Below are 57,671 nucleotides of genomic sequence, written 5' to 3'. Positions count from 1 at the left end.
GATCATGTGAATTCGGCCTTGGAGCTGATGAATAACGGAATGCTCGATGTGTTGTCCCTCAACAGCACCCAGTTTCAGGAGATGGCCGAGAACGGGTCCGCAGAGCTGCTGGAGGCGCTGGAGCCCGATCCGGGGCTGTATCCGATTACCAGCGAAGCCTTTTTGCATGAGGGACAGCTGTTTGCGTATCCGATTTCCTTCTCTCCGGTGGTGCTCTGCTATAACAAAGCCCATTTCCGTGAGGCGGACCTGCCTGAACCGGACAGTTACTGGACCTGGGATGATCTGATGGAGTCGGCACGGCAGCTGTCGGAGAAACGGGGGCGGCATGCCGTGTATTTTGTACCCGCCTCCGAGAACCGCTATTCGGTGTTTCTGCTGCAGAGCGGAATCCGGATCACGGAGGACGGAGGACACCATCCCACACTGAGTCCCGAGACCGCCAATAGTCTGGATATATACAGCAGGCTGGTGAACAATCATCAGATCTTCCCCAAATATCTGGCCGGCAATCACGAGGATGAGACGATATCGCTGTTTGTGCAGGAGCAGGTATCGATGATCCTGGCGACCTACTACAATCTGAACGAGTTCAAGGATCTTCCCCTGGATTATGACTTGGCCCCGCTTCCAACGCTCAAAGCTAGGGACCCGCAAAAAACACTGCTCGTCACCATCGGTGCGGCTGTTGTGGGGAACTCCAGGCAGAAAGAGGCTGCACGGCAATTCGTCAGCTTCCTGGCTTCGGCAGAGGCGCAGCGGATGATCCGCGAACGTTCGGTCAGTATTCCGGCACGCAAACGGATTGCTGAAATGACCGTGGATGATCATTTGAACCGTCCTTCGAGATATCTGATGTACAGAGAGTTGTTTCCAACATTTTCATACCTCAGAGATCTGGGGCTTCCTATTGCTGTACTGCAAAGCTTCCGCAAGCTTTTGAATGCGTATTGGTCCAGAATGATTGATGAAACCTCTATGTATGAGGAAATGGGCCGGCTGATTGCAGAAGAAAACAGGGCGAAAGCGGATAGGTCAGCGGATACGTCCACCTGAGTGCGGCTGCAGCGGTTCTGGGTCGGAGATTAAGCGTGATGATAGCGGGATTCTGCTATTATTACGCTTTTTTGCTGTGTTTACTACTAGAACTGGTGTAAAAAGAAAACATGAAATGAAAACAATGAAATATTTCATATCAATTCATGTTAGCTTTTTCACAATATTAAGATGGAAAATTCGATTGATGAAATATTAATGTGATGTATAATTACATAAATGCTGATAAATAGTCAAAATTTAATTGACTTCAATGGAAGGTGAAAATATAATATATACATCAGATGTATATCAGTAATGCGAAAGTATAGATCTGAATAGCTTGGATGTAAATCAAAAAGAAGTCAAGATTGAGAAAAACGTCACAATTATTGAGAAATTCACAGGCTGAAGGAGAAAAACAAGTGGAAAGGCGCTGATAGCTATTCCGTAAAAACGAAATGTTGATGTACTGTTGATTCCCTTATCGTGTGTTAGTAAATATCTCATAGGAACTATCTTACTTTTACTTATTAATAGGGGGCTGAATTATGAATGTTGCTAAAAGGAAGCTAGCTCTGCTGTTGCCGGTCCTGACACTGCTCGTTACACTGGTGTCCGCCTGTGGAGGGTCAAACAATAATGGAGGCAACGCCGCTGAACCATCGGCCTCTTCGGGTACTCAGAGTGAAACGGCTGCTCCTGTTGAAGGAAGCCGGTCCGTTGGCGGCCTTCAGGTACCGATTGTGGCGGACAAGCTGGAGCTGTCCCTTTGGTCCCCGAGCGGGGGCAATTTCCGCGGAACCGATTTTAATGAGAAGTACTCCTTTCAGCAAATGGAAGAGAACACCAACATTCATATCAACTTTCAGCACAGTACAGAAGCCAGCGCAGAAGCATTCAGTCTGCTGATGTCCTCCGGCAAGCTTCCGGATATTATATATAACGATCTGTGGGGGACGGACTCCGGCAAATACGGCACTCAGGGAGCGCTCCTTCCACTGGAGGATCTGATTGACCAATATGCACCAAACTTCAAAAAGCTCCTCGATGACCACCCGGATATCCGGGGACAAATCACTTCGCCTGAAGGGCATATCTATTATCTGCCGAACCTCGTACTCGATTCCCAGGATTTGACCCAAATGTTCCCTCAGGTCCGCAGTGACTGGGTGGAGAAGCTGGGACTCCAGATGCCGCAAACTACAGAAGACTGGTATAACATGCTTAAAGCCTTTAGGGAGCAGGATCCCAATGGTAATGGCAAAAAAGATGAAATTCCACTCGTCACCGTCAATCTGGAGAACATTATGATGCTGTTCGCACCGGCCTTTGGTGTCGAATACGGGTTCTTCGTGGATAACGGTGAAGTGAAATTCGGGCCTAATGATCCGCGGTTCAAGGATGTTGTTGCCTATCTGAACCGTCTATATGAAGAACAGCTGCTGGACCCGAACTATCTGGTGGACACAACGTTCCAGACGCTGACCGAGAAGGTGACCACGGATGTGGCCGGTGCCTGGTTCGGCTGGTCGGGGTCCTACATGGGGAACTTCACAACGCTGATGGAAGGCAAGCATGACACCTTCAAAATTGCAGCAGCCATTCCTCCAAAGGGGCCTAACGGTGATCAGCGCCATGTCTCCTTCCGCTGGCAGGCTGCAGCCCATGGACTTGCCGTATCCTCAAAGTCTGCACATCCCGAAGAAGTGATGAAGTGGCTGGACTACCAGTATTCTGAAGAAGGCATTCTGCTGAACAATTTCGGGGTGGAAGGCAAGTCTTATGATCTGGTGAACGGCGAGCCGGTATATAAGGAAGAGGTTACTCATCCTACCAACGGGCTGACGAATACGCAGGAGCTGCTGAATCATACCATCGGCGGCGGAAGCTGGGCTACAGTGGCTGACACCCGTTATGCCGAACAGATCCGTGAAGCGAACGGACAAACGGAGAATCCGCTGGAGATTTACAAGGATTATATTGACTTTGACGCGAAGCTGCCGCCAGTACAATTCACGGCTGAAGAAAATGAAATTGTGGTTCCGCTTATGGCTGACATTCAGACCTATGTGGCTGAAACGATCAATGCCCAGATTATGGGACGCCAGAGCTTTGAGGATTATGACAAAGTCATGAAGCAGCTGGAGCAAATGGGGATTGGTGAGGTGTTGAAGCAGTACCAGGCTGCATATGAGCGTTTTAAAGGAAAATAAGCGGAGCAGGGCTGTCTTAGCCGGGCGGGCTGCGGATATTCCGGCAGCCTCCTGGCACTAAGATAACCGGTACCCTCGCCTCTGTCCGGGAAAGGAGCCCCCTATGGCAGTACCCGTAAATGCAATCAAGGCTAAAAGCAGGAAACAGCAGACGAAACGGAGTTCCTTTTCGCTGAAGCGTATGATGGCTAACCGTTATCTCTATCTCATGCTGCTGCCTACTGTGCTGTATTTCCTCATTTTTGAATACAAACCGATGTACGGGGCGATAATCGCCTTCAAAGATTTCAATCCTTTCGCAGGTGTAGCCGGCAGCCCCTGGGTGGGCTTCAAAAATTTCGAAAAGTTTTTTGAGAGCTATTATTTCTTCCGTTTGCTCAAGAACACCTTCCTAATGAGCTTTTATTCGCTGCTGTTCATTTTTCCGGCTTCGCTGGTCTTTGCGCTTTTGCTTAATGAGCTGCGGATCAAAAAGCTGAAGTCTTTCCTGCAGACGGTGTCATATCTTCCGCATTTTGTTTCACTAATTGTCATCTGTGGAATGATTATTGACTTCACGAAGCCTGGAGGCATTATTAACAGCCTGCTACTCGGCATCGGAATCATCTCTGAGCCGATTCAGTTTCTAATCCTGCCGGAGTGGTTCCGCACCATTTATGTCGGTTCAGGCATGTGGCAGAGCCTGGGCTGGAACTCTATCATCTATCTGGCAGCCTTGTCCGGCATTAACCCGAGCCTCTATGAGGCTGCCGTGGTCGATGGGGCCGGGCGCTGGAAGCAGCTTACCCACATTACACTGCCGGGAATTCTGCCCACAGTGCTGATCCTGTTGATTCTGAATGTCGGGACTCTGCTGAATGTGGGCTGGGACAAAATTATATTGCTGTATAATCCGGGAACCTACGTCACGGCAGACGTCATCTCCACCTTTGTCTACAGACGCGGTGTCATGGAAGCCGATTACAGCTTCTCAGCGGCGGTGGGACTGTTCAACTCCGTGATCAACTTTACGCTGCTGGTGCTGGCGAACCGGATCAGCCGGAAGACCACCGAGAGCAGCTTATGGTGAGAAGGGCTATGCTTCCGAAGCAAGTTTAATTGCGCTGTTCACACAGGAAGTATAGCTCCATTAAACTCTGGCGTATGCTTCCGAAGCTAGTTTTGTACGAAGCTGATCAGTGAAGTCATCCTAACAAAACTCAAGTGTATGCTTCCGAAGCTAGTTTAATTGCGCTGTTCACACAGGAAGTATAGCTCCATTAAACTCTTAGGAGGGAAGACAGTGGTAATCAAACGCAGCATTCCGGAACTGATATTTGACAGCTGCAATGTTCTGTTCCTAATCTTCTGTTCCTTCCTGTTCCTGTATCCCATGTGGTATGTACTGGTATCCTCGTTCAGTGATGCGCATGCCATCGCCGCGGGCGAGATCAGCTTCTGGCCGAAGGGCTTTAATGTGGATGCGTACAAGCTGGTTTTTGAAGACCAGCGGATCTGGACCGCTTACGGGAATACGTTCATTTATGTCATCGCGGGCACTTTTATCAACCTGGTTCTAACTACACTTGGCGCTTATCCGCTGTCCAGAAAGAATCTGGAGGGGCGCAGCCTGATTATGGCGTTCATCGTGTTCACGATGTTCTTCAGCGGGGGGCTGATCCCGGCCTATCTGAATGTGCGTGAGCTGGGACTGTACGATACAAGATGGGCGTTGCTGCTGCCGGGCGCGGTTAGTGCTTTTAACCTGATCGTAATGCGGACCTTCTTCCAGTCCATACCTGAGAGCCTCGTGGAATCGGCCAAAATCGACGGTGCCCATGACTTCCGCATTCTGCTGCGGATTGTACTGCCGTTATCGATGCCTGTACTGGCGGTAATGACGCTGTTCTATGCGGTGGGACACTGGAACAGCTGGTTCTCGGCGATGATTTATCTGCAGGACCGTGATCTGTTTCCGCTGCAGCTGATTTTGCGGGAAATTCTGATTCAGTCCTCCGCGCAGAATATGCTGGCCGGTGTTACGCAGGATGAGGTGTTCCGCATCAGTGAATCTATCAAGTTCGCGACGATTATTATCGCAACGGTGCCTATTTTGATGATCTATCCGTTTTTGCAGAAGTATTTCGTCAAGGGCGTTATGATCGGAGCGCTGAAAGAGTAAGCGGACAAGAGAGAGAAACAGAGCAGAAACAGGGCAAAAACAGAGCATAAATAGAGAAAACAACATTCGCACCGTAATCTGCGCGAAGCAGTCGGGAGGAGAGAGGCTATATGAAGGCGGTACTATCCCAGAATGGTGAAATTAACGTGGCTGAGATTCCCGCTCCGGTGCTGGAGGACGGATTCGTGCTCGTTGAGACAGAATATTCGGCCATCAGTCCCGGAACAGAAATGATGATGAATGGTGCTCACCGCCCGAAACCCATAGTTCTCGGATATAGTGCAGTAGGGATCATCCGGTCCCGGGGACAGGGAATGGAGCATTGGCCAATTGGTCAGCGGGTGGCCTGTTACGGGGGACCTTATGCGAAACACGCGGAATGGCTGCTGATGCCACAGCATCTCATGGTGCCGGTTCCGGAGCATGTCAATCCGGTGGAAGCGTCAACGGTGGGTCTTGGAGCCATCGCAGTGCATGCCGTAAGGCAGGCTGACCTGCAGTTCGGCGAGACGCTGGTGCTGATTGGAGCAGGAATTCTCGGCCAGCTGATTGCGCAAATTGCCAGGGCTGCCGGCTGCCGGGTCATCGTCTATGATCTGCTTGAAGCGCGCTGCAGTATCGCCGAGAGCCTTGGCATCCGCCACATTGCAGTGAGTCCGGAGCAGGTCAGCTCGCATCTGGAACAATTGACGGCGGGAATGGGAGCGGATGCCGTAATGATCTGTGCCGGGGGCAAATCCGGCGGGCTTGTCGATCAGGCGCTGGAATGGGTGAGGAACCAGGGGAAGGTGCTGCTGGTCGGAGATGTGAAGGCGGACTTCTCGCGGGAGCTGATGTTCGGGAAGGAAGCGCAGGTACTGATCTCCAGAGCAGGCGGTCCGGGCCGTTACGATCCTGTCTATGAAAAGCAAGGGATTGATTATCCTTACGGCTACGTCCGCTGGACCGAAGGACGCAACATGGCGGAATACATCCGGCTGATCGCTGAAGGCGATATTCAGGTAGGGCCGCTGATCAGCAAGGTGTTCCCCCTGGAGCGTTCAGCCGATGCGTTCTTACAGTATGCACAATCTCCGGCAGAGCTGCTGGGGGCGGTGCTTGCTTATCCTGTAACCGGTGTTCAGGAGGCCGAGCCTGCTGCAGCCCAAGCCCGGGAGGGGCAATAATCATGGAGGCGCTGCGGATCGGCGAGCCGCTGAACGGGCTTGCGGTATGGGCATCGGCCTATGGCAAGCGGCAGGGGCAGGACCGGATCTATGCCGTATCCTCCGGCAGTCCCTGCATGCTGTTTGTACTTGATCCTGCTGGTACCCAGCCGGTGCAGAAATTCGCGCTGGAAGGCTCGGATCATTGCTGGGGAGTGGTTGCGGCGGCCAGCGGAATCTACATCGGCGGCAGCGGGATTCTCTACAGATTTACGCATGAACAGGGCATCAAGAACCTGGGGGAGATGATTCCAGGCGAGTTCTACACCTGGCGGCTTGCCGCCGACAACGCGGGCAACATCTATGGAGGCTGCTATCCCGGCGGCAAAGTCTTTCAATATAACCCGTCCACGGGACAGTTCAGAGATTACGGTGTCATGGTTGACGGCGAGCAATACGCCCGGTGCATGCAAGCCTTGGAGGGCAAGCTGTACGTGGGGGCCGGAACCCGGTGTCCGCATATTGTGGAACTGGACACAGAGACAGGTGAACGGACTGAGATCAGTCTGCCGGAAGAGAGCCGCACAGAGCAGCTGGTGTATGATCTGAATATTGTCCACGGGAAGCTGATAATTCGGATAACACCGAGTTCTAGATTATATATCTATGATCTGAAGCTGCGCCGGTGGGAGAATTCTATCGATCATGTAAGTGGACTCAGTGTGTCGCCGCCTGACCGTCACGGGAACATCTATTTCATCAAGGATGATGTTCTGCAGCGTTATGCATTGGCAACGGGCGTGCTTACCCCTACTTCATTTGCCATGCCGGAACCGGCAGGAGACTACGGCTGGCTGGAGGGCCATCCGCTGAATCCGCAGGGCAGCTGCCTGGCAGGTGTGCACAGGGACGGGACCTGCTGGATCTATGATCCGGAGAACGACCGGCACACGGTCATGGATTTCATACTCCAGGGGCAGCCGGTTCACCTGCAGTCCCTGGCCTGGGGGCCGGAAGGGAAGCTGTATACCGGCGGTTATTTCGCCGGCGGACTGGCCAGTTACGATCCGGCCACCTCGGAAATCGTTTCCCGCCGGGGGATCGGGCAGATTGAGGGCATGATGGAGGCCGGCGGCATTATGTATCTGGGAGTGTACCCCAAAGCGAATATCTTCGCCTATGACCCGTCACGGGAATGGAATCCCGGCCTTAATCCCAGGCTGGCTTTCTCCCTGCAAGGCGAAGAACAGGACCGTGCTTTTGCCTGGACCCGGGCGGGAGAAGAACTGGCTATCGGAACCGTTCCGTCCTACGGCCGGCATGGAGGTGCACTTACCCTGTTGCATCCAGAAACCGGGGCGCGTGAAGTATTCAGGGGGCTGCTGCCGCAGCAGAGCATCGTGTCACTGACTGCAAGTGAAGACCTTTTGTTCGCCGGAGGCTCTGTCTGGGGAGGACTCGGAATCGCCCCGGAGCGGATGGAAGCGTCCCTGATGATCTGGGATGTGAACAGCCGCCGCAAGGTGTGGGAGGGCGTTCCGGTACCGGGTGAAAAGGCCATCCCGGCGCTGGCGCTGGATGATGAGGGCAAGGTATGGGGACTCACTGCAGGGTTGCTTTTCCTGTTTAATCCGCTAACGCTGGAGACTGAAAGGACGATTCCGGTATGTCCGGCGGATTGGGAAGGAATGACCCACTTCTGGCGGGGAGGCAACGAGCTGCTGTACAGGGAAGGCATATTGTACGGGACCGCAATGAACACACTGTTCCAATATGATGTGCGCCAGGGCAGGCTTGAGGTGCTGGACGACGATGCCCGGCTGCTTGCGGTGGACGTCGAAGGCGGACTGTTTTTTGCCAGAGCAACCGCGCTGTACCGGATGCAGGCCTTGGCGGCAAGTCAGGAGAAATCATGAAAATCCTATATTTCTACAAATTTTGCCTGCTGGGCGGAGTCACCACGCAGCTGGCGAACAGGCTTAAGTTTCTGCGGGGCCGTGCGGAGGTGCATTTTGCTTTTCTTGAGGACTACGGCGGGGCCGGCGCTTTTGAAGGCTATGCGCATGTCCGTATCCTCGGAACACCTGATGAAATCAGAAGCTACATTAAGGTGCATGACTTTGACGTAATCATCACCATTGATACCTATGAGCTCTATGAAGCGCTGGGCCCGGCGGAAGAACGGAAGCTGATCATTCACGAGGTGCACACCACCTATGAAGAGCCCTTGCGGAAGCTGGCTGAATCCAGGGATACCCTGCCCTTTCACTATGTCATCACACCCTCTGCCTATATGAAGGAAATGCTGGAGGGAATCGGGATTACAGATGCTTGTCATATCAATAACTGCCTGGATACGGAACTATTCAAATACGAACCCCTCTCCGGCGAGCGGCCGCCTACCATTCTGTGGGTAGGCAAGCTGGACCGGCATAAAAACTGGGAGTCCTTCATGAACATAGCAGGTAGGCTGAATGCGCAATTCCCGGACCTGCAGTTCCTGCTTGTCGGCGGTTACACCGCTCCCGAAGAAATTACCGGCAAACTCCGGGCGAGAGTGCAGGAGCTGGGAATCCGGAATTTTGAGTGGCTGCCCAAAGTGGATTATGAAGAGATGCACCATTATTATTCAGCGGTTGCCGGGAGTGGCGGGGTGTATGTCAGTACTACCAGCAATGAATCCTTCGGGATGACCGTCCTGGAGGCGATGGCCTGCCGGTGTCCGGTTGTCGTGCCGGAGGTCGGAGCGTTGCCTGAGCTGCTGGACGATGAGCTGAGTGTATCGCTGTATGCATCCGGAAATGAAGAGGAATGTGTCCGGCGTGTGGCCCTGCTGCTCGAACAGAACGCCCTGCGGGAACGCTTGATGATCTTGGGCGAGCAGAAGGCAAGAACGGTGTACAGCATTGAAGAGGTTGGAAAAGCATACATGGCATTGCTGGAGCGTTTCGTAAGAGAACGTGCATACCACAGTTAATCTACGTTGTCCGCAGGCACAAAAGGGCGTTCATTAACTGCTATATAGATTGAACTTAAAAATATACGGACTGGGAAAAGCGGCAGAGGGGAAATTTGGAACTGGAACTGTATGAAGGTAGCATCCGCCTGAAAGCTATCCATAGGAAAGCTTGCATCGGAAGCATAAGCTGTCTGAGAATTTCCACTGCGAACAGCGGATTAGATCAAGAAATCTGGGGACGGGCAGCGGCCGGAGGGCCAAATATTCTTTGGAGTTACGGCAACCCATGACCCGATTACGGTAAATGCCGAGGCGTTTGCGGTAAACGGTAAACGGTAAACGGTAGGCTGTAGACGGTAAGCGGTAAGCGGTAGGCGGTAGGCTTAATTGCACTTTGTACAACTAAATCGCCTGATTTTCAACCAATAATGTGTTTAGTTGTATTTCGTACAACTAATCTGCCTCGCTACCTTGGTTTTGGCTCATTCGAACAAATTTAGTTGTACAGAATGCAGTTATAAGAGGCCAGCCTCTCTTTTCGGTGTTTTTAATTGTACATTATACAACTATATACAACTATCCCTGAACATCCATTTGGAACAGAACACATCAGTTGCTGCAAGTACTAGTTAACCCAAGTCTACGCGGGCGGAGGTGCAGAGTTGAAAGAGCTGAACATTGGCATGGTGGGCATGGATACCTCACACAGCAGAATTTATGCTTCGCTGCTGAACCATGCGTCCCATCCGCTGCATGTACCCGGCGGGAGGCTGACTTGCGGGTATGCCGGAGGCTCGGCGGATTTCCCGTTAAGCGCCTCACGGGTGGAAGCGATCAGCAGGGAGCTGCAGGAGCACTACGGTGTCGAGCTGGTGTCTTCCATTGCTGAAGTAGCCGAGAGAGCAGATGCGGTCCTGCTGACTTCTGTAGACGGAAGAGTACACCGTGAACAGTTCGCGGTTCTGGCACCCTACGGCAAGCCGGTGTTCATCGACAAACCGCTTGCGGTCACCAGCGCGGATGCCCGGGCCATCATGGAGCTTGCAGCAAGCTGCGGGACACCCGTTTTCTCCAGCTCAATGGTCCGGTTCGGCGGTCCGCTGATTGCGGCGCTTAAGGATGAGAGTGCAGGCTCCATCGTAGGAGCAGACTGCTGCGGTCCGTTCGAGCTGCAGCCGACCCAGCCGGGATTATTCTGGTACGGCATTCATACCGCAGAGATGCTGTACGCGGCACTTGGCAGAGGCTGCATATCAGTGAGAGCCCTAAGTAATGAAGTCCAGGAATGGGCAGTCGGGCAGTGGAGTGACGGCCGGATCGGAACTCTGCGCGGCAACCGGACGGGCGGCCCGGATTTCACTGCTGTGCTGCACAGGGAACGGGGCAGCATAGCAGTGAATGCGCTGGGCGGGCACTATGAAGCAGGCCATCAGAATCTGCTGAGGCAGTTTCTGTTGATGGCGGGTGGAGCGCCTCCGCCCGTTAGCCCGGCGGTGACGCTGGAGCTGATCCGCTTTCTGGAAGCGGCTAATGAGAGCAGAGTAACGGGGCAGACCGTGCTTCTGTAAGGAGCTTAATCGTACCCGATGATACAGACAGGCTGTTCTTTTGTAATAAGGAGTTACATCTGGAAAGGGGAGAAACGGAATGATCAAGACAGCAGTGATCGGCTGCGGCGGGATGGGAAACATTCATGCGGACAGATATATGTCCATGCCTGAGGCTCAGCTTATCGCGGTATGCGATATCAACGGGGAAGCAGCCGAGAGACTTGGATTGCTGGCAGGTGTGAAGTATTACCTGTCGGCACAGGAAATGCTCGAACGGGAGAAACCGGAGGTGGTCAGTATAGCTGTACCCACCTATCTGCATGTGCCGATGGTACGGCTGGCAGCGGACTACGGTGCACATGTGATCTGCGAGAAGCCGCTGGCGCTGACCTCCGCGGAAGCCGAGGAGGCGGTCCGTTACTGTAACGGTAAAGGTGTCCGGTTATTTGTCGGACATGTGGTCCGCTTCTTCCCCGCCTACAGCCAGCTTGCGGAAGGGATCAGGCAGCATGGCGGAGGCGGGGGAGGCATCTACCATGCCAAGAGAGCAGGTTCGCATCCCGGCCAGGTTCAGGAATGGTTCCGCGACCCGGCGCTGAGCGGCGGCGTGATTGTGGACCTGATGATTCACGATATTGATTATATCCGCGGGACCTTTGGCGAAGCGGAGGAGGTGTATGCCTTCGAGCACCGGACGGAGACGATGAATTATGCTTCCGCGACCTTCCGCTTCGGGAACGGAACGCTTGCCCAGCTGGAGGCTTTCTGGGGGTATCCGGGCGCGTTTCATACAGCGTTCGAATATGCCGGTGCAGAAGTCATTATCTCGGGCGGAACCCCGGACGGGGAAAGCGTGCATGTCCGGCGGGCAGCTGCCTCGGGCTCTGCTCCGGGGTTCGTGGAGACTCCGGCAAGCGTGCTGCTGAAAGACCCCTACTATGAAGAGCTGGAGCATTTCCTGCGGTGCATAGCCAGCGGTGCGGAGCCTAAGGTCACGGCAGAAGATGCCGTTCAGGCTGTACGCTGGGCGGAAGCTGCCGTGAGCTCAGGGGCAACCGGACTTCCCGTTAAGCTCGATGCCAAAGGAGGGATTCTATGAGACGTCTCAATGTGGGAATGCTCAGCTTCGCCCATGCCCATGCCTATGATTATCTGGCCTGTCTTCAGCAGATGCCGGAGGTGACCGTAAGCGGGATCGCTGATCCTGTGCCGGAGCGGACAGAGGAATTGGCCAGGCGCCATGCCATCCCTTACTACAGCGATTACCGCGAACTGCTGGCCGATGCGTCGATAGATGCGGTGATCATATGCTCGGAGAATATTCATCATGCGGAGCATACTCTTGCCGCTGCTGAAGCAGGCAAGCATGTTCTCTGCGAGAAGCCGCTTGGCCTCTCTGCCGGGGAGATGGAGCGGATGATTGCAGGCTGTGAAGCCAAGGGGGTCCAGCTGATGACCGCTTTTCCCTGCCGGTTTCTGACCCCGGTGGTCCGGGCCAAGGAGGCGTTTGACAGGGGGGAGATCGGAGAGATTATAGCTTTTAAAGGAACCAACAGAGGCTCGTTTCCGGGTCCGGCGTGGTTCGCCGAGCCTTCGCTTTCGGGCGGTGGCGCTGTGCTGGATCATACGGTTCACGTGATGGATCTGATGAACTGGTTCACCGGCTCACCGGTCGAGCAGGTCTATGCCTATGCGGGAACCTTATTCGATCCTGAGCACAAGCGGACGATTGATGATTCCGGCATGGTGCATGTTACTTTTGCAAATGGCGTGTTCGGCGTTCTGGACCCGAGCTGGTCGCGTAATCCCGGATTTCCCACCTGGGGGGATGTGACCCTGCAGATCATCGGGACAGAGGGAGTCATCTCCATCGATGCCTTCAATCAGAAGAACAATGTGTATGGCAGAGCATCCGGCAAAGGCAGCTGGTCTTTCTGGGGAGACGATATGAACGGACTGATGCTGCAGGCATTCCTGCAGGCGCTGCTGGAAGGCACGCCGGTACCGGTGACCGGACTGGATGGTCTCAGATCGGCGGAGGTCGCATTGAATGCCTACCGGTCCGTACAGGAAGGACAACCGGTTAAGCTGCACAGGTAATGCCAGAATATGAAGGTATGTAATCACATTAAAGAGGCGGGATGAACAATGGACGATCAGAAGCTATTCGATACGATGTGTGAAACGCTCTATTCGGCGGTTATCTCCGATACGCTGGATCAGCTGGGCTACCGCAATCAGGTGATGCGCGAGAATATCAATCCGGTCGATCCCTCCTGGGTGGTGGCCGGACGTGCCAAAACCATTCTGTCGGTGGATATCCACCATCTGCCCGAAGATCCCTACACTAAGGAAATTGAAGCGGTAGACAGCGTCAAGCCGGGAGAGATTGTGATCGGCTGCACGAATGAATCCAGGCAGAATGGCCTGTGGGGGGAGCTGCTGTCAACGGCCTCCAAGATGCGCGGCGGGCGGGGTGCCATTGTGGACGGCTTAATCCGGGATACGGCCAAAATTCTGGAGTTGGGCTTTCCCGTCTTCGCCACCGGCACCAAGCCGGTAGATTCGCAGGGACGCGGGATCGTTATCGACTACGATATTCCGGTGCTGTGCGGAGGTGTGCTGGTGAATCCCGGCGACATTATCTTCGGCGACCGTGACGGTGTCGTGGTGATACCGGGCGCCATGATTGATGAAGTGTTCGCACTGGCGACGGATAAGGCGACACGCGAGAATCATACACGCGATGAGCTGCTGGCGGGCTCCACACTGCGGCAGGTCTACGATAAATACGGAGTACTCTAAACCACGAAGGCGGGGTGTCTACATCATGAGGCTGGCTGGAAAAAGAGTGCTGGTAACCGGCGCCGGGCGGGGCATCGGGCTGGCGATTGCCCGCCGATTCCTGGAGGAGGGGGCCCGCGTGGTCCTGCTGGACCTCAGCGAAACAGAGCTGCTTACTGCCGCTGATGAACTGGCAGACTACAGCGGAAGCTGGACCACGGAGGTCTGCGATCTGCGCGACCCGGCACAGCTTGAGGCGTCTGCCGCCAGGGCCTTCGCGCATTTTGGCGGAATTGACATCGTTGTGAATAATGCAGGAATTGCCTATAGAGAATCCTTTCTCGATATTTCCTTGGAGCACTGGAATGCAGTCTTCGAGATCAATGTCCGTGCGGTGTACAGGCTTGGCCAGCTGGCCGCGAGGCAGATGATTGGCCAGGGCGGCGGTGGTGCAATTATTAATATGAGCTCCAAAAACGGAATATCGGCCAGCGCGGAGCTTGCCCATTACAATGCTTCCAAGGCAGCCGTTATCCTGCTGACAGAGTCTATGGCGGTAGAGCTGGCTCCGTATGGTATCCGGGTCAATGCAGTGGCGCCGGGCTTCGTGGATACCCCGCTGGACCGCAGGCTGCGCGAGGAAAGCGGACTGCCATCCCATTCGGAGCATACTCCGATGAAACGGGCAGCGGCTCCAGAGGAGGTTGCCAGCGTGTTTCTCTTCCTGGCCTCAGACGAAGCTTCGTATGTGACGGGAGAAACGGTCCGTGTAGATGGCGGACATCTGGCTAACGGAAGTGAATTATAGCTTGAAGGAGGTGCAGAGATGATTTTTGATTCACATACTCATTTGTTTGGACCGGGAATGGTGGCCGGACCTACGGATGCCGCGATCAAGCGCGCCTGGGGCCCGGATATGAATATTGAGGCTACACCGGAGCAGCACCGGGGCAACCTGGAAGGGTTCTCGGGAGCCATAGTACTGGCGATGGCGGCGTCTGCCACCGGGCTGGTGGTGCCGAATGAATATGTGGCGGAATACTGCCGGACGGACCCGGGAAGGCTGTTTGGTTTTGCCAGCGTAGATCCGAATGATCTGGACTGTGTAGGCAAGTTCGAAACGGCTGTCCGTGAGCTGGGGCTGAAGGGGCTGAAGCTGGCCCCGATCTATCAGAACTTTTATCCGGAGGATCCGAAGCATATGGCGCTCTATGCTAAGGCGGAGCAACTGAACGTTCCGGTTCTATGGCATCAGGGAACATCCTTTGTCCCGGAGGGATATCTGGATGCTTCCCGCCCGGCGATGCTTGATCCAATTGCCAGGGCTTTTCCGAAGCTGAAAATGATCGTAGCCCATATGGGTCACCCCTGGGTGGATGAATGCATCTCGCTGGTGCGCAAGCATCCTAACCTGTACATGGACGTGTCTGCACTCGGCAGCCGTCCGTGGCAATTCTATAATGCACTGGTCTCCGCTGCGGAATACGGGGTGCAGGACAAGCTGCTGTTCGGCTCGGATTATCCGTTCTTCGGTACGCAGCAGATGCTGGATGCCTTGTACCGGATCAACGATCCGGTGGAGGGAACGAAGCTGCCGCGTGTAGCGGAGGATTTCATTGAAGACATTATTCACCGGCCGACACCGGAAATCCTCGGGCTGGTCTAATTTGTACAACAGCAGGCTGGAAGCCAAAGGGAGATGGAGCATGGAGGAGCATACGGAAACCAGCCGGGCGGATAGTAACGGGAGCGGTGCTGCCGGACGCAGACTGAAGAGTGAAGCCTATTTCCAGGAAAAAGATCTGTGGGGCTTCATTCACCGTTCGTTTACAAAGTCGATGGGATATACAGAAGAGGATCTGCGGAAGCCGGTCATCGGCATCTGCAATACCTTCAGTGAGCTGAACAAGTGCCATTCGCACTTTAATGAGCTGGTGGATTATGTGAAGCGCGGGGTCTGGCAGGCTGGAGGGGTGCCGATGGAATTCCCGACGATATCGATCGGCGAGCCTTATGTCAAGCCGACGACGATGCTGCTGCGCAACCTGATGGCGATGGACACGGAGGAAATGATGAAGGGCCACCCCATAGACGGGGTGGTGCTGCTCGGCGGCTGTGACAAAACGGTGCCTGCCCAGCTGATGGCCGCGGCCAGTGTGAACATTCCGGCCATTGTGCTCACGGGCGGGCCGATGCTGAACGGTCGCCTGGGCGGACGCAGCCTGGGTGCCTGCACCGACTGCTACGGCTTCACGCTGGAGCATAAAGCGGGAAATATTACAGACGAGGAGCTGGCGGTGGCGGAGGACGCCATCTGCCGCAGCGACGGGCACTGCATGGTGATGGGCACAGCCAGCACCATGGCCTCGATTGCCGAAGCCATTGGCATGGCGCTGCCGGGGTGCGCGGCGATCCCCGCGCCGGACAGCCGCCGCAGGCATCTCTCCGAGCGGACCGGCAAGCAGATTGTGGAGCTGGTGCGGCGGGATATCCGCCCGCGCGACATTATGACGGCAGAGGCAATGGAGAATGCCATCACGGTCACGATGGCCAGCGGCGGCTCCACGAATGCCATCATCCATCTGGTGGCGATTTCCCAGCGGCTGGGCCGGAAGCTGCCGCTGGAGACATTCGATGACATCAGCCGCCGGACGCCGTTCATTCTGAATTTGCGGCCTTCGGGCAAATATCAGATGGAGGAGTATTTCGAAGCAGGCGGCGTGCCTGCGCTGATGAAGGAGCTGGAGCCGCTGCTGCATGGCGGCTGCCTGACCGTAACCGGCCGGACGGTTACGGAGAATCTGGTCCAGGCGGTCACGCTGGACCGGGAGGTGATCCGCAGCGTGGCGGAGCCGCTGGACAGAGAGGGCGGAATTGCCGTGCTGCGCGGCAATCTGGCCCCGGATGGCGCGCTGATTAAGCAGACTGCGGTATCAGCGCATCTGAAGCGGCACACCGGGCGCGCCGTGGTGTTCGAGAGCCCGGCGGATCTTCAGCTGCGGATCGATGACCCGGAGCTTGCGGTAGATGAGCACAGTGTACTGGTGCTCAAGAACGCCGGCCCCAAAGGTGCACCCGCGATGCCGGAGATCGGGCAGATCCCGATTCCGCAGAAGCTGCTGGTGCGCGGCATAAGAGACATGGTCCGCATCTCTGATGCACGGATCAGCGGCACCTCCTACGGCGCCCTGATCGTGCATGCGGCGCCGGAAGCGGCTGTAGGAGGAACGCTGGCGCTGGTACAGGACGGCGATGAAATCGAGCTGGATATTGCCGCGAGAAGACTGGTCCTGAAGGTGCCGGATGAGGAGCTGGCCCGGCGGCGGGCTGCCTGGAAGGCGCCGGAGCCCCATTATGACAGAGGCTATGGCCTGCTGTTCCATGAGCGCGTGCTGCAGGCGAATCTGGGCTGTGATTTCGATTTCCTGCTGCCGGCAGAGCTTCGCCGGGAGCTGCTGGACGGAGCTAAGCAGGACTAACCATAAATTTTATCCACCTAAAGGAGAATTCTTATGCAAATGCCAACGCAAGCTGTGATCCGGTCTGTTCAGGAGCTGGAAGACCGGCTGGCCCGTCCGTCTGCCGCACTGCTGGAGGAGCTCGCCCGGCTCGACGGGGATATCATGCTGCTCGGAGTAGGCGGCAAAATGGGCCCGAGCCTGGCCAGGCTGGCCGTGAATGCCATCCGGGAGGCCGGGCTGGACAAGAAGGTAATTGGCGTCTCCCGCTTCTCAAATGAGGCATTGAAGCAAGAATTAATTGAAGCCGGTGTGGAGGTGATCGCGGCGGATTTGTCTGACGACAGTGCGCTGCGGGCACTGCCTGACACGAAGAATATCCTGTACATGGCCGGCAATAAATTCGGCACAACAGGCAATGAGCATTTCACCTGGATGATGAACGCCTATCTGCCGGGGCGTGTGGCGGAGCGCTTCCGCGATTCGCGGATTGTCGTCTTCTCGACAGGCAACGTCTACCCGTTCACGCCGGTAGGCCAAGGCGGAGCAACAGAACGCACCTCACCGAATGCGAACGGCGAGTATGGACAGTCCTGTCTGGGGCGGGAGCGGATCTTCGAGCATTTCTCGCATAAGAACAATACGCCGATGTTCATCTACCGGCTCAATTATGCCATAGACTTGCGCTATGGCGTTCTGCTTGAGCTTGCCCGATCCGTTAAGGAGCAGCGGCCCATCGATCTGACGATGGGGCACGCCAATGTCATCTGGCAGGGGGATGCCAATGAGCTTGCCCTGCGCGCCTTGCTCCGCTGCAGCTCGCCGCCGAATGTCATGAACATCACCGGACCGGAGACGGTGTCGCTGCGCTGGGCGGCCGAGGAAATCGGCCGCAGGCTGGGAACTGAGCCTGTCTTCACGGGTGCAGAAGCCCCGGAAGCCCTGCTGAGCAATGCTGCGAAGGCCGCGGCTTCCTTCGGATATCCCCGGGTATCGCTGGCACAGATGATCGATTGGGTGGCGGACTGGGTGGCTGCGGGCAGTGAGACCTGGAACAAGCCGACACATTTTCAGGAACGGGAGGGCAACTATTAATGGGAGCGAGCAGACAACCGTTAACTCCGGAGCTCTATGAAGCGCTGCATGAAGGTCTGGCGATTCCGGCGCATCCTCTGGCCCTTACGGCAGAACGCAAGCTGGATGAGCGCCGCCAGCGGGCATTGACCCGTTATTATATCGCCTCCGGGGCAGGCGGAGTTGCTGTGGCCGTGCATTCCACGCAGTTCGAAATCAGGGACCCCGGGATCGGGCTGCTGGAGCCGGTGCTCAGGCTGGCTGCGGAAGAAGTGGAGCGTGCCGGCCTTACCCGTCCTTTCCTGAAGGTGGCAGGCATATGCGGAGACACGGAGCAGGCTGTCCGGGAAGCGCAGCTCGCGGCAGGTCTCGGCTATGAGGCGGGACTTCTCAGCATGGGCGGACTGCAGGACTGGAGCGAGGCGCAGCTGCTGGAACGCACAAGGAGAGTGGCGGATGTGATTCCCGTCTTCGGCTTCTATCTGCAGCCTTCTGTGGGCGGCCGGATCTTAAGCGTTGACTTTTGGCGGAGCTTTGCAGAGATTGAAGGCGTTATCGCGATCAAAATGGCACCGTTCAACCGTTATCAGAGCCTCGATGTGGTCCGGGCGGTGATGGAGTCCAGCCGCAGCAGCGAAATCGCTCTCTATACCGGCAATGACGATAATATCGTCACGGATCTGCTCACCACCTACCGCTTCAAGGTTAACGGGGAACCCATGGAGAAGAAAATTGTCGGCGGGCTTCTCGGTCACTGGGCGGTCTGGACAAGCAAGGCGGTTCAGCTTCTGGATACGATCCGAAAAATCCGCAATGAGGCTACCCTGTCATCCAGCTGGCTGACCCTTGGCATTGAGGTGACCGACAGCAACGCGGCCTTGTTTGATCCGGCCCATCAATTTCACGGCTGTATTCCGGGCATTCATGAGGCGCTGCGCCGCCAGGGACTGCTTGAAGGCTTATGGTGCCTGAATCCGGAGGAGCAGCTCTCACCCGGACAGCTGGAGGAGATCAGCAGAGTCACCAGGGATTATCCCCATCTCACGGATGATGAATTCGTGGCAGCGCATTTGGAGGAATGGCTCCGGTAAAAGAGGCGTCTGCACATTCCCCAGTGGAACCCGAAAGCCCGGATATGTTAAGCTCATGGCATCAGGCCAGCCCTGAACCAAGGAGGGAAATCTATGAGCAGCTTAATCACAGGCCAAGTCTATTCCGGGTTTCAAGTCATGCATCAGGAGTATATCCGGGAAATCGAATCCTCGGTATATACGCTGGAGCATCAGCAGAGCGGCGCGCGGCTGCTATACGTACAGAATCAGGATGATAACAAGGTGTTCAGTGTCACTTTTCGGACTCCGCCTGAGGACAGCACGGGAGTATTTCATATTCTGGAGCATTCGGTCCTGTGCGGCTCGGATAAATATCCGGTAAAGGAACCGTTTGTAGAGCTGCTGAAGGGCTCGATGAAAACATTTCTGAACGCCTTTACCTTTGGCGACAAGACGATGTATCCGGTGGCCAGCCGGAATGAACAGGATTTTGCCAACTTGATGGAGGTTTATCTGGACAGCGTGTTCCAGCCGAACATTTACAGCCAGCGGGAGATTTTTGAGCAGGAGGGCTGGCATTACGAGCTGCCGCGCTCCGGGGATGAGCTGATCTATAAAGGTGTGGTCTACAACGAGATGAAGGGCTCTTATTCCTCACCCGTCACGGTATTAATCGACCGGATCAAGAAGTCGCTCTACCCGGATACGGTATACCGGCATTCCTCCGGCGGAGACCCGGAACATATCCCTGCGCTGACCTATGAGCAGTTCCTGGAGGCGCACAGCCGTTATTACCACCCGTCCAACAGTTATTTCTATCTATATGGAGACTTGAATATCGAAGCGAGGCTGCAATTAATCCACGAGGAATATCTCAGCCGGTATAACCGCAAGGATATCGATACGGGGATTGCCCTGCAGCAGCCGACAGGAATAACCGAGCTTACGGCGGAGTATCCCATTCTGGAGACCGAAACCGCCGCTGACAAGACTTACGTGAGCCTGAACTATGTAATCGGAACCTCCCTGGACCGGGAGCTGAATCTGGCCTTTGCCATTCTGAAAAGCATGCTGATGGACAGCAACGCCGCTCCGCTGAAACAGGCTTTGCTGGAGAGCGGACTCGGCAAGGATGTCGTCTCTTTCTATTCCGACAGTATGGTCCAGCCTATGCTTGGCATTGCCTTGACCCATTCTAATCCCTCTGCCAAAGAGGCCTTCGTGAATCTGGTCAGAACGACGTTAAGCCGCCTTGCCGCGGACGGCCTGGATGAGAAGCTGGTGCTGGCTGCGGTGAACAGCAAGGAATTTGAACTGCGGGAAGCAGACTTCAACCAGTACCCCAAGGGCCTGACCTATAATATGGAAGTGATGAAGGCCTGGCTGTATGACGGCTTGCCGTCCACGTATCTGGAGTATGAAGCTGCAATTGCGTCTATCCGCGAACAAAGTGCTAACCGGTATTTCGAGCGGCTGATCGAGACCTACCTGCTGAATAGCGACCACTGCAGCGTCGTTGTCCTGAAGCCTTCCCAGACCCTTGCGGCAGACAAGGAGGGGGCAACCCGAAGCTGTTTGGCTGAATATAAAGCCTCGTTGACGCCGGTACAGCGCGAAGAGCTGGTGCTGAATACGCAGAAGCTGCTGGCCCGGCAGAACCGTCCGGATGCCGCGGAGGATCTGCAGAAGCTACCGAAGCTGTCCCTTCAGGATATTGACCGCAGCGCTCCAACCGGGGTACCCACCCAGGAGCATAGGCTGGATGGAATCAGAGTGCTGCATCATGAAGCGGCTGCGGGAACCATCGCCTATATTAAGCTGTATTGGGACACGCGGGTTCTGGCGGCAGAACAGATTCCTTATCTGGAACTGCTGGCGAGGGTGCTGGGGCAACTGGAAACTGCGGCCTACAGCATTGAAGAGCTGACCAGTGAAATCGGGATCACAACCGGCGGCATCCGGTTTCAGAATGAGATATTTGGGGCCGGCAAAGCTGGCGAAGGAAGCTACCAGCCCAAGTTCAGCGCCCGCATCAAGGTCATGCAAGGTAACATCGGCGGTTCCCTGAAGCTGCTGCACGAGCTGCTCTACAATAGCAACTTGAATAATTTATCCAAGCTGCAGGAGATTGTCCGCCGGGAAGCCTCCGGCATGGAAGCAATGCTGAACCAGAAAGGCAATGAAATCGCAGCCGGCCGGGTGCTCTCTTATTTCACGGATAGAGGGATGTATGAGGAGCAGCTCGGGGGTATGGCCTATTACCGCTTCATCAAAGAGCTGGCCAGCCGGATTGACCAGCAGGCTGAACTGCTTGCTGACACTCTGAAGGGAATCTGCGGGCTTCTGTTCAATACGCAGAATGTAACACTGTCCGTAACCGGAACGCTGGATACGTATGCGGAATTCACTGCACACCTGGCGCAGCTGGATCTGCGGGACCAGCAGGTTCAGTTCTTGCCGCTGCTGTCTGCGCTGGACCAGGCGGGCAACGAAGGGTTCATGTCTGCCAGCCAGGTGCAGTATGTGGTCAAAGGATATGACTTCACGAAGCTGGGGTTTGCTTATTCCGGCAAGCTGCAGGTGCTCAAAAGAATCCTCAGCCTGACCTATCTGTGGAATGCTGTCCGGGTCAAGGGCGGAGCTTATGGCGGCAATCTCGTTCTGCGCAGAGACGGTGTGCTCCTGTTTACTTCTTACCGTGATCCGAATTTGCAGGAGACGCTGGAGATTTATGACCGGGCGTATCTGTTTGCCGGAGAATTTGCCGCAGATGAAGAGGAGATGACGAAGGCGATCATCGGTACGCTGGCGATGGTGGACCAGCCGCTGAGTCCCGGCGCACAGGGCCGGCAGGCGGACCGGCATTATTTCGAGCAGATTACCGCTGCAGACCTGCAGCAGGAACGGAATGAAATTCTGTCAACAACCTCAGGGGATATCAGGCAATATGCCGGCCTGCTTCAGGCAGTGACGCAGCAGAATTACTTCTGTGTGGTCGGCAATGAGTCGAAGCTGAAATCGGTCCGGGATCTATTCGGCAGCCTGGAGGAACTGGTGAAGTAATTGGCGTATTCTTCTGCAGTCCCGGTTAACATAACCGGGACTGTTTTCAGGTTATAGAGTAGCGGTGATGTATCTCCAGAAGGCTATTACAGACCACCGGTTATGCCGGGCTCGCCCTAGGTTAATCAGTAAGGCAGCCCAAGGCGGCGGAGGACTCCGGTTTTTTGCCGCGAGGAAATTTAGTTTTTGAATATTTAACTATTTAGATTTAAAATATAAGGATTACTGACTATGCGTATGCTTTCGAAGCAAGTTTTGCTAAGGGGACTCCCATGGAGCAGATGCTAACATAACTTTTAGGAGGAACAACAAGTGGAACTTGGAATAAGCACCTTTGTCGAGACAACGCCTGATGTGAATACCGGTGAGACCCTGAGCCACGCGCAGCGGCTGCGTGAAGTGGTGGAGGAAATCGTGCTCGCGGATCAGGTGGGACTGGATGTATACGGCGTAGGTGAGCATCACCGGCCTGATTTTGCAGCTTCATCGCCTGCGGTTCTAATGGCTGCTGCTGCACCGCTGACGAACAGAATCCGTCTAACCAGTGCAGTCATGATTCTCTCGTCAGCTGATCCGGTGCGTGTATTTCAGGATTTCGCCACACTGGACGGGATTTCGAACGGCCGTGCCGAGATTATGGTAGGCCGTGGCTCATTTGTGGAGTCATTCCCGTTATTCGGCTATGATCTGAAGGATTATGAAGCACTGTTTGACGAGAAGCTCGATTTATTGCTGAAGCTCCGCGAGTCGGAGAAGGTGACCTGGAGCGGGAAGCACCGCCTTGCGATACATAATCTGGGGATTTACCCGCGTCCGGAGCAGAATCTCCTGCCTGTATGGATTGCGAGTGCCGGAAGTCCGGAGTCTGCGGTCCGTGCCGGCACACTGGGCTTGCCGTTTGCCCTGGCGATTATCGGCAATGTGAATCCTTCGGATTATGCCACGCATGTACGGCTGTACAAGGAAGCAGCGGCCAAGGCCGGTCATGATGTGTCACAGCTGCCGATTGCCTCGCACTCCCATGGCTTCATTGCGAAGAGCAATGAGCTGGCGCTAGAGAAGTTCTTCCCGTCCACTCACGCGAGGACGAATGTCCGGGCGGTGGAGAAGGGGCTGCCGCCTTATCACCGTGCGGATTATGATGCGGCGAGCAGCTTTGACGGAGCGTTATATGTTGGCGATCCGGAGACGGTTGCCCGCAAAATCATCCACCTGTACCAGCACGTGGGGATTACGCGGTTCCTGCTGCATGTGCCGCACGGCTCCATGCCGCATGCGGAGGTCATGGAGGCGATCCGCCTCTTCGGAACTGAAGTGGCGCCACTTGTGCGGGCGGAAGCTGCGCGTTTGAAGAACGTATAGCTGCTGTTTCCGCGAGAAACTTCTCGTTGATTGCAAAATCCTGCACAAAGTACAACATTTTCTTCACTAACCCGGCCATAATCGGAATATGTTGTATGAAATACAGCATTACTCCTCCATCAAGCGGTTTAGCGGGAGAATTCCTGTATTTCATACAACAATTCACCCGTAGCCCCAGGGATCGCAGGCTCAGAGTTGCAATCCTTACAACATTTTAGATTTATTCCGTTCCGATGGACCTTTAGCGATGGGGCGGTTACTGCTTTGGGATTAGTCTAGTCGTATGTTTGGCTTATTTAACAAAGAGACCCCGGGACATTAGTCCCGGGGTCTTCGACTGCTAATCAAGCAACTCTATAGATTGGGTGGGAAACTTAAGAGAAAAGGCGGAGCAGTGGAGGCTTCAAGTTATGGAAGCCTCGTAGATTGCAAGGGTGGACGCAGCAAGTATGCTATTAAATTCATCGTCACTCTGCTGATCGCTGAGGCCCTGGGACAAGGCGCGCGAGAAGCTGGCGATGAGTCCATGCTGGCGGGCCAGTTTCTCATTCGCTTCTGCCTGGGTATAGCCACCGGATAATGCCACGATGCGGACTACATGCGGATCTGCGGCGAGTTCGCTGTACAGATTATCTTCAGTCGGAAGAGACAGCTTCAGCATGACCTTGACGCCCTCTTCCAGAGCGGATAATTGGGCGGCCAGTTCGCGCTTCAGCAGCTGCTCGGACTCTGCTTTGTCCGGGCTGAGAATGTCTACTTCCGGTTCGATAATCGGAACCAGCCCGTAACCGGCGATTTGCCCCGCGACAGCAAACTGCTGTTCTACGACTTGCCGGATACCCTCCGCGTTAGCTTCATGGATTACTGAGCGCATCTTGGTGCCGAAGATGTTCCTCTTGACCGCCCGTTCCAGCAGGTCATCAAGACCGGGAATGGGCTTCATGAGCTGAACCCCATTTTCCTGCGCGGCCAGTCCCTGATCGATTTTCAAAAAAGGCACGATGCCTTTCTGTTCCCATAAATAATCGGCGGTTAATTGTCCGTCTATGAAACGGTCCATCGTGTTCTCAAAAAGAATAGCGCCGAGGATATGCTCCGAATTAAATGCGGGACTCTGAATAATGCGTGTTCTCATCCCGTGGACCATCGCGTACATCTCTTCGTCACCGGAGTAGCGGTCTTCCTTAATGCCGTATTGCAGCAGCGCTTTGGGTGTACTTCCCCCGCTCTGATCCAGAGCAGCTATAAAGCCCTTGCCTGTGTGAATTCTGTCCAATTGTTTCGTATTCATGGATATTTGTCCTTCCCTTCTACGAAATGAAATGGTGACTCCATCTGTTTAGTATAGCACTTTTGGTTAGGGACATACATTTGAGCCGGCAGAGCTTTCCATTTGAGTTGAGAGATATGGTATGTTACCTTGTTCAATAGGATGGTATGATAGGAAGCGGGGTGAAAATAATTATGACAAATGAAACAACCAATGACACAGCCAATGAGGCAACAAACGGTGAAGCAGAAGCTGCCGAGAAGGTCATGACCGAAGAGAAATGGAACGAGCTGCTGAAGGCTGTTTTTCATAACGGCATTGTAGCTCTAAAAATGAGTTTCAGTGAAGTGGAAGGCCAGGTTCTGAATTTGGATACTTACGGCCCGGTGTTTGTGTATCGTGTCAAGGACAGTGCCAATGATGATTATTACTGCGGGTTCTTCCTTCGTGAGTTGGCCGGCAGATTCCAGTCCGGAAGCAGTCCGGAGATCTGGATGGCCTCCTTCTTCCACGAATTGATGAAGACCAAGGGAGGCAACTCCTTGCCTAAACCTCTTCCGAATGAAGAGGAAGCCAAGGCCGTTGTTGATAATGTGCTGGTTCCCATGTGCATCGCCGCTGTCCGTGAAGAGTTCGCACCGGAGCAGGTCCATGCAGGCCTGGCCTTTAACCCGGAGCACGGCCCGGTCTTTGAAGCAGGATTCCCTGCAATCACTGACGGGAACAACGTATGCGCGATCCCGCTTCATCTGTTGCTGACGCATTTGCAGCTGAACCGCGATCCTTCGGAGCTGCTGCTGCAGGGCTTGTACAAAATCCGTGAAGAGCACGGAATGGAGTAAAATGCAGGTAAGAGCATAAGATAAGCACAGGCCGCTCCTCTATGGAAGCGGTCTTTTGCTGCGAAATTAAGAGTGTATAGGTTACACACGGTCACTTCTCCTTCCGTTTCTGCCGGGTTCGCTGAATTGTCAAAATTACAGTTCTTACCGGGAGTAAAAACGATATATATGGGGTGTAGCGGATGAAGACGTTCTCAAATGCCATTTTCGAAACCGGTTGGGTTAGGTTTCAACTGCACGAACGTACGCGTGCATTGAAATAGGATGGGCAACCTTGAATAGCAAAGAGGAGGACAACGATGTTGAGAAGAGGAAAAGTCTTAAGTTTGTTTCTGCTGTTCACGCTTTTAATCGCACTGGTGCCTACGGGGAATTCCAGCGCAGCTTCAACCTGGAATCTGGCCTGGAGCGATGAGTTCGACGGCTCTTCCCTGAACACCGCCAACTGGACTGCCGAGACCGGCACCGGCAGCGGCGGCTGGGGAAACAATGAATTGCAATATTATACGAACCGGACACAGAATCTGCAGGTTACCGGCGGCAACCTTGTAATCACAGCGCAGAAGGAATCCTATGGCGGCATGAATTATACCTCAGCACGGATCAAGACGCAGGGCCTCAAGAATTTCACCTACGGCAAAATAGAAGCCAGAATCAAGCTGCCTTCCGGTCAGGGGTTATGGCCTGCATTCTGGATGCTGGGCTCCAATATCACCACGGCTGGCTGGCCGGCCTCCGGGGAAACGGATATTATGGAACGGGTGAATAATAACGCCTTCGTCAACGGTACAGTGCATTGGGATGCAGGCGGGCATGCCGAATATGGGCAGGTGTCCGGAAGTCTGGATTTCTCCCAGTATCATGTGTACAGCGTGGAGTGGGATTCGAAATATATCAAGTGGTTCGTGGACGGCAACCAGTTCAATCAATTCTATATTGAGAACGGAACAGGCAATACAGAGGAATTCCAGAAACCGTTCTTCCTGCTGCTGAACCTTGCGGTAGGCGGCAATTGGCCGGGCGCACCGAACAGTGCTACCAGCTTCCCGGCACAAATGCTGGTTGACTATGTGCGTGTGTATCAGGAAGGCGCTCCATCGAGCGGCATTGTCAGCGGCGGAGTATACACATTAATGTCCAAAGTAAGCGGCAAAGTGCTGGATGTGAAGGATGTCTCCACGGCAGACGGGGCCAAAATGCACCAGTGGACTAATTATACTGCCAGCAACCAGCAGTTCAGAGTGGAGAGTACAGGGGATGGCTTCTACAAGCTTACTGCGATGCATAGCGGCAAGGTGCTGGATGTTCCGAATGCCTCCACTTCAAGCGGAGTCCAGCTGCAGCAGGCTAATGACAATGGCAGCAATGCCCAGCGCTGGAGCATCATCGATGTAGGCGGCGGCTACTACAAGCTTATATCCAAAGCGAGCGGGCTGGCTATGGATGTCTCCTCGTCCTCTACAGCGGATGGTGCGGCAGTGCAGCAATGGACCGACAACGGAACAGATGCCCAGAAGTGGCTGCTCACCAAGATTAACTAGGGTAGCCTGGCTATAACTCTAAGGCTTATACCATCATCCCGCTCATCAGACCGGGATGCGAATGGAGATTGTGTATAGATAGGGACGAAAGACCGCGGAAGCTGCGGTCTTTCGTGCTTGTATGTGCTTGTACATGCTTGTATTAGAAATAATATTATTCAAAGCGGATATTCTTGCTGAAGCGGACTGAGCTCCAGCTTGATCCGGCTCCAGCCGGCAGAATAGTCATACCATAAATATTCATTGATGTGATAATGTTTATTGTAAGCGTTATTATACGGCGGGATAAATGGAATATTGGAGGCGATTTATGCAAAGCCGCGGAAATGCCGGGTCTAAGCTAATGGTGCTAACGATGCTAATCATGCTAATATGCTGCATGTCCCTTGTGAGTTGTTCTTCCGGTACAGATTCAGCGGCCGTCCAGACAGCTTCCCCGGAAGCGTCCGCAGCCGTAGCCGAAGGGACTGCGTCGGCAGCACCGCTGCAGACCCCCGGAATTCAAAATTTAACGTTTCACAGTGAGGCGCTGGATCAGGAGATGCGGCTCAGTATTTACCTGCCTGAAGGCTACAGTGCGGAGCAGCATTACCCGGTCCTCTATCTCATCCACGGCTACGGAGGCAAAGAAACGGATATGATCGCCGGTCTGGGGCTGCATCTGAATGCAGACAGGCTGATTGAAGCAGGTCAGATCCATCCGCTCATTATCGTCTCCCCGCAGATGGATAACAGCTATGGGCTGAATTCTTCTCCTACCTATGCAGTGAACGATCCGGGTGATCCCCTGACGACCTATAACGGGATGTATGAAGATTATCTGGTGAAGGATGTTGTGAATTATGTGGATTCGCATTTCAGCACGATAGCTGAGCGGGATTCGCGCTATATTGGCGGTATTTCAATGGGCGGCTTTGTCAGCCTGCATACCGCGCTGCTGCACAGCGATGTCTACAGCAGGGCAGGCGGGCATAGTCCGGCGCTGTTTCTGGATGACTGGTCTTCGGTGGGCGGTGAATACGGCCTGATCCGATTCCTGTATCCGACAGAAGCGGAGCGGCAGGAGCGTGATCCGCTTATTTTGGCGAAGGATAGGGATTTAAGGGGGCTGGCAGTATACCTGGATTGCGGGGAAGAGGACAGCTACCGGTTCTATGAAGGTGCAGAGCAATTATATACACTGCTTAAGGATAAGGGCGTGCCGGTTGAATATCACTTAAGAGCAGGGAAACATGACGGGGAGTATTGGAGAGCCCACTTGGATGAGTATTTGATTTTTTATGCCGGAAGGACTAACTGATGATGATGCTTACGAATTATAAATTGAATTTTGAAAAGCTATGTGCTACATATAACTTGGGGTCACTGCGCACTGAGCCGGAGCAAATCTTCGGCGGGTTCCTGCACCGGATGTACCGGATGACCACGGATCAGGCAGAGTACGCAGTGAAAGCGCTGAATCCGCAGATTATGCTGCGGGAATCAGTGATGAATAACCTGACAGCCGCCGAGAAGGCCGCGGAGCTGGCAAGCAGACATGGAATCAATGCTCTCCCGGCTCTGCTGCATGAGGGGAGCTGTATGCATGAAGTGGACGGGCAGTATTATCTGCTGTTTCCATGGATTCAAGGCCGCTCTATATCTGCAGGCAACGCGGGGCTGGAGCACTGCAGCACTATGGGGGAAGCTCTCGCGGCTATACATGCCACGGACTTCTCTCCGCTCCATAATGAGCTCCATAGGGATAGCACAGCGGAACAATTGCAGACCGATTGGAAAAGGTATGCCGTACAAGGTCAGGCGACGGGTCTTCCATGGTCCGCTTCCCTTATGGCTGCTCTGGACAAGCTCTACCGCTATGAGGAATTGGTGAATGCTGCTATGCCGATCCTTAATGGCAACAGGATCATCAGCCACCGGGATCTGGACCCGAAGAATGTGCTGTGGGATCATGACGGCCGGCCCGTTATTATTGACTGGGAGGCTGCGGGCTGGATCAACCCGGCGCAGGAGCTGGTTGAAGTGGCACTCTATTGGTCAGACTTTGAGAGTGGTCACATCCGCAAGGAGGCCTTCTGTGCGCTGATTCAGGCTTACCGTAATCATGGGGGAGGGACACGTGACCCCTGGCCGGAGGTGCTAAACAGCGGTTACCACGGGAAGCTGGGCTGGCTGGATTACAGCATCCGGCGGTCGCTGGGGCTGGAAGGCCCGGATGAAGCGGAGCGGGAGCTTGGGACAAGCCAGGTGCTGCCTACGCTGCAAGCGCTGAAGGATTACGAAGCGTTCATTCCGCTTTGCCTGCAATGGCTTACGAACTTAAGTATGAAATAGAAGGAGTTGGGCCCCGATGGAAGAGAATAAAGTCACCTATGAATCTGTCGATCAATATATTTCTGCCTATGCACCAGAGGTCCAGGAGATTCTGCAGACCTTGCGCAAGGTCATCCGGGAGGCAGCGCCAGAGGCAGAAGAGAAGATCAGCTATCAGATGCCGACCTTCTTCCTGCATAAGAATCTGGTGCATTTCGCCGCATTCAAGAATCACATTGGATTCTATCCGGCACCGCAGGGAATTGAAGCGTTCAAAGAGGAACTTGCAAAATATAAAGGGGCCAAAGGCTCTGTGCAATTTCCGATTCATGAGCCGCTTCCGTATGAACTCATTACGAGGATCGTTAAATTCAGAGTGGAAGAGAATCAGCAGCAGGCAGCGGGTAAGGCACAGAAGAAGAAATAAGTGGTTTCAGGCAGAACGGGAGGCTGAACAAAACGTATGATCAGGGTAATGGCAAGAGCATGCCTGAAGGATTCAGGCGAAGCGGGCAAGGATTATTTGCGGTCCGGCGGTGAAGCGGCAAGAATGATCCGGGAGGGCCGCCTGATGACGGCTGCGGGATTCTGCTGGAATCACAATGTGTTCCTCTACTATGAATGTATGGAGGAAGCGATCCTGCCGGAAGCACTGCTGCCGCAGGCGGCGCAGTATCTGGCCGACTGGCCGGGAGAAGCTCAGCCCCGCCAATGGATTCCGCTGATCGATGTGTTTCACTTCAATGCGCCAGCGGATGCTGCGCACTGGCGGCGCAAGACCAAGCCTGAGCAGATGGCCGGAAGAGTGGCGCATCTGAAGCCGGAGAGGGTAGCGAGCTATGTCTATTATCACTATCAGCTGCAGGAGGAACAGGCTTTCCATGGACCGAAATACGAGGTGATCGGAATACATGAGAACCTCCTGTTCGGCTATCAGGAGTTCCCGGCAGTGGTGGAGGTACCCGTGCTGCTGGGGAAGCTGGCTACATCCGGGACTCCGGAAGTGTGGGCAGACTCGCGGATGGATCTGCATTTCCAGCCATGGCCGGACGGCCATCTCTACTTCAAGCCGGTGGAGACTCTGTTTGCCCTGCAGGAGCCGCCGCTGGAATAGAGCTGTTATACATAGATTACATCCAAAAAGCACTCCGCCGCTGGTACTGGCCGGGAGTGCTTTTTGGGGTTTGGGGTATAGCTTGGCTACCTGTTTCCGAATAAATTATAAGCCTGTAAGCCATGCGGCCAATTCTTCGGTCTGGCTAAGAATAGCTATCGGGTCCCAGTAACCGGAACGGTCGCTTGTCCATAAGAACACATGATTATTCTTGACTGCGGGAAGTGCTCCCCAGATCGGGTCCGCCTGAAGTTCATCCAGCGTTTCCGAATCGGAGGTTAGAATAATATAATCTCCCGCATACTTGGGCAGGACCTCCGCAGAGAATGAAGCCCAGCCGGGATCGGCCATTTCCGCTGCAATCTCCGCAGGCGGCTTGAACCCGAATCCGTTGTATATCGGCTGGCCGCCTTTGCCGAAAGAGGTTCCGACGGCCATCAGGCTATTGTCGCTCGATTCAATAACGGAGAAGGTGCTGTCGGCAGGTATGACTTGGAGCACCTTTTCTTTGGCGCTGGCGGTACGGGTGTCATAGTCGGTGAGCCAGGCCTTTGCTTCCTCTTCCCGGCCCAGCAGATCGCCGAAATAAGCGACCTCCTCATGTACGGTCTTTAAGGAAGCATACGGAATCACGACAGTAGGCGCTATTTTTGACATCTGCTCATTCAGTTCGGGATACATATCGTCCATAATAATCAAATCCGGCTCAAGTGCCAGAATTTTCTCTACGTTGCCGTTGCCTTCCCCTATGTTCTCAACATCCTTCAAATATTCCTGGAAATAAGGATTCTTAATATGATGATCGGAGGTTCCTATCGGCGTAATGCCCACCGCAATCAGACTACCCAGATACTCACCGGCAACAATACGTTTAGGATGAAGGGGTACCTCCACCTCTCCGTTAACGGTCGATATTACTTTGGTCTGCGGCTGCTCCGCTGCATTGTTCGTGCCGCATGCACTCAGCACCAGAATGAAGCTTAGCAGCAATAGCGATGCCAGCGTAGGCCTTGAATGTTTAAACATGAATACATCTCCCTCTTCTATACGATCTAACTGATAATCGTTATCAATTATATTAGTATAGTCAAAGGGTTCAGGAGGGACAATGGAGGATTCCATGGTTATGACAGGACGATCTTCTGGTTTGTTCCTGGCGGCATATACTTCTCTGTAGCGTATGGGAGAAACGCCTTTATATCTTTTGAACAGCCGGCCCAAATAACTCGGGTCCTGATAGCCGACGCCAGCTGCAATTTCCTTCAGCGTAGCATCCGTTTCAAGCAGCAGGGACGCTGCCTTATCGATGCGTACCTTGATCAGATAATCAATGGGGCTTAGCCCGGTACGGGTTTTGAAATAGGAGGATAAATGAGGGATGCTGTAGTTCACGTTGTCCGATAGCGATTCGAGCGTAATAGACTCGGCATAATGCTCATGGATGAACGCAGCAACCCGGGCAGCCAGATCGCGCTTAGCCGGACTTATCACATGCGCCTGCATTTGATGAAGCAGCTCATATACGAACTGGTAGAGTAAAGTCCGGGCCCGCAGCTGGACGAGCGGTTTCTGCTTCCGCCAATCCTTATACATTTCACTTAAAATCTGATGCAGTACTACCGGATTCTCCGGCGTAATGCTGTACGAATGATCAAAGGGGTGAGCCTGCTCCGGTCGCCCGTCAAGTTCTGATAAAGCCGGAAGATTACTGCCGGCTCTGTAATAAACGGTATAGTAATCCAAGCCCTCGCTGCCTGCAGCAAGGCTCAGTACACTGTCTTTACCTGCATGAAGTACTGTAAAGCGCTCTAAGCGATAAATTTGCCGGTCCAATTCGGCTGTAGCATTCCCCCGGATCGACATGAGGAATAGGGTGGAAGGTACTTTATAGGAGAGCGGGGATTCACCAGCCCTGATTGTGATCCGGCGGATATCTATGACCTTGCAATTCGCCTGATTCCATAGAGTGATTAGATCGTTGATGTCCAAACGCAGCCTCGCCTTCCCCCTGTCTTTAAGGACTTTTGAGAGTAAGCATAACATCTTCAGTGAAGTAAGCAAACCACACCCGATAACGGAGCCACTTGATAAACCATCCTATTCTAAAAAACTGAAAAATGGGGGAGCACATCTTCCCGGAATGCAAAACGAGCCTTGGAAGTGATTCCAGAGGCTCGTTATTAGTATCTTTTATTTAAGTTAATTGTTCAGTGGCCTTGTTGCCATAGGAGATTCCCTGCTTACAGCGCCTTATCATCAATGCTGTTCAGCCAGCTCTCAATATCCCCGATGACGGAGCTGACGCAGCCGTCCTCGAACGGTGAGATCAGTCCGGCAAGCTCTACCAGCTTCGTGAAGGACTGGCTTCCTCCAGCCTTGCAGAGGCGCAGATAATCCGACCATGCGGATTTGAAATCCTCATTCGAGCGTTTCCAGAACTGGAAGGCGCAGAGCTGGGCCAGTGTATAGTCAATATAGTAGAACGGGGAACGGTAGATATGCGCCTGCTTTTGCCAGAAGCCGCCCTGCTCCAGATAGACGTTGCCGTCATAATCACGGTGGGGCAGATATTTCTGCTCGATTTCCCGCCAGGCCTGCTTACGTTCAGCCGGAGTCGCCTCCGGGTGCTCATAGACAAAATGCTGGAACTCATCGACAGAGACACCATAAGGAATAAACAACAGACTCTCTGCCAGGTGGTTGAAGCGGTATTTGTCCGCATCCTGTTCGAAGAACTGGTCCATCCACGGCCAAGCGAAGAATTCCATACTCATCGAGTGGATTTCTGCGGCTTCAAAGGTCGGGAAAGCATATTCCGGAACACCGGAGTTGCGGCTGGAATACACCTGGAAGGCGTGCCCCACTTCATGGGTCAGCACATCAATATCCGCCGAGGTTCCATTGAAGTTGGAGAAAATAAACGGTGCCTGATAGTCGCTGAAATAGGTACAGTAACCGCCGAATTGCTTGCCCTTCTTGCTGACCAGATCCATCAGCCCATTGTCCAGCATGAAGGTGAAGAACTCATCGGTTTCCGGTGACAGCTCCTTGTACATCTTCGCACCGTTAGCCACAATCCAGTCAGGATCGCCCTTGGGTGTAGCATTCCCGGAATTGAAGCTAATGCCCTCATCGTAAAATTTCAATTCATCCAGACCCAGACGATCCTTCTGGCGCTGCTTCAGCTTCGTTGCAAGAGGAACGATCTTCTCAAGCACCTGCTTGCGGAAATTAGCAACCATCCCGGCATTGTAATCCGTACGCATCATCCGTTCATAACCCAGCTCCACAAAGCTGCTGTATCCAAGCTTGGCAGCTATGCTGGCCCGTACCTTGACGAGCTCATCATAAATCCGGTCGAGTTCCGGTTCATGCTCTGACATGAAGGCATATCTGGCTTCAAAAGCTCCCTGGCGCACAGAACGGTCAGTCGATGAATCATAAGGGATCAGCTGGGCCAGGGTACGCTCTTCACCGTCAAAACTAATTTTGGCAGAGGCGATCAATTGGGCGTATTCGGAGGACAGCTTGTTCTCAAGCTGTAAGTCTCCGATAACTTCAGGGCTGAAGGTACGCAGGGAAATTTCGGCCAAGCTTAGCAGCTGCGTTCCCCATTCCTGTTCAAATTCGGCTCTGTACTTGGAATTTACAAGTGCTCTGTAATAATCCGTTATGTACTCCTGGACCACCGGACCGATCTCGTCCATGTAATCCTGTTCAGCCTTGTAGAACTCATCCTCGGTATTAATCGAGTGGCGGACGCTGACCAGGGTCTCCATCGTACCAAATTTGCTGCGGAGCTCATTCATGGCGGCAACCGCAGCCTTCTGCTCCTCCAGACTGCCATTCTCCAGGCCTTTCAGCAAGGTTGTGAAATCGGCCTTGAATTGCTCCACATCCGGACGTTCATAACGGTATTCTGAGAATTTCATTGGATTATCAGCACCCTTTCTTTACCATATAAACCCCATTATATAATCGACTCCCGCAAAAAACCAACTTTTAGACAGTAAAGTTTAATTATATTTAATTTCTCAAGGCGAAAGGACAGTGAAACTTCCACGTTGTGTTACGGATGGTATTATTTTAGAATTTTAGGTTGTCAGAATTCCCCGACTTCTAAAGTGGCGGGATGAATGACTACTATCTTTCTTCGTATATGGAAAAAAGTATCCTATTATAAGAACGTACGTGCTATAATTGTTTTGTGAATGTTTGGAAATGAGGTGCATCGTGTGCTTATCTATAAAGCATATAAATACCGTATCTATCCTAACCGTGAGCAGCAGCACTATTTCGCTAACGTATTCGGGGCCGTCCGTTTTATCTACAATAAAATGTTATCGGATAAGATTAAACATTACCAAATCACAGCAACGATGCTCCATACAAAACCTGCGGGTTACAAGAAAGATTTCCCGTGGCTCCGAGAAATCGACAGCCTGGCTCTGACCAATGCCCAGCTCCATCTGGACCAAGCGTACAAACAATTTTTTCAGAAGAATACTATGGGCTTCCCCCGATTCAAAAGCAAGAAAACACATACAGACCGCTTTACAACAAACAATCAAAAAGGAACGATAGCAATTGAAGATGGGATGCTCAAAATCCCCAAGCTAAAGAGCAGAATCCGAATCCAGATACACCGCCCCTTCTCAGGACGGGTCAAATCCTGTACTATCTCTAAAACACCGTCCGGCAAATACTTTGCGTCCATCCGAGTTGAAACAGAAAGCACGCCATTACCTTTAGCTGCCAAGAAAATTGGCGTCGATTTAGGACTGAAAAGCTTTGCGGTGACCTCGGAGGGTGAAGTAATTGCGAATCCGAAACATCTGCGGAAATCGGAACAACGATTAAAAATGCTGAATAAAAACGTATCCCGAAAGAAAAAGGGAAGCCACAACCGATTCAAAGCCAAACTCAGATTGGCGAAGCTGCATGAAAAAATAGCAAACCAGCGGAAAGACTTCTTGCACAAAACGTCCACCCGAATGATCCACGAAAACCAAGTGATTGTAATGGAGGACTTGCGTGTAAAGAACATGCTGCAAAATCATAAATTAGCGAAGGCCATATCCGAAGTCTCCTGGAGGTTATTCCGAGAACTGCTGACCTACAAAGCGAAATGGTATGATAGACAATTGATCATTGCTCCTCCAAACTATGCAAGCAGTCAACTCTGTTCCTGTTGTGGCTACAAAAATGCAGAAGTCAAGAATTTGGCTGTACGGGAATGGTCTTGTCCAGAGTGCCATACGGAGCACGATCGAGATCGCAATGCGGCTTCCAATCTTTTGAAACTAGCCATGTAAATGGCACTATGGGCTAGGAACGAGCCAGTAAGCTTGGGTAAACTTGGAGCGTTAGCTCTATTGACCAAGAAGCAACCACCTAATAGGTGGTGTGTAGTTCACGGAGCGGGCCAAAGATGAAATGTGTAAATGCAGCAACGTTATTGCCAGACCACCTGCTGAAGGAAATTCAGCAATATATTCATGGGGAAGCCTTGTATATCCCCACCCGTCCGAGCAGCCGCAGAAAATGGGGCGAAAGCTCCGGTGCAGCCGGTTACTATAAGATCCGGAACGGGGAGATACGCAAATGCTTCCGTGAAGGCGCGGACATGAGCCAGTTGTGTGAGCAATATGGATTATCCATAGACAGCATCCGAAAAATCGTATATTCCAAGAACCCGCAGAGCTGATCTGCGGGTTCTTGCTGTGAGATAAAACAATTCTAGAAGAGCTTGGTATATAATGTCCTCTGCCTGTTCCGTAGAATGAAGGCATGACAGAGCCTCTGGAGGATGAAATGACTAAGAGAACAGGGAGAACAGGTAGAGCAGAATACAGAGCCTATACTCCGCAAGATATGATGAAGGTGTGGGAGTATATTTCACGTGTCTACTCCAGGCTGAAACGGCTGAACAGCTGGTCCATTGCCCGCTGGGAGTTTGAAATATTCTTTATTCACAAGAGAGCGGGCATGTTGCCCGGCTGGGAGCAGCATATAGGACTGTGGGAAGATGAGGCGGGTGAGCTGGCCGCCGTTGTCTGCCGTGACGGGGACTACTATTTTCAGCTGGATACGCTGGAGCCGCAGGAGGAGTTGCTGAGCGAAATGTTCGGTTTCATAGAAAAGAGTTCCAGTCCGGACAGCCCTAAGCTGGCTATTCCAAAATTCATGCCCGCGCTGGAAGCGATGGCGCGCAGCCGGGGATATAAGCTGCTGCGCAATGAAAGTGATAATATCATTTCGGTCGCGCTGGATCAGGAATTCCGGGCAGACCTTCCCCATGGCTTCACCTTTTGCTGCGGGGATGAAGTCAGTGACCGTGCGAAGGCGCAGGGGCATATTATGGCTTTTGATTATGCAGGCACGAAGAAAGCGGAGCAGACGCTGCAGCATTATGGCGGACTTCGGGAAGCACCGGGGTACCGCCCCGGGCTGGATCTGTCGCTGGTGAACGCTGCGGGAGAGGTCGTGGCCTTCTGCAATATTTTTGTGGATGAAGCGAATAGGATTGGCATACTCGAGCCGGTAGGAACACATGTGAATTACAGAAGACAGGGGCTGGGCAGAGCCGTGATATATGAAGGCCTGAACCGTCTGCGGACGCTGGGCATGGTCAAAGCTTATACGGGTCCTATGCAGCCTTTTTACCGGAGGATTGGCTTTGCGCTGGAGGCAGAGATGACCATCTGGGAGAAAGAACGGGGGTGAAAATGTGATGAAAGTGTTGACTCTCCTCTAAGGGGAGGCAATACACTGAAGCTTGAAAGGAGCGTGACTCAGCTGTTGTACACCGTAAAGGAAGTAGCTGAATTATCGAAGGTAACCGTCAAACTGCTGCATCACTATCACAGAATAGGTCTGCTTATCCCGACTGAAATCAGCGGTGCCGGCTATCGTCTATACGGAACGGAAGCACTGGAACGTCTGCAGCAAATTCTATTGTACAGAGAACTGGATTTCACTTTGGAACAAATTAAGGAGCTGCTTCAGGGCAATCCGGACCGTTCAACCATTCTGGAGGAGCAGGAAAAACGGATTCAACAACGCAAGCAGAGGCTTGAACGGATTATCGAAACGCTGCACAAGACCAAAACGAGCCGGGAAAGAGGAGAACCAATGGAGGATAAGGAACTGTTTAAAGGTTTCGAGCGAGAAGAGGATTGGAAAGCAGCCTTGCAGGAACAGAATGAGTATCTGAAAGAAACTTATGATTATGAACTGCTGGATTCAGCTCCTGTAGAGCCGCAACATATGAATGAAATAGCATTAGAAGGTGCTGCATTTATGACATCAATGGCAGATGGCTTGCGGACAGGCCGGAAGCACAATGATATGGAGGTTGCGGCGCTGATCGCGAGGCATCTGGAGTTCCTGAAGGAGCACGGACATCAGATATCGGCAGAGGATTTTGCAGCGCAGAACCGTTTTTTCCTGAGTGATGATTTCCATCTCCGCATGCTGGAAGGGCAGCAGACCGGACTGGCTTATTATTTGTCTGCGTCTGCGGACGCTTTTGCAGCGCAGGCTTAAACGTAGGATAACACCCGATAACCATAGAAATGCATAATTGTAAAAAACCGCCGGACAGTCCTCATGTCCGGCGGTTTTTATCTGACCAAATCATAACGCCGAAACCGGAAAATACAAATCGCACTCACAGTAATGCTTGCTGCACTTGGCGTAGTTAACCCTTTCAAAGCTGAAACGTTCAGGGATATCAATCTGCATAGCGGGCATCCAGGTCTCGAAAATATATTTCCAGACCTCCTGCAGAGTCAAGGCCGAGAGATCCTCAGGACGATGAAGGCCGATATAGGTGAACACACCGTATTTATGCGCCTTGACATGCCGGACCTGCATATCCGGAGGGATAATGCTGCGGGTGCTGATCTCCAGGGAGGGCTGGTATAAGGTTGAACCTTCGAATGGCTCCGGAACTGAGGTGAAGCCGACATAGACATCCTTGTGCACCGGATTCTCAATTCTCGAGCGGTCATGGTAAAAGAAATGCACAGCCCGCTCTGTTGCTTCCAGAGAGCTGGCGTTCTCCCGGCCGTTAATTCTCATCTGATGTCCGGCAATGGAGAAGGCCGGCAGGACGCTCATGGAGCGGAAGTATACCAGCCCTTCCGCTGCACGGCCGAGCAGGCCCGGATTAAAGCGGTCCAGAATATTCAGCGGAGCGGGATTTCTGCGCCACTTGGCTGGTGTGGTCTGGTATTCATCCTTGAAGACCCGGTTATAGGCCCGTTCTGAGCCGAAGGAATATTTCGCTGAGATGAAATCAATGCTGTTCTGGTGGTGAAGCAGGTCGCCAAGGGAGAGCACAATCCGTCTTCTGCGGACATACTCCATGAGCCCGGTATCTGTGGCTCCCTTCCAGATGCGCAGCAGGTGGAATTTGGAGATATTCACCCTGGCCGCGATATCATCCAGGCACAGCGGCTCCAGCAGATTTTCTTCCATATATGCAGTTGTTGTATTCAGTGTTTCCAGCAAATAATGATCCATCGCAGGTTCCTTATCCGAGCAATTTTTGTCCTGTTTTGCCAGGGGGCGTACAGTATAATTTTACCACAGAGACCAGGAGCAGCATAACAATATTGATTGGATTAAGGAAAAGGAAGGGGAGGTCGGCTTAATGAACGCTAGCAGCCAGGCAGAGCTGAAGAACCGGTATTTAGCGGCAACGGAAGAGTTTGTAGAGAAGGTGAAAGATGATCCGAATGTCATTGCGGTCGTCTTGTGCGGAAGTCTGGCTTACGATCAGGTCTGGGAGAAAAGCGATATCGATATGGACGTCATTGTGCGTGATCAGCCGCTCCAGCAGTACTCCTACTGCATCATCGAGGACGGGATAACGATTAATGTTCAGCTCTATGAGAGAAGCAGGTTTAAAAGAAGTTTCGAACGGATGGTTGGAGGCTCAATTCCGCAGTCGTACTTGGCCAAAGGACATATCCTGTATACGGCTGATGACAGTCTGCATGAGTATTTCGAGGAGCTCAAGCTGCTGGGCAGCTACGATATAGCCCTGTCTTTATTACGAGATGCCTGTGAACTGATCGATCTGTTCCATAAAAGCCGGAAGTGGCTTACGGTGCGCGGAGACCTGCTCTATGCGCAGTATTATCTGCTGAAGGCGGCGGAGCTGATTGCCAAGATGGAGGTCTGCTCGCAGGGCAAACCTCCGATCCGGGAGTCTATCCTTACAGTTCTGGATACGAAGCCTGAGCTAGTGGCTCCTCTGTATTCTGAGGCGATGTCCCGCCGGCTAACTGAATCGGAAATCGGAGCGGCGATTGATGGAATTGGCCTGTTTATTGACGGGAAGCTCGATCTCCTCAAGGTGCCTGTCCTTGATTACCTGGCAGACGGGGAGATTAGAACCGTAACGCTGCTAGCGAAGCATTTTAAGCTGGCCAGCCACTTTCTTGTGAACATTCTGGAGTATCTGGCGGATAAGGGGATCATCGAGAAGGTGTCGCAAACCATCCGTATTACCCCAAAGAGCAGACCGTCTGTTGAAGAAATCGGCTATATGTACATCCCTTAAAGGGTGGAGAACAAGAGGAGGAAGCAGTCAGTGTCTATCCGCACAACGATTGATATTTCGGGAGCCCGGCAGAATAATCTCAAGAACATATCCGTGGAGATCCCGCGTGACCAGTTGACTGTCATTACAGGAGTGTCCGGCTCGGGCAAATCCTCGCTCGCCTTTGATGTTATCTTTGGAGAAGGGCAGAGGAGATTTCTCGATTCCATCTCGAACTTCGCCAAGGGGCGCATCAGCCAGCTGAAGAAGGCGAAGGTGGATTCAGTAAGGGGCTTGTCCCCGGTAATCGCGATTGAGCAGAAAAAAGGCAACCATAACCCCCGCTCCACGGTCGGTACGGTAACGGATACCAATGATTATCTGCGGCTGCTGTTCGCCACTGCAGGCACCGGGCATTGCCCGGATTGCAGCAAGCCGCTGCGGCAGCTGTCCGCTGCCCAGATTGCCGAGCATATCTCCTCGCTGCCGAAGGGAACGATTGTTGAACTACGGGCGCCGGTCTATAAGATATATGGCGAGGAGTATAGCTATACCTTCCAGAAGCTGCGGGAAAAAGGCTTCAAGCATCTGCTTGTCGATGACATGCCTGTCTCACTGGCGGATGAATCCGGGCTGGACGAGAGCCGTTCCTACCGGATCGAGATGATCATTGACCGGTTCACATTGAAGGATGAAACTTATATGCAACTGACCAAATCCATAGAGTCGGCGATGCTGGCACTGGATGAGGATATTATGATTAAGGCAGAGATCATTGGAGGGACTGGTGAGAGGGAGCCTAAGGGCTTCTATGAGCACTTCGGCTGCCCGGAGCATCATTACTTCCTCTGTGATATGCAGCCGTTTCATTTCTCCTTCAATACGCCAGCGAGCGCCTGCCATACCTGTCTTGGGGTAGGGATGTCGTATGTGGTAGAACCCCGGTTTCTGGTGGTGGCCCCTGAGAAAAGCATTAACAAAGGCGCGCTGAAGAACACAGTGTTCAATCCCGCAGGTAAGGACAGCTACCGCACAGTGCTGATGTACAGCTTATCGGAGAAATATGGCTTCAGTCTGGATGTCCCGTTTCATGAGCTGCCGGCCTCTGTTCATAATCTGCTCTTCTACGGTACCAAGGGCGAGCTAGTTCCTATGCTTCAACCCCCGAATTCCGCCAAGAAGAACTGGATGACCGGCCGGGACCGGCCGTTTGGCGGCTTCGTCCAGGAAATGGAGAGCTGGTACAAGCACTACATCCGCAAGACCTCAACCTCGGAGGCCTTCGAGCCGGCGTTCATCAAAGACTGCATGATCGAGAAGGTCTGCCCGGAATGCAGCGGCGCGAGACTCAAACGGCAGCGGCTGCAGATTACGGTGGGGAATAAGAATATTGACCAGCTTAGCCGGATGCAGCTGCATGAGCTGCTTGGATTCCTGAATACCTTAAGCTTCGAGCCGGTCATCCGTGAGGTCGCAGACACCATTGTCAGTGAGCTGCAGTCCCGGATTTCGTTACTGATCGAAATCGGGCTCCACTACATCAGTCTGGGCCGCAGAAGCGATAGTATCTCGGGCGGTGAAATGCAGCGGATCAAAATGTCCACCCAGATCAGCAGCGAGCTGATGGGGATGCTGTATATTATGGATGAACCCAGTATCGGCCTGCATCCGCGGGATTCCCACCGGGTTATCGACACGATGAAGAAGCTGCGTGATCTTGGCAACACGATCATCGTGGTCGAGCATGATATGGATACGATCCGCAGTGCAGACCATATCATCGAGATCGGTCCCGGTCCCGGTATCCATGGCGGGAATGTAGTGGCTTGCGGAACCGTGGACAGCATCATGGACCAGCCGGAGTCAGTCACCGGGCAATATTTATCGGGCAATGCGTTTATCCCTGTTCCTGAACAGCGGCGCAGGCTGGGCGACGCCTTTCTATCGATCCAGGGGGCACGCGAGAACAATCTGAAGAATGTGGACCTGGATATCCCGCTTGGTGTGCTGATCTGTGTAACCGGGGTCTCGGGTTCAGGCAAAAGCTCGATGATCAACGGGATTCTATCGAAACAGCTGCGGATAGACAAAACCTCTGCACGGATTGTCGCCGGGGAACATGATTTCCTGTTCGGAGCGGATCAGCTGAATCATGTCATCAATATTGATCAGACCGCCATTGGACGTAACAGCAAATCCAATCCGGCGACTTATATCGGTATCTATGATAGAATTCGTGACCTGTATGCCATGCAGCCCGAAGCGGTAGCAAAAGGGTATCAGCCGATCGACTTCAGCCTGACTCACACAAACGGTACCCGCTGCGAGCACTGTGCTGGCGACGGGATTCTGGTCACGAATCTCCAATTCATGGCGGATATAGAAACACTGTGCCCGGTCTGCAAAGGGATGCGCTTCTCAGAAGAGGGCCTTGAGATTAAAACCCGGGGTAAAAGCATTGCCGATGTACTGGAAATGACGGTCGAAGAAGCCGCCGATTTCTTCGGGGAGCATAAGTATCTTAAGCACAAGCTCGCCATTATGATTGAACTTGGACTCGGATATCTGACCCTCGGCCAAAGCTCAACCACCCTGTCCGGCGGCGAGGCGCAGCGGGTGAAGCTGGCCTATGAGCTGGCCAAGATCAAGAAGGGCGCCCACAACCTGTACATCCTGGACGAACCGACAACGGGTCTGCATCTGGAAGATATCAAGAAGCTGCTGGTGGCTCTGAACAAGCTGGTAGACAGCGGCCACTCCGTGCTTGTCATTGAGCATCATCTGGATGTGATCAAGTCCGCGGATTATATCATTGACATGGGCCCGGAAGGCGGAGACCAGGGCGGGTATGTGGTCGCCGAAGGAACACCGGAGCAGGTGGCGAAGGTGGAGGCTTCCCACACCGGGCGGTACCTCAGCAGTGTGCTTGGAACAACTGCCAGCCGGTAAAGGACAACGTAACTGCGGCAGACACCTGCTGGATCTACTGGATCAGCAGGTGTCTGTGTGTGATGAGGGTGCATAGAACGGGTGCGCTGGAGTGCTGCGTGTAGGGAGAGGTGAACGGTCGGCGGTCAGCGGGAAAATCCGGCAAGAAAGTATGCATAGAGTGAGCGATTGGCGAATCTGTGCATAGTGGAAGCTGACTAGGGAGCATACATAGGTGCAGTTGAGAATCTATGCTTAGTGGAAGCTGATCAGGGAGCATACATAGGTGCAGCTGAGAATCTATGCATAGTGGAAGCTGATCAGGGAGCATACGTAGGTGCAGTTGAGAATCTATGCTTAGTGGAAGCTGATCAGGGAGCATACGTAGGTGCAGTTGAGAATCTGTGCTTAATGGAAGCTGATCAGGGAGCATACGTAGGTGCAGTTGAGAATCTATGCTTAGTGGAAGCTGATCAGGGAGCATACATAGGTGCAGTGGCAATCTGTACGTAGCGGAATAACGGCGCGGACTGAGATTCCGTTATTTTGGATTTATGGACGGTTTTAGGTTGTTCGCGGACTGGAAATCCGTTATTTCTGCTCTAAGGGGTGTTTTGGAGTGATTCAGGAGCAAATAAAGGAATCTCAGTCCGCGAGCTAGTGGAAAAGCCCCACTTTCAGCAAAATAAGCGCATCTCAGTCCGCTTCATTGGAGGGGCGTACCTACAGGAGTGCAGCTCAACAGTTATTCGCTTGCGGGGCGGGGCACTCCTGGGCTTGCAAGGGATTCCCGCCGTTACAGCCGAAGCGTGTAAGTCCGCACCCGATGTGAACCACTCGCGACATCAAGGATCTGCAGCTCTACGAGATCATGCAGGATACGTCTGGCTTGACGGTCACATACCCGGAGGTGCCGGGCAAGCTCCAGCGGAGTCAGCGGGCGCAGCATGCGCCGGGCCAGGCGGACGGTCTCTGCCTCCAGCCAGGATAAGGATGCTGATACGTCCGTGGCTATGAATCTGCCACTAAAAGCGAGCACCAGCTGCTGGCATAGCTGAGGTTCTTCCGTGATGGACGGGTAAGCGATCGGCAGAAAGGTCCAGCCATCCAGTACGAGTAGACAATGCCGTCTGCACAGGTCTTTGAATCTTCTGACATCCAGATCTCTGGCATGAGGGCCGAAGCCCTGGATCTCGATTCCGCCTTTTGCTCCACCTGGCATATACGCCAGATCCAAATAGCGGTAGCCGTTATTGAAATCCCGGACCTCCCATTCCGGAAAGAGATGATTGAAATTCCCGATAGCGGGAAACCAGACAGAGCGCAGAAATTCTCTGGTTCCGTGCCCTAGGCCTTTTTGGAGCAGCTCCAAGCGTATTGCACCTGTCTCTGCATGAATCTGTTCCTGCAGCCATTCATCATAGTACTGTTCAAATCTCGACATTGCCGTATCTCCCTTGCGAATAGTTTGACCCACGAGTTTGAGTTGATCCAATCCGATCCGAATACAAGAAAAGCCGCCGCAATACAACGTATCTGGAAGGTTAGCTCCAGACAAACGTTCTATTGCGGCGGCGTGTGCTTCACGACCTATACTGGTTATTATACCTCCCCATATTCAGGCCAGAAAGCGACTTGGATCATACTTGATCTGCCAATGATGTGATAAGGTGGGAAATCAGGACTTAGTAAATACTAAGGAGGATTTAAGGTTGAAGAAACACAGAAGCAAGCGGAGAACCGCTTTGCGGATATTGATGATTGGCCTGCTGCTAATCGTCCTGCTCATAGGAGGCGGATTCGTCTTCCCGACATGGACTCCAGGCATTAAAGGAAGTAACAGTATAAGTATTCTGCAGCAGATTGAGATTAACGGCACCAGGCAGGAAGTGATGATACGGGGGAAGGACCGGAGTAATCCGCTGGTGATTTTTGTGCATGGCGGGCCAGGGGTCCCGGAGACTCCGTATGTACGGAAATATCAGAATCTGCTGGAGCAGAATTTCACGGTTGTCCAGTATGATCAGAGGGGCAGCGGGAAGTCCTATCATTTCTCCGAGGATTATTCGAATTTGACTTCAGAATTATTGGTGGAGGACTTATTGGCCCTCACAGAATATCTTGAGCAGGAGTTTGACCAGAAAAAAGTGCTGCTGATCGGCCACTCCTACGGTACATACATAGCAACACAGGCGGTAAGTAAGGCGCCGGACAAGTTCAGTGTCTATATCGGGATTGGCCAGACGGCCAATTGGGTTAACAGCGAGCTGGAAAGTCTGCAATTCATGATCGATCAGGCGAGGCTTGCCGGCAATAACGCAGAGGCGGAGGAACTGGAGCACTTGAGGGAACCGGTTACATCAGGAGACGCGATTAGTCCCCGTGACAAAATCAGCAAATACGGCGGTTCAGTAAGACAGATTGACGACATCACGGATCTCTTCAAAGGTTTATTGTTCGGAACGGAGTATAATTTGCTGGATGCCGTCCGCTTTTTCAAGGGGAACTCGATCTCGGAGCTTAACCTGCAGCCAGAGTTGTCAGAGCATGATATTACGGAGCTGGTGGATCACATGGATATCCCCGTATATTTTGTCATGGGGAAGTATGATCTGATGACCTCGGTGAGCGAGGCGCGCAAATACCTGGATGAGCTGGAGGCGCCGTATAAGGAGTTCGTGGTGTTCGACCAGTCGGCGCATTATCCGCAGTTTGAAGAGAAAGAGAAGTTTGCACAGTGGCTGAACGAGACATGGGCTAAATTACCGCAATAGCGTACGTTCTCTGGGCGGCACACTAGCGATTGCAGCGGGAGCTGAGAAGAAAACGGCGCACTATCCTAATCCAAGGACGGTGCTGCCGTTTCTTTTTGTATACAGTATCCTGAGCTGCTGAAATTGCAGCTTGAAGCCGCTGTAGCGCAGCTTGCGCAAAGGCCATTGTATAAGTCTTTTAGCAAAAATATACTGTAACTGTAAGGAGAAGCGCAGGAGGCGATGGGCGATGAAAATTACAATTGAGAACGTTCCGGAGGGCGGGGAGCCTGAAATTATCCTAAGGTGCAACAACCCGGATGATTCCTTGCTGAGGCTGATCTACTCTGTGAACTCCAGCTCCAGAAAGCTAATCGGGATGAGCGATTTGCAGCTGCATATCATTAGTCCAAGGGATGTGTATTACTTCGAGGCGGTTGATCATAAGGTGTTCATTTATTGCCACGAGAAGGTGTACGAATCCCGGCTGAAGCTGTATGAGCTGGAGATGGATTACGAGCATGGGGATTTTTTCAGAGCATCCAAATCGACCATCCTGAATGTTGCCCGAATCCAATCACTCAGCCCGGTGCTATACGGCAGATATGAGGCGCTGCTCCAAAACGGTGAAAAGGTCTATATCTCCAGACAATATGTCCCTGTGCTTAAACACAAATTAGGGTTATAGCGAGGCTGCCAAAGTATATATTTAGGAGGAAGGATCATGATTAAAACCAGTAAATATCTATCTTTTTTCGTGAAGGATCTGTTAGTCGCTTGCGGGTTTCTGACGGTGCTTGCGGCGGTTGTGCTGGCTCTGAGCTCTACGGAGACGATCAGTGGTTCGCTGCTTGTGCAGCTGTTCCTGGGGGCTTCGGCGTTTACCTGTTTCAGATACGCGCTGGTGAATACGCATGAGGTGGCAAAAACGGCACAAACGATAAGCTTCTATATTTTTTACATTCTTGCTGATTTGTTTGTGATCCTCTGGCTGTGGCTGTTCGCTGACGGCCCGCTGATGGATAAAGGCGTGCTGGTGCCGTTCGTCATCGTGATTCTGGTGGTTAAAGCCATGGTGTACACTATGATGCATATCGACGGCAAAAGGGAAGCCAAGCAGCTGAATCAGAAGCTGGATGAGTATAAGAAGGACGGGGACAAATAAGCAATAAGAAGGTAGCGGTTAGCCTCAGCAAGTGCAGCCTTATAAGCGAATATTCGAAAGCCGCCCCGGTGCCGGATCTGCCAGGGAGGCTTTTTATTTTGGTTTATTTTATTTCGAAAACACACAATAATCCTGTTACCATTCTGCAAATTAAGCGTAACTAAGACGGTGTTATACATAATCTACCATGGAGCTGATATCATGCTGCTTAACAGATCATCACTGATAGAGATGATGAATGGTACGGGTGAACCAGAAGTCCGGCTTGAGAGATCACTTGATTTGTACCTGGAGCGGTTCGGACAGCTTGAGCCGCAGATCCGCGCTTTTGTTCCTGAAGCGGACGCTGAACTACGGCTTGGCCTGGAAAAAGCGCTGCTGCTGCATACTTACAGCGAAGCGGACAGCAAACCAGCCTTATTCGGCATTCCTGTGGCGGTTAAGGACTTGCTGCATGTGGAGGGACTGCCTACCCGGGCCGGTTCGCAGCTACCCGCTGACCTGTTAACCAGACCAGAGGGCTCTTTGGTCCTAAGACTCCGCTTCCTTGGCGCATTGATTGCCGGGAAGACAGTAACCGAGGAATTTGCCTATAACGGGCCTATTGCAACGCGTAATCCGCATAACACCGCGCATACTCCCGGCGGGTCAAGTGCAGGTTCAGCGGCAGCGGTTGCTGCGGGAATCTGCCCGCTGGCGGTCGGTACCCAGACGCTGCGCTCAGTCATCGCTCCTGCATCCTTCTGCGGCGTGGTCGGATTCAAGCCGAGCTATGGCCGGGTTCCGCTGGACGGGGTGCTGCTGCTCTCGCCTTCTTTTGACACCATCGGGTTCTTCACTCAAGATTTGCCTGGAATGGAGGCAGCAGCAGCTCTGCTTGTACCGGATTGGGAGGCCATTCCCGCTATATCTGCCCGCAAGCCGGTCCTCGGCGTTCCTGCCGGGGTGTACATGGAGTTAATGAGTCCGGAAGTAAAAGCTGTCTTCATCGCTCAGATAGGGATACTCGAACAGCTGGGCTACCAAGTCCGCCACGTGGATATGCCCTGGAAGGATGAATTCATCTATGGAGATGCCATGATTCGGTTTATCGAGGGAGAGCTGGCGCGGGAGCATGAACATTGGTTCGCGGAGCATAGGGAGGAATACGGACTTCCAGTTCAGGACGCTATCGTTAGAGGCAGGCAGATTCCGGATGAGGAGCTGGAGCAGTACCGGGGACAGCAGATGATTCTGCGGCGTGATCTGAAGGAACTTATGGTTCAAGAGGGGATTGACCTGTGGGTGTCGCCGGCCCAAGGAGGCACGGCGCCCAAGGTAGAGGAGAATAATACAGGCTGGGCAGGAATGGCGGCAATCTGGGGATTCGCCGGATCGCCGTCAATCAGTCTGCCGGCTGCAACGATCGGGAGTATGCCGCTCGGCTTCCAGTGCATCGGCACCCATGGAGAGGACGAGACACTGCTGGCTTGGGCGCGGGAGCTCTGGCCGCACATTGCTTACAATAGTGCAGAAGCTCTTAATTCCCGCTAATGTGGAGGTTTTCGGATTCAAGCTGACTAGCTTTGATTCAATTTCTCTACTTGAGCATAAGCTTCCAGCAATTTCTCCACAGGGATATCATTAATCCGCAGGCCGGAGATTTCACATTGCGAGATATTTACGCCGTACAGATCACAGCCGGTGAAATGGCTTCCTGACAGATCGCAGCGCTCGAACTGAGCGGGCTTACCAGAGGCTCCCAGACTCGTATCATGAAAATGCACACCATCCAATGCAGCCAGAGCAATTTCGCTGCCGCTTAATCTGGAGTCGGCAATCAGTATGCCGGTCAGATTAAGATTCGTGAATTTCGCACCGCTCAGGTTGCAGTCCGTAAACAGGCTGCCGTGCAGATTGCTGTTATTGAAGCTGGCCGTCGCAAGATTCATGTTGTAGAAATCAGCCTTATCCATTGCACAGTTCTCAAATTCCGCTCCGGAGAGCCGCTGATCTTCAAACCGGATTCCCTGCTCCTCTGGAGCTGCCAGGGATCCGGTTATTTTTTCATAGCCGTATTCATCCGGGGATTCGTAGATTCGCATATACCCGGATTTTTCATAGAAATAGTGGTTGCTTAGCTGTTTGCTTGAGGTTTCCAGCTTCCATGTACGCATTGCAGGATACTGCTCTTCAAGGAAGGAGAGAATCTTCGAACCGTAACCCCGGCCTTGATAGGACGGATCGATGTAAATTTTGTCTACCCGGGCATGTCTGCCTACTATATGTACGTTTGCACCACCAATGATCTGCGAGCCGTCTTCAATTACATAATAATCAGTTTCTCTTATGGCATACCTGTGTTGCTCAATTGAATCATAACCCGGCGGGCGGAGATTGTTGTCCTGCAGCGCTTCCCCCGGCAGCCAGCGCTGCATTTCCCGGTCAAATGTTCTTTTCATAACCGCAGCCAGTTGTTCGGCATCTTCTGGCACAGCTCTGCGAATTTTCATAGCGTTCACTCCAGTTGGGTAATAGAATTATCTACAATTATAACGAAGCCTGCAGCGGAATGCCGGACAGAAATTGCGGATGTTTGGAAATCAGATAAGCTGTTGCCGAAGATAGAATGCTCAATGTGGAGAATAGGCGGGGGAGCGCTGAAATATGCCTGGATTATACCGATGCATTAAATGCTGAACAAGGCTGTGTGAGCTGAAGAACGTAGGCTTTTCTGGATACGGCTTATTATGAATCTATTCGCATGGACGGTTACCCCGAATCTCCCCGGCTTGCGCTCCATACATACCTTTGCCCGCTATGCCGGCCCGGATCGCGAAAATCCTGTACGAAATACAACATTTCCGCTAGAATATCAACCCAAATCCCAAATTGTTGTATAAAATACAGCATTTTCTCTCCGCCAAGCTAATTAACGGGGAGATTCTTGTATTTCGTACAACAATTCTCCTAAACTCTCAGGTAACTCTGCATTCGAGTTGTAATCCGTACAACATTTAGCTACCTCCCGTTTAACCGCGGGCTGTTCACCGTTGCTTTGGGATAAAAAAATGCCCTTTAGCAAAACGGAAGCGGACTGTTCCCGTTACGCTAAAGGGCTGCTTCCGTTACGCTAAAGGGCTGCTTCCGTACGCTAAAGGGCAGCTTCCGTACGCTAAAGGGCTGTTCCCGTTATGCTAAAGGGCAGCTTCCGTACGCTAAAGGGCAGCTCCCGTTACGCTAAAGGGCTGCTTCTACTTGCCTGCAGGCTTAGGGGCGCGGCGCTTCAGGAAGCGCACGTCTATCTCGCCGCTGCCAGCTGTATTAGGCTTCAGGCCAAGGGGGAAGGCGTTCCGCTTCAGCAAGGACTTCACCTGGCCGGGCGTCAGGCAAGGGCGGAGCTGCAGCAGCTGCGCCGCTGCACCGGACACGATCGGCGTGGAGATGCTGGTGCCGGATAGCTTGAAATACTTCCTGCCAACCTTGTTTCCCGGCAGCTCGCGGACCAGCTGGGAGCCGGGTGCGCGCAGTGAGATCACCGAATCGCCGGGGGCAACAAGATCGGGCTTCACCTTACCGCCGGGAGCCGGTCCTCGGCTGGAGTAGACGGCGATACGGTCGTCCTTTTGCGTCACCGTCCGGCGGTCATTCACCGCTCCGACGGTGATGGCGGAGGGACTGATTCCGGGCGACTCAACCGTTCTGCGCCCGGGTCCGCTGTTGCCGGCGGCGATGACTACAGTGAGTCCGGCGTTGACGGCTTTCTCAACCGCCTGGACAAGGATATCGTCCTTGGCAGAAGGGTTCACCGGTCCGCCGAAGGACATGGACAGGATGCGCAGCTTCAGTTTTTTGCGGCGGACTATGCACCATTCAATGGCTTTAATGATGGTGGAGTCATAACCGTCGCCGTTTTTGTCCAGCACCTTAATTCCGACGATCCCTGCCTCGGGTGCCGGCCCTCTGTATTTACCTTTGCTGGACCAGCCGTTCCCTGCGGCATCGCCGGTAATATGTGTGCCATGCCCGTTATCGTCATACGGACACTTCCGGTGATTGATATAATCCTTGAAGGCAATAATCCGGTTCACAGGCCGGGTCAGATCGGGATGCGGATACACACCGGTATCGAGCACGGCGATATTGATGCCTTTGCCGGTAAGCCCTCTTGAACGCTGAACGGCGGTGGCACCAATGGACGGGGTAGCGATATTTAAGGTGGTTTTTTTGATGCCATCAAGATAGACCTTGTGGACCCCGTTCCAGCAGCATACCTGCTCCAGACATCTCAGCGTAACCCGGGAGGCAACTGCGCGATGCAGGGGCAATTGATGTTTAATTGGAAAAGCGTGTGTCCCCAGATGCTTCTGCAGTGCCTTCATTCTGGCTGGAGTCAGCGGATGCTTGAACTGTATAATGACCGGAATGGCAGCCGGTTTCACGGTGGATGTATAGGACTTGCGGATCTTTTGCTTCAGCGGACGGTTAAGCTTGGCGGCATGATGCTGAACCCATAACTTATCAGTCATTAATGTGATCACCTCTATGGAAGCATAGTATGCGGCCGGGTGATCAGTGGGTACGAATCTATTAATATAGGACACTGCTACATTTCTATGAATATCAGGCAATAACGCGTGTCGGCCGGTTCTTCAGTTGCATTTACTACTGTATCCCAGCAGAAAGTGGTGAAGCAATTGAAAGAATCAGAGAAGAAAGCACTAATGGCAAAACGTCTCCTTATGGCCAAAAAAGCAAAAGCATCGGCGGTAGTAAGACCCAAGAGACGGCGGATCAAACAGGTTCTCACCAATTTCATCGTGCTCGCAGTAAATAACAACAATGTTCCTTATGAAACGCAAGGCTGGACGGCTACGTTGACCCGAAGCTCAGGCACGGTTACCACCGCACAGTTCGATGAATTCGGTGTAGCCCAATTTAACACAATCAGCACTCTGACAACTATCAGCTACACCCTTAGAATTATTGATGCGGATAATGTTCAGCGTACTCAGAAATTCGTCCCTGCCAACCGTGAGTTCTTCGTAGCCCGTTTCTAAAAGGCCGGCGCGTCCTGTTCTATACGGGGCGTGCTTTTTTTCGTGCGGGTTCATGGAGTGATGGATAGCTGAGACTATCCGCTGATACAAATACGGCGGGAAGAATGCTGGAGACAATCAACCTTGAGCTGGAGTCTTTTTAAAATAATAAATACTATAGAGGATCAGCGGAATGACCAGGAAGTTGGCCAGCTGAATATAGAGTAGATAGTCGAGCAGCTTGAACATATCGAACAAATCCCGCGAGAACAGGTACGAGAAAAGTATCGTCAGCGCGCAGACATAATGCTCCTTGAACCGGATCTTCAGGCCCGACAGCCGGATCAGCTCCATCAGTGCAAAGAAGCAGACGATATAACGGATGAACCAGCCGGCGACCACCTGCAGCATGACGAATAGCTCACCCGCCTCCAGGAAGCCAAAAGCACTGATAATCTGGGTCTGTGTCAGCTTGGGGAACAGCAGATTGACTGCCCGGTCCGGCCCGAAGGTAGTAATGACGCCAAGCATCGAGAAAATCTGCATCTGGATAATGAACAGCAGGGCAATCGACGTATGCAGGAGCAGCTTGGATTTGTCCCGCACACTGTCCAGGTAAGGGATCATAATGGTGACACAGCTCAGTGCGCCGAGAATCTTCAGGGTGCTCAGCAGCAGTGCAGGGGTTACTCCATGCTCCAGGATCGGATAGATATACTTCATGTCTTTGTATTTATGAGTCAGGAAGGCGAGCAGCATACCGGACAGGCTGATGAAGAAGATCACCACAATTGTCGTAATCGTTACGGAAGCAATCCCTTTTTTGACCACATAGACCGTCGCTACCGCAGTCACCAATATAAAGACCCATACAGGCGTGAACAGCTGGAAACCGGTGTGAATGACACTGGCCTCGGCGCCCGCACTCTCAAATATAGTTAATAGAAGGGTCAGCAAAAACAGCACGGAAAAAAAGCCGCCGCCCCATTTGCCGAGCGATTTCGCATAGATGTCGAGCAGGTTATAATTTTTAGTCCTCTTCTTAATCGTCAGAATAACCCACATGTAAACAAGAATACAGGCTGAAGCGGCAATCATGGCAATCCAGGTATCTCTTCCGCCTAGCCGGATGAATGACGAGGGGAAGGTCTTAAGAGTGACAATCGCCAGGCTGCAGATGATGAAAAACAGATGTTTGGAGTTCATACTTCCCACTAGTACGCCTTCTCTCAGAAAAATCTAGACTTAACCTCTAGTATGGTCCGCTGTAAGGAATATTATTCCGGGAATCCGGCATACTATCCCTACCACTTAAGAAGGGCGGGAAACCGGATGACCGTACAGGCGAGTGAGCTTTCCTCTATACTAAGCGGCTGCTTTGATTTCATTAAGAGGGATATCGTGATGAACGATGCTGTCATTACTCTCTTTTATATAGAGACCATTTGTGATTCTACCTATATCAGCCAATATATTATCGAGCCGCTGTCGCAGGCGTCAGGGGGGGTTACCAGCAGGGAAGAGGTGGGTAAGGCCATCTATGCCGCTAAATTCGGGGAGGTCCGGGATGCGGACGAGGCGCTTGAGCATCTGCTGGCAGGTGATCCGGTGCTGATTTTTGAGCAGCTCCAGTATGCTGTTTATTTTGACGCCCGCAAGCTGGAATCCCGTCCGGTCGAGAAATCGCAGTTCGAAGCGTCGCTCGTCGGCTCGAACGAGAGCTTCAATGAGCTGCTGGTCAACAATGTCAGCCTGATCCGCAAACGCATGGCTACGCAGACGCTGAAGATCGAAAGCCATATTCTGGGTAAGCAGTCGAAGACGCAGGCGGTTCTGCTCTATGTGGAGGGGACGGCTCCAGAGGATCTTGTCGCGACTGTCCGCCAGAAGCTGGAGGCTATGGACAATGAATTCGTGCTGGGCGCACAGTATGTTGCGGAAGCCTTAAGTCCGGGCAAGACGCTGTTCGATACCATAGGATACACCGAGAAGCCCGATGCGATAGTCGCCAAGCTGTTTGAGGGCAGAATCTCCGTAATTGTGAATGGTACGCCGTTTGCACTGACCGCGCCCTGTTTCTTTTTTGAGAACCTGCAATCCCCGGATGATTATGCCACCAACAGGCTGTTTGTTACGCTGCTGCGCTGTGTGAGATTCGGCTCGGTGCTGGTATCGCTGCTTCTGCCGGGATTCTATGTGGCGCTGACAACGCATCACTTCTCGCTGATTCCTTCGGCGTTTGTGTTCAAGCTTGCCGTGTCCCGTTCGGGAGTGCCTTTTCCGACAGTGGTGGAAGCGGTCCTGATGTTCCTGTTCTTCGAGCTCTCCCGGGAAGCGGGACGGCGGCTGCCGCATCAGATCGGACAAGCGCTCAGCATTGTAGGTGCCCTGATTCTGGGCGATGCCGCTGTCGGCGCCGGACTGGCTTCCCAGGCTACGGTGGTCGTGACAGGGATTTATGCCATTACCTCGTTCATTAATCCGCGCCTGACCTCGGCCATTTCTGTATGGGCAGTGTTCTCTATCATCATGTCTGCCTGCTTCGGGCTGCACGGCTTCTATCTGGGATTCATACTGCTGGTGGCCCATCTGGGATCGCTGAGATCCTGTGATTATCCGTATCTGTTCCCGCTGGGCACCGAGAAATCGTTCCGCGCCGCCAATCTGGATGTGCTGGTCCGGGGACCGCTGAGCAAAGTATCGAAACCCTTCCTGTACCGGGGCAGAAAATGATCACGGCACTCCGCAGAAAAGTACTCGTCACACTGATGCTGGCGGTGCTGCCCCTCCTGCTGGCTTCCTGCTTGGGCTACAGGGATCTTGACCACATCGCATTCGTGACCTCGATTCTGATTGATCAGGATGAGGAGGAGAATCTCGTTTTTTATTTTGAGACGCTGAACTCCATCCGCAACTCCTCCAAAGAGGCGAACCAGGAGGAGCGGATTGTATATAAAATAGCGACCCAGAATCCGGGTGATGCAATCAACCGGCTGGAGACCCACACCAGTGCCCCGGTTACCCTTGCCCACAACAAAGTAATCCTCTTCACGGAACGCTTTGCGGCGGGCGGGCTGGACCAGGCATTTGATATTTTTGACCGGTGGCAGGAATCCAGCACACGTACACTTCTGGGCGTGTATGTAGGAGAGACAGAGGATTTCATCAAGCCCAACCACGAGGAAGAGGTTATGACCGGCCTGTATCTCTATGATATGCTGGGCAACAAAGCATCCGTAACCTCCTATGGCGTCAAGCTGAACATCAAGGAGTTCATGAATCAGAAGATTATCGGTGATCATGTGAATTCCATGTCGATCATGAATGTGTCCAAGGATAAGGATACCAAGGGGCAGTATTTCCTGGACGGCCTGGCGCTGATTAAAGAATATAGAATGGTAGGCAGACTGAGCAGCGAGAAGTCCATCTACTTCAACTTCCTGCTCGATAACGAGGTGTCGGGCAATATCAATACGCAGAATCCCGAGGACCGGACGAAGACGGTGAGCCTGCTGCTGCAGAATAACCGCTACAAGTCCAGGCTCGATTATAAAGACGGCATGCTAAAGATGGAGATCATCCTTAAGCTGAACACCGATGTATCCTTAATCCAGGGGAAGCTGAAGCTGAACGAGGAGAACATTGCGAAGCTGGAAGCGTCCATGGCAGCGAAGATCAGAGCCGATTGTCTGGCGCTGTTTAAGGATTGGAAGGATAAAGGGACCGATATTTTTGATATCCAGGAGAAGTTTGACCGGAAATATCCCAAGCTCGCCGGCCGGAATATCATCGGGAGTACAGAGCTCGACCTTAAGATTGCGGTAGATATTAACGGCACGACAACGCTTAGGGATGCGGAATAGCAATATGATAATTATAGAAGCTGTTATCACGGCCATAAGGGCTGAGGTTACAGCTTCTTTAGGTATGACAGATTTCATGCCGCGAATGAGCGGTTTGTACGGTCTTCTGTAGCTTTTGTCAAGATTAAATGCGTGATATTTATAAAATATTGTTCGATTATACAAACCAATCCGCAAATTTTAGCTATAATGACAATAAACCTGCCATGAACATTTCAAAGCCGGAGCATTAAAGATATAATGTGGCCATAGGTATAGGTATGATACAGTGCGGAACTGCCCGTAATTACGCAGCCTAAAGATGCCAGCGAAAGGTCTGAGGATGATGAGCCTGGAAGCCTTGAATGAACGTGTGAAGACCGATCTTTCCTACCTTGCCTATGGCGGCACGGACTGGGTACGCCCTCTGGAGCATTCTGAAGGCCATGTCTATGATGTTGTGATTGTGGGCGGGGGGCAGAGCGGATTAGGCGCAGCCTTCGGCCTGCTGCGTGAACGGATATCCAACATTCTGATTATTGATGAGAACAGTGACGGGCAGGAAGGTCCTTGGGAAACGTACGCGCGGATGGTGACTCTGCGCACGCCCAAGCATTTGACCTCCATTGATCTGGGCATTCCATCGCTCACCTTCCGCTCCTGGTGGGAAGCGCAGAAGGGAACAGCAGCCTGGGATGAATTAGGCAAAATCCCCCGCGGCGACTGGATGAATTATCTGCGCTGGTACCGGCAGATTCTGCAGCTGCCGGTGATCAATGAGGTGCAGCTTAAGCTGATCGAGCCGGGTGAGGACGGGATCTACCGGCTGCGGATTGCCGGAGCGGGTGCCCCGTCCGGTCTGCTGCTGACGCGTAAGATCGTACTGGCCACAGGTATCCAGGGCGGAGGCGAGTGGCATGTCCCGCCGATGATTGCGGAGCATCTGCCGGAGCATCTGTATGCACATACCTCGCAGAAGATTGATTTCACCGCTCTCCGCGGCAAGCGGGTAGCGATTCTCGGCGGCGGGGCCTCGGCCTTCGACAATGCTAACTTCGTCCTTACTGAAGGAGCGGCGGAAGTGCATGTGTTTGTCCGCCGCGAACAGCTGCCGAATGTCAATCCGATCCGCCAGATGGAGGTTTCGGGCATGATTGAACGGTTCCATGCCTTAGGGGATGCAGATAAATATGCGGTGATCTCGCATTTCTTCAATTATAATCAGCCGCCAACGAACGACACCTTTGCACGGGCGGCGGCCTGGCCCGGCTTCCGGCTGCATCTCGGTTCTCCCTGGCATAGTGTGGCGGCTTCCGGAGAAGAAGCGGCAGTGACTACGCCTAAGGGTGAATTCAGCTTCGACTTCCTGATTGTCAGCACCGGGCTGCTCAGTGATCCCGCCCTGCGGCCGGAGCTGCAGCAGGTCGAAGCTCATATTGCCCGCTGGTGCGACCGTTATGAGGCGCCGGCCGG

At 53.0% G+C, this 57,671-nt stretch carries 46 protein-coding genes (2 of these 46 only partly in view); 38 read left to right on the top strand and 8 right to left on the bottom strand.

Annotated features, from left to right (window positions below; translation table 11 throughout):
* The 18 genes from MHI42_RS09385 to MHI42_RS09300 all read left to right on the top strand — a co-directional run.
* Positions 1–1,056 carry the 3' portion of an extracellular solute-binding protein gene (locus MHI42_RS09385; RefSeq protein WP_171718607.1) on the top strand. Its footprint begins 372 nt before the window's first position, so 1,056 of the gene's 1,428 nt are visible here — the last part of the coding sequence; its start codon lies beyond the left edge, outside the window; the stop codon is at positions 1,054–1,056.
* A gap of 530 nt (positions 1,057–1,586) precedes the next feature.
* Positions 1,587–3,251: an extracellular solute-binding protein gene (locus MHI42_RS09380; RefSeq protein ID WP_342423601.1), complete on the top strand. Its 1,665-nt coding sequence runs from the start codon at positions 1,587–1,589 to the stop codon at positions 3,249–3,251.
* Positions 3,252–3,432: 181 nt separating this feature from the next.
* Entirely contained in the window at positions 3,433–4,320 is an 888-nt protein-coding gene (locus MHI42_RS09375) for an ABC transporter permease subunit (RefSeq protein ID WP_047013956.1), read from the top strand.
* A 213-nt stretch (positions 4,321–4,533) separates the two neighbouring features.
* Positions 4,534–5,412, top strand: coding sequence for a carbohydrate ABC transporter permease (locus MHI42_RS09370; RefSeq protein ID WP_042135479.1), 879 nt, complete (start codon positions 4,534–4,536; stop codon positions 5,410–5,412).
* A gap of 110 nt (positions 5,413–5,522) precedes the next feature.
* The gene (locus MHI42_RS09365) at positions 5,523–6,578 is read left to right on the top strand and encodes a zinc-binding alcohol dehydrogenase (protein ID WP_342423600.1); all 1,056 of its coding nucleotides are present in this window, start codon (positions 5,523–5,525) and stop codon (positions 6,576–6,578) included.
* Positions 6,579–6,580: 2 nt separating this feature from the next.
* Positions 6,581–8,473: a WD40 repeat domain-containing protein gene (locus tag MHI42_RS09360; protein ID WP_342423599.1), complete on the top strand. Its 1,893-nt coding sequence runs from the start codon at positions 6,581–6,583 to the stop codon at positions 8,471–8,473.
* Positions 8,470–9,534, top strand: a complete 1,065-nt coding sequence (locus MHI42_RS09355; protein ID WP_342423598.1) for a glycosyltransferase family 4 protein — start codon at positions 8,470–8,472, stop codon at positions 9,532–9,534. Before MHI42_RS09360 ends, MHI42_RS09355 begins: the two co-directional genes overlap by 4 nt.
* A gap of 644 nt (positions 9,535–10,178) precedes the next feature.
* Positions 10,179–11,084 carry a Gfo/Idh/MocA family oxidoreductase gene (locus MHI42_RS09350; protein WP_342423597.1) on the top strand — a complete coding sequence of 302 codons (906 nt, stop codon included), beginning with the start codon at positions 10,179–10,181 and terminating at the stop codon, positions 11,082–11,084.
* 79 nt (positions 11,085–11,163) lie between these two features.
* Positions 11,164–12,165, top strand: coding sequence for a Gfo/Idh/MocA family oxidoreductase (locus MHI42_RS09345; RefSeq protein ID WP_342423596.1), 1,002 nt, complete (start codon positions 11,164–11,166; stop codon positions 12,163–12,165).
* Entirely contained in the window at positions 12,162–13,166 is a 1,005-nt protein-coding gene (locus MHI42_RS09340; RefSeq protein WP_342423595.1) for a Gfo/Idh/MocA family oxidoreductase, read from the top strand. The genes MHI42_RS09345 and MHI42_RS09340 overlap by 4 nt, the downstream gene beginning before the upstream one ends.
* A gap of 48 nt (positions 13,167–13,214) precedes the next feature.
* Entirely contained in the window at positions 13,215–13,871 is a 657-nt protein-coding gene (locus MHI42_RS09335) for an RraA family protein (protein ID WP_171718599.1), read from the top strand.
* A 25-nt stretch (positions 13,872–13,896) separates the two neighbouring features.
* The gene (locus tag MHI42_RS09330) at positions 13,897–14,658 is read left to right on the top strand and encodes an SDR family NAD(P)-dependent oxidoreductase (RefSeq protein ID WP_342423594.1); all 762 of its coding nucleotides are present in this window, start codon (positions 13,897–13,899) and stop codon (positions 14,656–14,658) included.
* Between the two features lie 18 nt (positions 14,659–14,676).
* Positions 14,677–15,516: an amidohydrolase family protein gene (locus MHI42_RS09325; protein ID WP_052770161.1), complete on the top strand. Its 840-nt coding sequence runs from the start codon at positions 14,677–14,679 to the stop codon at positions 15,514–15,516.
* Positions 15,467–17,329 (top strand): IlvD/Edd family dehydratase, encoded by a 1,863-nt coding sequence (locus MHI42_RS09320; protein WP_342423593.1) that lies wholly within the window; start codon positions 15,467–15,469, stop codon positions 17,327–17,329. The genes MHI42_RS09325 and MHI42_RS09320 overlap by 50 nt, the downstream gene beginning before the upstream one ends.
* Before the next feature lie 57 nt (positions 17,330–17,386).
* Positions 17,387–18,403, top strand: a complete 1,017-nt coding sequence (locus MHI42_RS09315) for an NAD-dependent epimerase/dehydratase family protein (RefSeq protein ID WP_342424711.1) — start codon at positions 17,387–17,389, stop codon at positions 18,401–18,403.
* The gene (locus MHI42_RS09310; RefSeq protein WP_342423592.1) at positions 18,403–19,473 is read left to right on the top strand and encodes a dihydrodipicolinate synthase family protein; all 1,071 of its coding nucleotides are present in this window, start codon (positions 18,403–18,405) and stop codon (positions 19,471–19,473) included. The genes MHI42_RS09315 and MHI42_RS09310 overlap by 1 nt, the downstream gene beginning before the upstream one ends.
* Positions 19,474–19,566: 93 nt before the next feature.
* On the top strand, positions 19,567–22,497 hold the full coding sequence (locus MHI42_RS09305; protein WP_342423591.1) for an insulinase family protein: 2,931 nt from the start codon (positions 19,567–19,569) through the stop codon (positions 22,495–22,497).
* Positions 22,498–22,809: 312 nt separating this feature from the next.
* The gene (locus tag MHI42_RS09300) at positions 22,810–23,859 is read left to right on the top strand and encodes an Atu2307/SP_0267 family LLM class monooxygenase (protein WP_342423590.1); all 1,050 of its coding nucleotides are present in this window, start codon (positions 22,810–22,812) and stop codon (positions 23,857–23,859) included.
* Positions 23,860–24,262: 403 nt separating this feature from the next.
* Here MHI42_RS09300 and MHI42_RS09295 read toward each other — a convergent pair whose 3' ends face one another.
* Positions 24,263–25,150: a fructose bisphosphate aldolase gene (locus MHI42_RS09295; RefSeq protein WP_171718593.1), complete on the bottom strand. Its 888-nt coding sequence runs from the start codon at positions 25,148–25,150 to the stop codon at positions 24,263–24,265.
* 173 nt (positions 25,151–25,323) lie between these two features.
* Here MHI42_RS09295 and MHI42_RS09290 point away from each other — a divergent pair, with 173 nt between their 5' ends.
* The 6 genes from MHI42_RS09290 (at position 25,324) to MHI42_RS09265 (ending at position 30,939) form a co-directional block, all read left to right on the top strand.
* Positions 25,324–25,971, top strand: coding sequence for a hypothetical protein (locus tag MHI42_RS09290; RefSeq protein ID WP_342423589.1), 648 nt, complete (start codon positions 25,324–25,326; stop codon positions 25,969–25,971).
* A gap of 299 nt (positions 25,972–26,270) precedes the next feature.
* Positions 26,271–27,512 (top strand): RICIN domain-containing protein, encoded by a 1,242-nt coding sequence (locus MHI42_RS09285; RefSeq protein WP_171718591.1) that lies wholly within the window; start codon positions 26,271–26,273, stop codon positions 27,510–27,512.
* Positions 27,513–27,900: 388 nt separating this feature from the next.
* Positions 27,901–28,812, top strand: a complete 912-nt coding sequence (locus MHI42_RS09280; protein ID WP_342423588.1) for an alpha/beta hydrolase-fold protein — start codon at positions 27,901–27,903, stop codon at positions 28,810–28,812.
* A gap of 56 nt (positions 28,813–28,868) precedes the next feature.
* The gene (locus MHI42_RS09275; RefSeq protein WP_342423587.1) at positions 28,869–29,846 is read left to right on the top strand and encodes a phosphotransferase; all 978 of its coding nucleotides are present in this window, start codon (positions 28,869–28,871) and stop codon (positions 29,844–29,846) included.
* Between the two features lie 16 nt (positions 29,847–29,862).
* Positions 29,863–30,252 carry a DUF1801 domain-containing protein gene (locus MHI42_RS09270; RefSeq protein ID WP_340988068.1) on the top strand — a complete coding sequence of 130 codons (390 nt, stop codon included), beginning with the start codon at positions 29,863–29,865 and terminating at the stop codon, positions 30,250–30,252.
* 48 nt (positions 30,253–30,300) lie between these two features.
* Positions 30,301–30,939, top strand: coding sequence for a hypothetical protein (locus MHI42_RS09265; RefSeq protein ID WP_342423586.1), 639 nt, complete (start codon positions 30,301–30,303; stop codon positions 30,937–30,939).
* Between the two features lie 105 nt (positions 30,940–31,044).
* On the opposite strand, the gene MHI42_RS09260 is transcribed toward MHI42_RS09265, so the two are convergent.
* Positions 31,045–32,928, bottom strand: a complete 1,884-nt coding sequence (locus MHI42_RS09260; protein ID WP_342423585.1) for an AraC family transcriptional regulator — start codon at positions 32,926–32,928, stop codon at positions 31,045–31,047.
* 251 nt (positions 32,929–33,179) lie between these two features.
* Complete coding sequence (locus MHI42_RS09255; protein WP_342423584.1) at positions 33,180–34,871, bottom strand: M3 family oligoendopeptidase; 1,692 nt, start codon at positions 34,869–34,871, stop codon at positions 33,180–33,182.
* Between the two features lie 303 nt (positions 34,872–35,174).
* Here MHI42_RS09255 and tnpB point away from each other — a divergent pair, with 303 nt between their 5' ends.
* From tnpB to MHI42_RS09235, 4 genes are all read left to right on the top strand, one after another.
* On the top strand, positions 35,175–36,254 hold the full coding sequence (tnpB, locus tag MHI42_RS09250) for an IS200/IS605 family element RNA-guided endonuclease TnpB (protein ID WP_342423583.1): 1,080 nt from the start codon (positions 35,175–35,177) through the stop codon (positions 36,252–36,254).
* Between the two features lie 116 nt (positions 36,255–36,370).
* Positions 36,371–36,646: a CD3324 family protein gene (locus tag MHI42_RS09245; RefSeq protein ID WP_039305165.1), complete on the top strand. Its 276-nt coding sequence runs from the start codon at positions 36,371–36,373 to the stop codon at positions 36,644–36,646.
* 107 nt (positions 36,647–36,753) lie between these two features.
* Positions 36,754–37,665 (top strand): GNAT family N-acetyltransferase, encoded by a 912-nt coding sequence (locus MHI42_RS09240; RefSeq protein WP_342423582.1) that lies wholly within the window; start codon positions 36,754–36,756, stop codon positions 37,663–37,665.
* Positions 37,666–37,737: 72 nt separating this feature from the next.
* Positions 37,738–38,487, top strand: a complete 750-nt coding sequence (locus tag MHI42_RS09235) for a MerR family transcriptional regulator (RefSeq protein ID WP_342424710.1) — start codon at positions 37,738–37,740, stop codon at positions 38,485–38,487.
* A gap of 90 nt (positions 38,488–38,577) precedes the next feature.
* Here the strand turns inward: MHI42_RS09235 and MHI42_RS09230 are convergent, their stop codons facing one another.
* Positions 38,578–39,423, bottom strand: a complete 846-nt coding sequence (locus tag MHI42_RS09230) for a helix-turn-helix domain-containing protein (protein ID WP_342423581.1) — start codon at positions 39,421–39,423, stop codon at positions 38,578–38,580.
* Positions 39,424–39,598: 175 nt separating this feature from the next.
* On the opposite strand from MHI42_RS09230, the gene MHI42_RS09225 reads away from it, so the two are divergent.
* Together MHI42_RS09225 and uvrA are read left to right on the top strand one after the other, a co-directional pair.
* Positions 39,599–40,513: a helix-turn-helix domain-containing protein gene (locus MHI42_RS09225; RefSeq protein ID WP_342423580.1), complete on the top strand. Its 915-nt coding sequence runs from the start codon at positions 39,599–39,601 to the stop codon at positions 40,511–40,513.
* A 30-nt stretch (positions 40,514–40,543) separates the two neighbouring features.
* Positions 40,544–43,441: an excinuclease ABC subunit UvrA gene (uvrA, locus tag MHI42_RS09220; protein ID WP_342423579.1), complete on the top strand. Its 2,898-nt coding sequence runs from the start codon at positions 40,544–40,546 to the stop codon at positions 43,439–43,441.
* Positions 43,442–44,216: 775 nt separating this feature from the next.
* Here uvrA and MHI42_RS09215 read toward each other — a convergent pair.
* The gene (locus MHI42_RS09215) at positions 44,217–44,864 is read right to left on the bottom strand and encodes a transcriptional regulator (RefSeq protein WP_342423578.1); all 648 of its coding nucleotides are present in this window, start codon (positions 44,862–44,864) and stop codon (positions 44,217–44,219) included.
* Positions 44,865–45,132: 268 nt separating this feature from the next.
* On the opposite strand from MHI42_RS09215, the gene MHI42_RS09210 reads away from it, so the two are divergent.
* From MHI42_RS09210 to MHI42_RS09195, 4 genes are all read left to right on the top strand, one after another.
* Complete coding sequence (locus MHI42_RS09210; RefSeq protein WP_342423577.1) at positions 45,133–46,194, top strand: alpha/beta hydrolase; 1,062 nt, start codon at positions 45,133–45,135, stop codon at positions 46,192–46,194.
* Positions 46,195–46,423: 229 nt separating this feature from the next.
* Positions 46,424–46,861 (top strand): LytTR family DNA-binding domain-containing protein, encoded by a 438-nt coding sequence (locus tag MHI42_RS09205; RefSeq protein WP_171718579.1) that lies wholly within the window; start codon positions 46,424–46,426, stop codon positions 46,859–46,861.
* A 36-nt stretch (positions 46,862–46,897) separates the two neighbouring features.
* Entirely contained in the window at positions 46,898–47,338 is a 441-nt protein-coding gene (locus MHI42_RS09200; RefSeq protein ID WP_342423576.1) for a hypothetical protein, read from the top strand.
* A 201-nt stretch (positions 47,339–47,539) separates the two neighbouring features.
* Positions 47,540–48,871, top strand: coding sequence for an amidase (locus MHI42_RS09195; protein ID WP_342423575.1), 1,332 nt, complete (start codon positions 47,540–47,542; stop codon positions 48,869–48,871).
* A 26-nt stretch (positions 48,872–48,897) separates the two neighbouring features.
* On the opposite strand, the gene MHI42_RS09190 is transcribed toward MHI42_RS09195, so the two are convergent.
* On the bottom strand, positions 48,898–49,830 hold the full coding sequence (locus tag MHI42_RS09190; protein ID WP_342423574.1) for a GNAT family N-acetyltransferase: 933 nt from the start codon (positions 49,828–49,830) through the stop codon (positions 48,898–48,900).
* 741 nt (positions 49,831–50,571) lie between these two features.
* Entirely contained in the window at positions 50,572–51,846 is a 1,275-nt protein-coding gene (locus tag MHI42_RS09185; RefSeq protein ID WP_342423573.1) for a S8 family peptidase, read from the bottom strand.
* A 195-nt stretch (positions 51,847–52,041) separates the two neighbouring features.
* Between MHI42_RS09185 and MHI42_RS09180 the strand changes: the two genes are divergently transcribed.
* On the top strand, positions 52,042–52,377 hold the full coding sequence (locus MHI42_RS09180) for a hypothetical protein (RefSeq protein WP_052421773.1): 336 nt from the start codon (positions 52,042–52,044) through the stop codon (positions 52,375–52,377).
* Between the two features lie 117 nt (positions 52,378–52,494).
* Here the strand turns inward: MHI42_RS09180 and MHI42_RS09175 are convergent, their stop codons facing one another.
* On the bottom strand, positions 52,495–53,562 hold the full coding sequence (locus tag MHI42_RS09175) for an endospore germination permease (RefSeq protein WP_042140976.1): 1,068 nt from the start codon (positions 53,560–53,562) through the stop codon (positions 52,495–52,497).
* A 126-nt stretch (positions 53,563–53,688) separates the two neighbouring features.
* On the opposite strand from MHI42_RS09175, the gene MHI42_RS09170 reads away from it, so the two are divergent.
* From MHI42_RS09170 to MHI42_RS09160, 3 genes are all read left to right on the top strand, one after another.
* Positions 53,689–55,089 (top strand): spore germination protein, encoded by a 1,401-nt coding sequence (locus MHI42_RS09170; RefSeq protein ID WP_342423572.1) that lies wholly within the window; start codon positions 53,689–53,691, stop codon positions 55,087–55,089.
* Positions 55,086–56,219, top strand: coding sequence for a Ger(x)C family spore germination protein (locus MHI42_RS09165; RefSeq protein ID WP_342423571.1), 1,134 nt, complete (start codon positions 55,086–55,088; stop codon positions 56,217–56,219). Before MHI42_RS09170 ends, MHI42_RS09165 begins: the two co-directional genes overlap by 4 nt.
* A gap of 325 nt (positions 56,220–56,544) precedes the next feature.
* Positions 56,545–57,671, top strand: partial view of an NAD(P)/FAD-dependent oxidoreductase gene (locus MHI42_RS09160; RefSeq protein WP_342424709.1) — the 5' portion only. Its footprint extends 277 nt past the window's final position; 1,127 of the gene's 1,404 nt are visible here — the first part of the coding sequence; it begins with the start codon at positions 56,545–56,547; its stop codon lies off the right edge, out of view.

The organism is Paenibacillus sp. FSL E2-0178 (assembly GCF_038593005.1).
Classification (GTDB): Bacteria; Bacillota; Bacilli; order Paenibacillales; family Paenibacillaceae; genus Paenibacillus_AQ; species Paenibacillus_AQ phytohabitans.
This window is presented reverse-complemented; position numbering and strand designations above follow the sequence as displayed.

Bases quoted from the DNA above. Each gene is read 5' to 3' on its own strand.
- MHI42_RS09205 (WP_171718579.1), top strand. From the start codon at position 46,424: ATGAAAATTACAATTGAGAACGTTCCGGAGGGCGGGGAGCCTGAAATT.
- MHI42_RS09190 (WP_342423574.1), bottom strand. From the start codon at position 49,830: ATGAAAATTCGCAGAGCTGTGCCAGAAGATGCCGAACAACTGGCTGCG.
- MHI42_RS09175 (WP_042140976.1), bottom strand. From the start codon at position 53,562: ATGAACTCCAAACATCTGTTTTTCATCATCTGCAGCCTGGCGATTGTC.
- MHI42_RS09330 (WP_342423594.1), top strand. From the start codon at position 13,897: ATGAGGCTGGCTGGAAAAAGAGTGCTGGTAACCGGCGCCGGGCGGGGC.
- MHI42_RS09305 (WP_342423591.1), top strand. From the start codon at position 19,567: ATGAGCAGCTTAATCACAGGCCAAGTCTATTCCGGGTTTCAAGTCATG.
- MHI42_RS09295 (WP_171718593.1), bottom strand. From the start codon at position 25,150: ATGAATACGAAACAATTGGACAGAATTCACACAGGCAAGGGCTTTATA.
- MHI42_RS09180 (WP_052421773.1), top strand. From the start codon at position 52,042: ATGGCAAAACGTCTCCTTATGGCCAAAAAAGCAAAAGCATCGGCGGTA.
- MHI42_RS09195 (WP_342423575.1), top strand. From the start codon at position 47,540: ATGCTGCTTAACAGATCATCACTGATAGAGATGATGAATGGTACGGGT.
- MHI42_RS09200 (WP_342423576.1), top strand. From the start codon at position 46,898: ATGATTAAAACCAGTAAATATCTATCTTTTTTCGTGAAGGATCTGTTA.
- MHI42_RS09365 (WP_342423600.1), top strand. From the start codon at position 5,523: ATGAAGGCGGTACTATCCCAGAATGGTGAAATTAACGTGGCTGAGATT.
- MHI42_RS09225 (WP_342423580.1), top strand. From the start codon at position 39,599: ATGAACGCTAGCAGCCAGGCAGAGCTGAAGAACCGGTATTTAGCGGCA.
- MHI42_RS09265 (WP_342423586.1), top strand. From the start codon at position 30,301: ATGGCAAGAGCATGCCTGAAGGATTCAGGCGAAGCGGGCAAGGATTAT.
- MHI42_RS09375 (WP_047013956.1), top strand. From the start codon at position 3,433: ATGATGGCTAACCGTTATCTCTATCTCATGCTGCTGCCTACTGTGCTG.
- MHI42_RS09355 (WP_342423598.1), top strand. From the start codon at position 8,470: ATGAAAATCCTATATTTCTACAAATTTTGCCTGCTGGGCGGAGTCACC.
- MHI42_RS09240 (WP_342423582.1), top strand. From the start codon at position 36,754: ATGACTAAGAGAACAGGGAGAACAGGTAGAGCAGAATACAGAGCCTAT.
- MHI42_RS09310 (WP_342423592.1), top strand. From the start codon at position 18,403: ATGGGAGCGAGCAGACAACCGTTAACTCCGGAGCTCTATGAAGCGCTG.
- MHI42_RS09285 (WP_171718591.1), top strand. From the start codon at position 26,271: ATGTTGAGAAGAGGAAAAGTCTTAAGTTTGTTTCTGCTGTTCACGCTT.
- MHI42_RS09230 (WP_342423581.1), bottom strand. From the start codon at position 39,423: ATGGAAGAAAATCTGCTGGAGCCGCTGTGCCTGGATGATATCGCGGCC.
- MHI42_RS09165 (WP_342423571.1), top strand. From the start codon at position 55,086: ATGATCACGGCACTCCGCAGAAAAGTACTCGTCACACTGATGCTGGCG.
- MHI42_RS09335 (WP_171718599.1), top strand. From the start codon at position 13,215: ATGGACGATCAGAAGCTATTCGATACGATGTGTGAAACGCTCTATTCG.
- MHI42_RS09290 (WP_342423589.1), top strand. From the start codon at position 25,324: ATGACAAATGAAACAACCAATGACACAGCCAATGAGGCAACAAACGGT.
- MHI42_RS09340 (WP_342423595.1), top strand. From the start codon at position 12,162: ATGAGACGTCTCAATGTGGGAATGCTCAGCTTCGCCCATGCCCATGCC.
- MHI42_RS09255 (WP_342423584.1), bottom strand. From the start codon at position 34,871: ATGAAATTCTCAGAATACCGTTATGAACGTCCGGATGTGGAGCAATTC.
- MHI42_RS09185 (WP_342423573.1), bottom strand. From the start codon at position 51,846: ATGACTGATAAGTTATGGGTTCAGCATCATGCCGCCAAGCTTAACCGT.
- MHI42_RS09215 (WP_342423578.1), bottom strand. From the start codon at position 44,864: ATGTCGAGATTTGAACAGTACTATGATGAATGGCTGCAGGAACAGATT.
- MHI42_RS09245 (WP_039305165.1), top strand. From the start codon at position 36,371: ATGAAATGTGTAAATGCAGCAACGTTATTGCCAGACCACCTGCTGAAG.
- MHI42_RS09270 (WP_340988068.1), top strand. From the start codon at position 29,863: ATGGAAGAGAATAAAGTCACCTATGAATCTGTCGATCAATATATTTCT.
- MHI42_RS09170 (WP_342423572.1), top strand. From the start codon at position 53,689: ATGACCGTACAGGCGAGTGAGCTTTCCTCTATACTAAGCGGCTGCTTT.
- MHI42_RS09360 (WP_342423599.1), top strand. From the start codon at position 6,581: ATGGAGGCGCTGCGGATCGGCGAGCCGCTGAACGGGCTTGCGGTATGG.
- MHI42_RS09345 (WP_342423596.1), top strand. From the start codon at position 11,164: ATGATCAAGACAGCAGTGATCGGCTGCGGCGGGATGGGAAACATTCAT.
- MHI42_RS09325 (WP_052770161.1), top strand. From the start codon at position 14,677: ATGATTTTTGATTCACATACTCATTTGTTTGGACCGGGAATGGTGGCC.
- MHI42_RS09380 (WP_342423601.1), top strand. From the start codon at position 1,587: ATGAATGTTGCTAAAAGGAAGCTAGCTCTGCTGTTGCCGGTCCTGACA.